At 46.8% G+C, this 52,079-nt stretch carries 52 protein-coding genes (1 of these 52 only partly in view); 17 read left to right on the top strand and 35 right to left on the bottom strand.

Annotated elements, in window-relative coordinates; all coding sequences use genetic code 11:
• Window positions 1-247: 247 nt before the first annotated feature.
• From ACQ4M5_RS27310 to mscL, 4 genes are all read left to right on the top strand, one after another.
• Window positions 248-1,447, top strand: a complete 1,200-nt coding sequence (locus ACQ4M5_RS27310) for an RNA-guided endonuclease InsQ/TnpB family protein (protein ID WP_430678907.1) — start codon at window positions 248-250, stop codon at window positions 1,445-1,447.
• A gap of 25 nt (window positions 1,448-1,472) precedes the next feature.
• Complete coding sequence (rimI, locus tag ACQ4M5_RS27305) at window positions 1,473-2,051, top strand: ribosomal protein S18-alanine N-acetyltransferase (RefSeq protein ID WP_430678906.1); 579 nt, start codon at window positions 1,473-1,475, stop codon at window positions 2,049-2,051.
• 164 nt (window positions 2,052-2,215) lie between these two features.
• On the top strand, window positions 2,216-4,687 hold the full coding sequence (locus ACQ4M5_RS27300) for an ATP-dependent Clp protease ATP-binding subunit (protein ID WP_430678905.1): 2,472 nt from the start codon (window positions 2,216-2,218) through the stop codon (window positions 4,685-4,687).
• 182 nt (window positions 4,688-4,869) lie between these two features.
• On the top strand, window positions 4,870-5,289 hold the full coding sequence (gene mscL / locus ACQ4M5_RS27295) for a large conductance mechanosensitive channel protein MscL (RefSeq protein WP_430678903.1): 420 nt from the start codon (window positions 4,870-4,872) through the stop codon (window positions 5,287-5,289).
• Window positions 5,290-5,336: 47 nt separating this feature from the next.
• On the opposite strand, the gene ACQ4M5_RS27290 is transcribed toward mscL, so the two are convergent.
• Window positions 5,337-5,939 (bottom strand): peptidoglycan-binding domain-containing protein, encoded by a 603-nt coding sequence (locus ACQ4M5_RS27290; RefSeq protein WP_430678902.1) that lies wholly within the window; start codon window positions 5,937-5,939, stop codon window positions 5,337-5,339.
• A gap of 143 nt (window positions 5,940-6,082) precedes the next feature.
• Between ACQ4M5_RS27290 and lepB the strand changes: the two genes are divergently transcribed.
• Window positions 6,083-6,664, top strand: a complete 582-nt coding sequence (gene lepB, locus ACQ4M5_RS27285; RefSeq protein ID WP_430678901.1) for a signal peptidase I — start codon at window positions 6,083-6,085, stop codon at window positions 6,662-6,664.
• Window positions 6,665-6,838: 174 nt separating this feature from the next.
• Here the strand turns inward: lepB and ACQ4M5_RS27280 are convergent, their stop codons facing one another.
• The 5 genes from ACQ4M5_RS27280 to ACQ4M5_RS27260 all read right to left on the bottom strand — a co-directional run bounded on the left by ACQ4M5_RS27280 (window position 6,839) and on the right by ACQ4M5_RS27260 (window position 10,077).
• The gene (locus ACQ4M5_RS27280) at window positions 6,839-7,171 is read right to left on the bottom strand and encodes a P-II family nitrogen regulator (protein WP_430678900.1); all 333 of its coding nucleotides are present in this window, start codon (window positions 7,169-7,171) and stop codon (window positions 6,839-6,841) included.
• A gap of 95 nt (window positions 7,172-7,266) precedes the next feature.
• Window positions 7,267-8,313, bottom strand: a complete 1,047-nt coding sequence (locus tag ACQ4M5_RS27275; RefSeq protein WP_430678899.1) for a sodium-dependent bicarbonate transport family permease — start codon at window positions 8,311-8,313, stop codon at window positions 7,267-7,269.
• A 544-nt stretch (window positions 8,314-8,857) separates the two neighbouring features.
• On the bottom strand, window positions 8,858-9,241 hold the full coding sequence (locus ACQ4M5_RS27270; protein WP_430678898.1) for an ABC transporter ATP-binding protein: 384 nt from the start codon (window positions 9,239-9,241) through the stop codon (window positions 8,858-8,860).
• 100 nt (window positions 9,242-9,341) lie between these two features.
• On the bottom strand, window positions 9,342-9,818 hold the full coding sequence (locus tag ACQ4M5_RS27265; RefSeq protein WP_430678896.1) for a type II toxin-antitoxin system YhaV family toxin: 477 nt from the start codon (window positions 9,816-9,818) through the stop codon (window positions 9,342-9,344).
• Window positions 9,811-10,077, bottom strand: a complete 267-nt coding sequence (locus ACQ4M5_RS27260) for a hypothetical protein (protein ID WP_430678895.1) — start codon at window positions 10,075-10,077, stop codon at window positions 9,811-9,813. The genes ACQ4M5_RS27265 and ACQ4M5_RS27260 overlap by 8 nt, the downstream gene beginning before the upstream one ends.
• Window positions 10,078-10,310: 233 nt before the next feature.
• Here ACQ4M5_RS27260 and ACQ4M5_RS27255 point away from each other — a divergent pair, with 233 nt between their 5' ends.
• Window positions 10,311-10,844, top strand: a complete 534-nt coding sequence (locus ACQ4M5_RS27255) for a hypothetical protein (protein ID WP_430678894.1) — start codon at window positions 10,311-10,313, stop codon at window positions 10,842-10,844.
• A 114-nt stretch (window positions 10,845-10,958) separates the two neighbouring features.
• On the opposite strand, the gene ACQ4M5_RS27250 is transcribed toward ACQ4M5_RS27255, so the two are convergent.
• The 5 genes from ACQ4M5_RS27250 to ACQ4M5_RS27230 form a co-directional block, all read right to left on the bottom strand.
• The gene (locus tag ACQ4M5_RS27250) at window positions 10,959-11,354 is read right to left on the bottom strand and encodes a type II toxin-antitoxin system VapC family toxin (RefSeq protein WP_430678893.1); all 396 of its coding nucleotides are present in this window, start codon (window positions 11,352-11,354) and stop codon (window positions 10,959-10,961) included.
• Window positions 11,347-11,583: an antitoxin family protein gene (locus tag ACQ4M5_RS27245; RefSeq protein WP_430678892.1), complete on the bottom strand. Its 237-nt coding sequence runs from the start codon at window positions 11,581-11,583 to the stop codon at window positions 11,347-11,349. The genes ACQ4M5_RS27250 and ACQ4M5_RS27245 overlap by 8 nt, the downstream gene beginning before the upstream one ends.
• 115 nt (window positions 11,584-11,698) lie before the next feature.
• Complete coding sequence (locus ACQ4M5_RS27240; protein ID WP_430678891.1) at window positions 11,699-12,418, bottom strand: ABC transporter ATP-binding protein; 720 nt, start codon at window positions 12,416-12,418, stop codon at window positions 11,699-11,701.
• Window positions 12,419-12,420: 2 nt separating this feature from the next.
• Window positions 12,421-13,638 (bottom strand): ABC transporter permease, encoded by a 1,218-nt coding sequence (locus ACQ4M5_RS27235; RefSeq protein WP_430678890.1) that lies wholly within the window; start codon window positions 13,636-13,638, stop codon window positions 12,421-12,423.
• A gap of 6 nt (window positions 13,639-13,644) precedes the next feature.
• Complete coding sequence (locus ACQ4M5_RS27230) at window positions 13,645-15,021, bottom strand: efflux RND transporter periplasmic adaptor subunit (protein ID WP_430678889.1); 1,377 nt, start codon at window positions 15,019-15,021, stop codon at window positions 13,645-13,647.
• Between the two features lie 591 nt (window positions 15,022-15,612).
• Between ACQ4M5_RS27230 and ACQ4M5_RS27225 the strand changes: the two genes are divergently transcribed.
• Window positions 15,613-16,686: a hypothetical protein gene (locus ACQ4M5_RS27225; protein WP_430678887.1), complete on the top strand. Its 1,074-nt coding sequence runs from the start codon at window positions 15,613-15,615 to the stop codon at window positions 16,684-16,686.
• Window positions 16,687-16,726: 40 nt separating this feature from the next.
• Here ACQ4M5_RS27225 and ACQ4M5_RS27220 read toward each other — a convergent pair whose 3' ends face one another.
• The 3 genes from ACQ4M5_RS27220 to ACQ4M5_RS27210 are packed head-to-tail and all read right to left on the bottom strand — an operon-like array spanning window position 16,727 to window position 19,436.
• Window positions 16,727-17,569: an alpha/beta fold hydrolase gene (locus ACQ4M5_RS27220; protein WP_430678886.1), complete on the bottom strand. Its 843-nt coding sequence runs from the start codon at window positions 17,567-17,569 to the stop codon at window positions 16,727-16,729.
• 3 nt (window positions 17,570-17,572) lie between these two features.
• The gene (locus ACQ4M5_RS27215) at window positions 17,573-18,202 is read right to left on the bottom strand and encodes a Uma2 family endonuclease (protein ID WP_430678885.1); all 630 of its coding nucleotides are present in this window, start codon (window positions 18,200-18,202) and stop codon (window positions 17,573-17,575) included.
• Between the two features lie 28 nt (window positions 18,203-18,230).
• Window positions 18,231-19,436: a homocysteine biosynthesis protein gene (locus ACQ4M5_RS27210; RefSeq protein WP_430678884.1), complete on the bottom strand. Its 1,206-nt coding sequence runs from the start codon at window positions 19,434-19,436 to the stop codon at window positions 18,231-18,233.
• A gap of 29 nt (window positions 19,437-19,465) precedes the next feature.
• Here ACQ4M5_RS27210 and ACQ4M5_RS27205 point away from each other — a divergent pair, with 29 nt between their 5' ends.
• Together ACQ4M5_RS27205 and ACQ4M5_RS27200 are read left to right on the top strand one after the other, a co-directional pair.
• Window positions 19,466-19,798 (top strand): DUF565 domain-containing protein, encoded by a 333-nt coding sequence (locus ACQ4M5_RS27205; RefSeq protein WP_430678883.1) that lies wholly within the window; start codon window positions 19,466-19,468, stop codon window positions 19,796-19,798.
• Window positions 19,799-19,901: 103 nt separating this feature from the next.
• Window positions 19,902-20,108: a hypothetical protein gene (locus ACQ4M5_RS27200; RefSeq protein ID WP_430678881.1), complete on the top strand. Its 207-nt coding sequence runs from the start codon at window positions 19,902-19,904 to the stop codon at window positions 20,106-20,108.
• Between the two features lie 25 nt (window positions 20,109-20,133).
• Here ACQ4M5_RS27200 and ACQ4M5_RS27195 read toward each other — a convergent pair whose 3' ends face one another.
• The 4 genes from ACQ4M5_RS27195 to dnaK form a co-directional block, all read right to left on the bottom strand.
• Window positions 20,134-20,379 (bottom strand): hypothetical protein, encoded by a 246-nt coding sequence (locus ACQ4M5_RS27195; protein WP_430678880.1) that lies wholly within the window; start codon window positions 20,377-20,379, stop codon window positions 20,134-20,136.
• Window positions 20,376-20,804, bottom strand: coding sequence for a putative toxin-antitoxin system toxin component, PIN family (locus ACQ4M5_RS27190; RefSeq protein ID WP_430678879.1), 429 nt, complete (start codon window positions 20,802-20,804; stop codon window positions 20,376-20,378). Before ACQ4M5_RS27190 ends, ACQ4M5_RS27195 begins: the two co-directional genes overlap by 4 nt.
• A 9-nt stretch (window positions 20,805-20,813) precedes the next feature.
• A complete protein-coding gene (locus ACQ4M5_RS27185) occupies window positions 20,814-21,800 on the bottom strand; it encodes a DnaJ C-terminal domain-containing protein (protein ID WP_430678878.1) in 987 nt (328 codons plus the stop codon).
• 96 nt (window positions 21,801-21,896) lie between these two features.
• Entirely contained in the window at window positions 21,897-24,419 is a 2,523-nt protein-coding gene (gene dnaK, locus ACQ4M5_RS27180; protein WP_430678876.1) for a molecular chaperone DnaK, read from the bottom strand.
• A 158-nt stretch (window positions 24,420-24,577) separates the two neighbouring features.
• Here dnaK and ACQ4M5_RS27175 point away from each other — a divergent pair, with 158 nt between their 5' ends.
• The 3 genes from ACQ4M5_RS27175 to ACQ4M5_RS27165 all read left to right on the top strand — a co-directional run bounded on the left by ACQ4M5_RS27175 (window position 24,578) and on the right by ACQ4M5_RS27165 (window position 26,247).
• Entirely contained in the window at window positions 24,578-25,078 is a 501-nt protein-coding gene (locus ACQ4M5_RS27175; RefSeq protein WP_430678875.1) for a L,D-transpeptidase, read from the top strand.
• Between the two features lie 33 nt (window positions 25,079-25,111).
• Window positions 25,112-25,672, top strand: coding sequence for a Uma2 family endonuclease (locus ACQ4M5_RS27170; RefSeq protein WP_430678874.1), 561 nt, complete (start codon window positions 25,112-25,114; stop codon window positions 25,670-25,672).
• Between the two features lie 302 nt (window positions 25,673-25,974).
• Window positions 25,975-26,247: a hypothetical protein gene (locus ACQ4M5_RS27165; protein ID WP_430678873.1), complete on the top strand. Its 273-nt coding sequence runs from the start codon at window positions 25,975-25,977 to the stop codon at window positions 26,245-26,247.
• A 22-nt stretch (window positions 26,248-26,269) separates the two neighbouring features.
• Here the strand turns inward: ACQ4M5_RS27165 and ACQ4M5_RS27160 are convergent, their stop codons facing one another.
• Entirely contained in the window at window positions 26,270-26,881 is a 612-nt protein-coding gene (locus ACQ4M5_RS27160) for a DUF4126 domain-containing protein (protein WP_430678871.1), read from the bottom strand.
• Between the two features lie 147 nt (window positions 26,882-27,028).
• Here ACQ4M5_RS27160 and ACQ4M5_RS27155 point away from each other — a divergent pair, with 147 nt between their 5' ends.
• Complete coding sequence (locus tag ACQ4M5_RS27155; RefSeq protein WP_430678870.1) at window positions 27,029-27,415, top strand: tetratricopeptide repeat protein; 387 nt, start codon at window positions 27,029-27,031, stop codon at window positions 27,413-27,415.
• Here ACQ4M5_RS27155 and ACQ4M5_RS27150 read toward each other — a convergent pair.
• Window positions 27,380-28,552 (bottom strand): DNA double-strand break repair nuclease NurA, encoded by a 1,173-nt coding sequence (locus tag ACQ4M5_RS27150; protein ID WP_430678869.1) that lies wholly within the window; start codon window positions 28,550-28,552, stop codon window positions 27,380-27,382. The two genes, ACQ4M5_RS27155 and ACQ4M5_RS27150, sit on opposite strands and share 36 nt — an antisense overlap.
• Window positions 28,542-28,670, bottom strand: a complete 129-nt coding sequence (locus ACQ4M5_RS27145; RefSeq protein ID WP_430678868.1) for a hypothetical protein — start codon at window positions 28,668-28,670, stop codon at window positions 28,542-28,544. Before ACQ4M5_RS27145 ends, ACQ4M5_RS27150 begins: the two co-directional genes overlap by 11 nt.
• On the opposite strand from ACQ4M5_RS27145, the gene bchD reads away from it, so the two are divergent.
• From bchD to ACQ4M5_RS27130, 3 genes are all read left to right on the top strand, one after another.
• Window positions 28,660-30,702 (top strand): magnesium chelatase ATPase subunit D, encoded by a 2,043-nt coding sequence (gene bchD, locus ACQ4M5_RS27140; protein ID WP_430678867.1) that lies wholly within the window; start codon window positions 28,660-28,662, stop codon window positions 30,700-30,702. The genes ACQ4M5_RS27145 and bchD overlap by 11 nt on opposite strands.
• A 52-nt stretch (window positions 30,703-30,754) precedes the next feature.
• Entirely contained in the window at window positions 30,755-31,660 is a 906-nt protein-coding gene (locus tag ACQ4M5_RS27135; RefSeq protein ID WP_430678866.1) for an alpha/beta fold hydrolase, read from the top strand.
• Window positions 31,661-31,928: 268 nt separating this feature from the next.
• Entirely contained in the window at window positions 31,929-34,280 is a 2,352-nt protein-coding gene (locus ACQ4M5_RS27130) for a PA14 domain-containing protein (protein WP_430678865.1), read from the top strand.
• A 174-nt stretch (window positions 34,281-34,454) separates the two neighbouring features.
• Here the strand turns inward: ACQ4M5_RS27130 and malQ are convergent, their stop codons facing one another.
• Window positions 34,455-35,942, bottom strand: a complete 1,488-nt coding sequence (malQ, locus tag ACQ4M5_RS27125; RefSeq protein WP_430678864.1) for a 4-alpha-glucanotransferase — start codon at window positions 35,940-35,942, stop codon at window positions 34,455-34,457.
• A 174-nt stretch (window positions 35,943-36,116) separates the two neighbouring features.
• On the opposite strand from malQ, the gene treS reads away from it, so the two are divergent.
• Window positions 36,117-39,386 carry a maltose alpha-D-glucosyltransferase gene (treS, locus tag ACQ4M5_RS27120; protein ID WP_430678863.1) on the top strand — a complete coding sequence of 1,090 codons (3,270 nt, stop codon included), beginning with the start codon at window positions 36,117-36,119 and terminating at the stop codon, window positions 39,384-39,386.
• Between the two features lie 287 nt (window positions 39,387-39,673).
• On the opposite strand, the gene ACQ4M5_RS27115 is transcribed toward treS, so the two are convergent.
• From ACQ4M5_RS27115 to ACQ4M5_RS27055, 13 genes are all read right to left on the bottom strand, one after another.
• Window positions 39,674-39,994 (bottom strand): J domain-containing protein, encoded by a 321-nt coding sequence (locus ACQ4M5_RS27115; protein ID WP_430678862.1) that lies wholly within the window; start codon window positions 39,992-39,994, stop codon window positions 39,674-39,676.
• Between the two features lie 88 nt (window positions 39,995-40,082).
• Window positions 40,083-42,374 carry a VgrG-related protein gene (locus ACQ4M5_RS27110; protein WP_430678861.1) on the bottom strand — a complete coding sequence of 764 codons (2,292 nt, stop codon included), beginning with the start codon at window positions 42,372-42,374 and terminating at the stop codon, window positions 40,083-40,085.
• Between the two features lie 22 nt (window positions 42,375-42,396).
• Window positions 42,397-43,002, bottom strand: a complete 606-nt coding sequence (locus ACQ4M5_RS27105; protein ID WP_430678860.1) for a hypothetical protein — start codon at window positions 43,000-43,002, stop codon at window positions 42,397-42,399.
• A 27-nt stretch (window positions 43,003-43,029) separates the two neighbouring features.
• Window positions 43,030-47,736, bottom strand: a complete 4,707-nt coding sequence (locus ACQ4M5_RS27100; protein WP_430678859.1) for a hypothetical protein — start codon at window positions 47,734-47,736, stop codon at window positions 43,030-43,032.
• A 21-nt stretch (window positions 47,737-47,757) separates the two neighbouring features.
• Window positions 47,758-48,282, bottom strand: a complete 525-nt coding sequence (locus tag ACQ4M5_RS27095) for a phage tail protein (RefSeq protein ID WP_430678858.1) — start codon at window positions 48,280-48,282, stop codon at window positions 47,758-47,760.
• A gap of 8 nt (window positions 48,283-48,290) precedes the next feature.
• Window positions 48,291-48,554 (bottom strand): hypothetical protein, encoded by a 264-nt coding sequence (locus ACQ4M5_RS27090; RefSeq protein ID WP_430678857.1) that lies wholly within the window; start codon window positions 48,552-48,554, stop codon window positions 48,291-48,293.
• 72 nt (window positions 48,555-48,626) lie between these two features.
• Window positions 48,627-48,776, bottom strand: a complete 150-nt coding sequence (locus ACQ4M5_RS27085; RefSeq protein ID WP_430678856.1) for a DUF6760 family protein — start codon at window positions 48,774-48,776, stop codon at window positions 48,627-48,629.
• Window positions 48,773-49,147 carry a phage tail assembly protein gene (locus tag ACQ4M5_RS27080; RefSeq protein ID WP_430678854.1) on the bottom strand — a complete coding sequence of 125 codons (375 nt, stop codon included), beginning with the start codon at window positions 49,145-49,147 and terminating at the stop codon, window positions 48,773-48,775. The genes ACQ4M5_RS27085 and ACQ4M5_RS27080 overlap by 4 nt, the downstream gene beginning before the upstream one ends.
• 61 nt (window positions 49,148-49,208) lie before the next feature.
• Window positions 49,209-49,523: a hypothetical protein gene (locus tag ACQ4M5_RS27075; RefSeq protein WP_430678853.1), complete on the bottom strand. Its 315-nt coding sequence runs from the start codon at window positions 49,521-49,523 to the stop codon at window positions 49,209-49,211.
• Window positions 49,524-49,525: 2 nt separating this feature from the next.
• On the bottom strand, window positions 49,526-50,023 hold the full coding sequence (locus ACQ4M5_RS27070; protein ID WP_430678852.1) for a phage tail protein: 498 nt from the start codon (window positions 50,021-50,023) through the stop codon (window positions 49,526-49,528).
• A gap of 74 nt (window positions 50,024-50,097) precedes the next feature.
• On the bottom strand, window positions 50,098-50,640 hold the full coding sequence (locus tag ACQ4M5_RS27065) for a phage tail protein (protein ID WP_430678851.1): 543 nt from the start codon (window positions 50,638-50,640) through the stop codon (window positions 50,098-50,100).
• A 28-nt stretch (window positions 50,641-50,668) separates the two neighbouring features.
• Window positions 50,669-51,238 (bottom strand): phage tail protein, encoded by a 570-nt coding sequence (locus ACQ4M5_RS27060; RefSeq protein WP_430678850.1) that lies wholly within the window; start codon window positions 51,236-51,238, stop codon window positions 50,669-50,671.
• Window positions 51,239-51,397: 159 nt separating this feature from the next.
• Window positions 51,398-52,079, bottom strand: the 3' end of a protein-coding gene (locus ACQ4M5_RS27055; RefSeq protein ID WP_430678849.1) for a phage tail sheath family protein. The gene runs 1,040 nt beyond the window's last position; only the last 682 of its 1,722 coding nucleotides appear in the window; its start codon lies off the right edge, out of view; the stop codon is at window positions 51,398-51,400.

Genomic DNA, 52,079 nt, shown 5'->3' with positions numbered 1-52,079 from the left:
TTTAGGTGGATGGACGGGCTACAGCAGTCAGCGTCCTCCAGGAATTGCAACGATACTGCGTGGACTACAGCAGTTTGACTCCTTTTTTACTGGATGGAGTTTCAATCGAGATGTGTATACACGGTAGCTCCTTAAGGACGGGGAGGGATAGCGACAGGGCGTAAGCCCTAATCTCCCAAATCTCAAAACCGGAAACATGCAAACACCTCTTGTAGTCTATAATATCAATACGTGAGAAATTAAAGCCGTGAAACAAGTCCTGACACTATCCTGCAAGCTCCAAGTCGTACCGCAACAAGCATTTAAAATCGATGCCACGTTGCAAGCGTTTTGTGATGCTTGTGGATACGTGAATCAGGAAGTGCCCGAAAAGCTGACGAATGAGCTTGCAATGCAATCTCTCGTTTATCAGGAAGTACGGGCACGTTTCGGTCTTTCTGCCCAGCTTGCCATCCATGCGATTCGTCGGGTTTCTGGCAACCGCAAGACAGCAAAACAAACTGGTCATGCGGTGAAAGAGTTCCGTCCCACGTCTGCCACCTATGACGTGAGAACATTCAGCTTTCGCGAGAAAGACTGGACAGTTTCTCTCACTTTGAACGGCGGACGGGAGCGCTTTGGGTTGCATATCGGCAATTTCCAGCGCGGCAAATTGAAAGGACAAAATCCTAAATCTGCCACATTGGTTAAGACTCGCAAGGGTGAGTATTATCTGAACATTCAACTTGAATCGATGCCACCAGAGCCACCGAAGACCGATAAGGTTTTGGGCGTTGATTTGGGGCGTATAGACATTGCTGTTACCAGTGAAGGAGAAAAGTTTAGCGGCAAAGATATCACCCGTATTCGTGACCATCACGGCGACTTGAGAGCAAGCCTCCAACAGAAAGCCTCGAAAGGCACACGCAGCACGCGCCGTCGTGTACGGAATCTGCTGAAACGGTTGTCGGGGAAGGAGAAACGCTTTCAAAAACATACCAATCACGTCATCAGTTACCGACTGATCCAACACGCTAAAACAAATGGTTTGATGATTGCTTTGGAGGATTTGACTGGGATCAGAGAACGTACCAATCAGATGCCTCGAACTAAAACGGAGCGTCGTCGCTCGAATAGTTGGGCGTTCTATCAGCTTCGGGATTTTCTCGAATACAAAGCGATTCAGGCAGGCGTAAAACTGGGACTGATTGATCCTCGATACACTTCGCAAACTTGCCACCAATGCAATCACATTCACCCGGTTCGAGGTGAGTCCTATCGCAGTGGTAAGAAGTTTGCTTGCGGTCATTGTGGCTGGCAGGGTGATGCTGATTTGAATGGCGCGTTGAATATTGCAAAAATCGGGCTGTCTTTATCCCAGCCTGGAGGTTCAGCTATTGCTTGCTCGTTGAGTGGGCAACGGCTAGGGCTACTGAAATCCCCGTGCGTTCACGCCGGGGAAGGTTAAAGCCGTTCTGTTACTTTGAATTGCTGTGAATTCCATTACGCTCCAAGCGATCGACAAAACTCTCCTCCCCCAAGTCCTTGAACTCGATCTCATTTGTTTCGACGGACTTTGGACAGAAGAAGGATATCAGCGAGAAATCGACAGCCCGAATAGTGAACTGATCGCCATTACGATCGACAATCACCTGATCGGATACGGCTGTTTTTGGGCGATCGTTGATGAAGCGCACATTACGATTATTGGAATTCACCCGGATTATCAGCGGCAAGGATTGGGGAATTTGATTCTACTGGCGTTGCTCGATCGCGCCTGTCAACGCCAGATGAAACACGCTACATTAGAAGTCAGAATTTCTAATCAATCTGCGATTTCTTTATACGAGAAATTCCAGTTTAAAGTTGCAGGACAGCGTAAGAAATATTACGCTGACACAGGCGAAGATGCGCTGATTCTTTGGCGCGGTGAACTTCAAACGGCTGAATTTCAGAATACGTTGAAAGAAAAGTGGTTAGAAATCCGCGATCGGCTGGTTCAGCAACAACGAACACTTTGCGATCCCCACTCCCTGTTGAGTCTTGAAAGAATCCGCTTGACTAATCAATAAGGAATCGATAACAATCTGCCTTTGGTAGTAAATCACACAAATTGCAGCCGAAATTTCTATATGAGCGTTCGGTAATCCTCCCCTCTACCTGTTGCGATAGCTCGTAACCGGAAAGATCCACTATGCTAGAATCAGACCTACGCAGCAGGTGATGGAAATACGCCATGTTTGAACGCTTCACAGAAAAAGCCATTAAGGTGATTATGTTAGCCCAAGAGGAAGCACGCCGCTTGGGTCATAACTTTGTGGGTACAGAACAGATCCTCCTGGGTCTAATCGGAGAAGGAACGGGTGTCGCTGCCAAAGTTCTCAAATCGATGGGAGTCAACCTCAAGGACGCTCGCATCGAAGTTGAGAAAATCATCGGTCGCGGATCGGGCTTTGTCGCAGTGGAAATTCCCTTTACCCCACGGGCAAAGCGCGTCTTGGAACTATCACTTGAAGAAGCTCGCCAACTCGGTCACAACTATATTGGAACCGAACACCTGCTTTTAGGTCTCATCCGAGAAGGGGAAGGCGTTGCTGCAAGAGTTTTAGAAAACCTCGGCGTAGACCTCTCGAAAGTACGTACTCAAGTGATTCGGATGCTGGGTGAAACCGCTGAAGTCACTTCCGGCGGCAGCCAAGGTCGCACCAAAACCCCGACCTTGGACGAATTCGGCTCGAATCTCACCCAAATGGCAGCCGAAGGCAAACTCGACCCCGTGGTCGGTCGCCAAAAAGAAATCGAACGAGTCATTCAAATCCTCGGTCGGCGGACGAAAAACAATCCCGTGTTAATTGGTGAACCGGGTGTGGGTAAAACCGCGATCGCTGAAGGACTCGCCCAACGCATCGCCAATGATGATGTTCCTGACATCTTAGAAGACAAGCGCGTGGTTACGCTCGATATCGGTCTGCTTGTGGCAGGCACGAAGTACCGAGGTGAGTTCGAGGAACGCTTGAAAAAAATCATGGATGAGATCCGCTCTGCCGGAAATGTCATTCTGGTAATCGACGAAGTTCATACCCTAATCGGTGCGGGTGCAGCAGAAGGCGCGATCGATGCCGCCAACATTTTGAAGCCTGCCCTTGCCCGTGGTGAACTGCAATGTATCGGTGCAACCACGCTCGATGAGTATCGCAAACACATCGAACGAGATGCAGCACTCGAACGCCGCTTCCAGCCTGTGATGGTCGGTGAACCTTCGGTCGATGAAACGATCGAGATTCTCCGAGGCTTGCGTGAACGCTATGAGCAACACCACAAGCTAAAGATCTCAGACGAAGCACTCGAAGCCGCAGCGAAACTCTCGGATCGCTATATTTCAGATCGATTCTTGCCGGATAAAGCGATCGACTTAGTTGACGAAGCTGGATCGCGGGTGCGGTTGATTAATTCTCAACTGCCACCAGCCGCGAAAGAACTCGATCGCGAATTGCGTCAAGTCTTGAAAGATAAGGATGACGCTGTTAGATCCCAGAACTTTGATCGGGCGGGTGAACTGCGCGATCGAGAAATGGAAATCAAAGCAGAGATCAGAGCGATCGCTCAAACTCGGAAGTCGGAATCGACCGATGAGAATGCTTCTCCAGTCGTGGGCGAAGACGATATTGCTCAAATCGTTGCATCTTGGACAGGTGTTCCGGTGAACAAACTCACCGAATCCGAATCCGAGAAGTTGCTGCACATGGAAGACACGCTGCATACTCGCTTGATCGGTCAAGACGAAGCAGTGAAAGCCGTGTCCAGAGCAATTCGTCGGGCACGAGTTGGATTGAAGAATCCGAATCGCCCGATCGCGTCGTTTATCTTCTCCGGTCCGACTGGGGTTGGTAAAACCGAATTGACGAAAGCACTCGCAGCCTACTTCTTTGGTTCTGAAGAAGCGATGATCCGGTTGGATATGTCGGAATTCATGGAGCGCCACACCGTTTCTAAACTGATCGGTTCGCCTCCTGGATATGTTGGCTACAACGAAGGCGGTCAATTGACTGAAGCCGTTCGTCGTCGTCCTTATACGGTTGTGCTATTCGATGAAATCGAGAAAGCGCACCCCGATGTCTTCAACATGCTGTTGCAAATCTTGGAAGATGGTCGCTTGACCGATGCCAAGGGACGCACCGTAGACTTCAAGAACACGCTGCTAATCATGACCTCGAACATTGGTTCTAAGGTGATCGAGAAAGGTGGCGGCGGACTTGGATTCGAGTTCTCCACCGAGAACGAATCGGAATCGCAGTACAACCGGATTCGCTCTTTGGTCAACGAAGAACTGAAGCAGTACTTCCGCCCTGAGTTCTTGAACCGACTCGACGAAATCATCGTATTCCGTCAGTTGAACAAGGCAGAGGTCAAGGAAATTGCCGACATCATGCTCAACGATGTGTTCAAGCGTTTGAAAGAGCAAGGGATTACGCTGCAAGTCACTGAGCGATTTAAGGATCGGTTGGTTGATGAAGGCTACAACCCAAGTTACGGCGCACGTCCGTTACGTCGGGCGATCATGCGACTCCTCGAAGACTCGTTAGCAGAAGAGATTCTGTCGGCACGAGTGAAAGACGGTGATGTTGCAACCGTTGACGTGGATGAAAATGGACAAGTCAAGGTTCTACACGGTCAAGAACGTGAATTGTTGCCGCAAGCAGCAGAGTAGAATCTGACGATCGAATAACTTAAAGCAGTAGGAGACTTGAGTTTCCTACTGCTTTTTTGTTGCTTGAAAGATTTTTATTTTTTTAGAAAACATAGTTAACTCTCACCGTATAATACGTGCAAGTAAGAAATGGCTCTATTGTTTGATTCGTTCTGTGTGAAAGTTGAGAAGTAAACTGACCTATGGCAAGAAGTAGTTTTTTGGCTGATTTTCAAAAGTTCCTAATGCAAGGAAACGTGATTGACCTTGCAGTTGCTGTCATTATTGGTGGCGCATTTGGCAAAATTGTTGAATCGCTAGTTACAGATGTGATTACCCCTGCCATTTTGAGTCCTGCGATGAGTGCTCTAAATGTGAAAGGATTAGAAAATCTCGTCATCGGAGACGGTATCAAGATTGGACTTTTCTTAGCATCGATAATCAACTTTATCGTGATTGCTTTTTGTATCTTCTTGATCATCCGTGCGTTTGAGAAAGCAAAACGGAAATTTGTACGACAAGAAGCAGTTGAAGAAGCGGTGGCTCCTCCTGATCCAGTTGTGATGTCTCAAGAGCGGTTGACTGATGCGATCGAACGTCTCACCGCATCAATGAATCGATAATTTCAGAAATACGATCGCTCATTTTATAAGTGAGCGATCGTACTTTTTTAAGGCACTCGAATAAACACTTCTCGAATGAATTCTTCGTCTGTAATTTGTCGAGCTTGAAGACTCGCTTTTAAGGTAATGAGATCACTTCTTAACTTCCGTAGCTGTTCTAATTCGGAAGTAGGAGAAGGCGTGGGTGAAGGAGTTGAAGATCCGCCACGCGCATCATCATTGAGTCGTCTACGAACCGTGATTGTAGCGATTCCAGTAATCGGTAAACCGCGACTTCTTTGATAAGATTTGACCGCACTATAGGTCGCACGACGATAATTTCCAGACAGTTCTATCTCGGTATTTAATACTTTTTTCAAGTTGTCTTGCAAAATACGAACGGTTTTCTCGATCGCACTTCTCAATTGCGGTCCATCGTTTCCGGTTGCTGCCATATTGTTATCGATTTGATATTGCAAAATGGCGGCGCGAGTATAACCGTCAACATTGGCAAGTTGGCGCAGAGAAGTCACATTGCAATCGATCGCTCCTAAAATTTCGCGATCGCAAGCATTGACACTATTTCCTAATCCATCCAGTCCTCTCGGTCCAAGATAGTAGCCGAGTCCGTCTAGATTTTCCCTAAGATCTGCGAGTGAAGTAACTGGCATCTTCTAAACACTCCTTTTTCCTAATCGGCAGATGCGCGTGATTACAGTTACGATCATTGTGCAGCAAGAACGCTAGGCGAAATCCGTAAATAATTTGAAGCTAGAGGACTACGGTAAAATACGGGAAGTACGTTAAACGCGCCATGACACAAGAATCTAAAGTCGAAACTCCCGCTGTTGCTCCCTCAGATTCCACTCCGAAATGGAAAGTTTGGCTGGAGAACTTTCAGATTTTGGTGATTGCACTAATTTTGGCATTGCTTGTGCGATCGTACATTGCAGAACCACGCTTCATCCCTTCCGATTCGATGGTTCCGACTTTGGAAATTGGCGATCGCTTAGTCGTTGAAAAAATCTCTTACCGCCTGCATCCGCCCGAATTCGGAGACATTATTGTTTTTGATCCGCCGACTCAGCTTCAAGAGCTTGGATACGCGAAAGATCAGGCGTTCATTAAACGGATTATTGGCAGACCAGGACAAACGATCGAGATTAAATCCGGTAAAGTTTTCGTAGACAATCAACCGTTGCAAGAACCGTATATTGCTGAAAAGCCAAGCTATCAGATGCCCGCTGTGCAAGTTCCTGAAGGGAGCTACTTCGTTATGGGGGACAATCGGAACAACAGTAATGACTCTCACGTTTGGGGATTTCTGCCGCAAGAGTTTATCCTAGGTCGGGCTTGGTTTCGGTTTTATCCTATCGATCGACTTGGAAAAGTTTAAATCAATGAAGGTTAAGGGTTTGAGGGAGTCATAAAAGTGAGGGGGTATGATCTTGAATCACAGTCAGCTTCTCCGCTTGGGCATCCTCTGAATCGACGAATGCTTTGAGTAACGATCGTCAAAAAGCCGGGGTCATGACCCCGGCTTTCTAGATTAGATTTGCGTCATCTTGATTCAACAGCCATCTGGTCCACAGAAACTTCTCCCGTACAGAACCTCTGCTTCACAGAGATAGGCAATGCCCGCATAGTTGGTGAAAAACTCCAATGCGACTCGATCGGCAATCTTCTCAGCCATATCCCGATTTTCGGTCAGTATCTCGAACTTTATATTTGAATCGGTGTCAGCAGTGTTGGGTTTACCCGTAGAGCGCACATTGCGACTGCCTTTACCACCAGTCTCCACTACCGTGTAACCGGTTGCTCCGCATTCATCAATGATCTTGGCGACCTTTTTCAGCAAAACTTTTTCTGTAACGATGACGAGCTTGTTGGCAAGCTTGGACATATCGGTTATCTCCTTTATCTCCTAAGAGAGATGTACATTAATTTGATGAGTCTGCCGGGGTAAGAGAACATCGGCAGACTGAGACCTGCCTGGGATTAGAGACCGCCAAGCGCTTGGGCGAGACCAATAAAGAACGGGATACACAAGCCGATCGCAATTGGCGTACCGACGGCTGTGGACGCGCCGATATAGGCAGAAGGATTGGCTGAGGGGATACCGGCTCGCAACGTGGGCGGACCTGAGATATCTGAACTAGAGGAGGCAATGACAGCCAGGATCACGACACCACCCATGCTGAATCCCATCGTTCTGTGGGCAATCATGCCGAGACTGAAGGCGATTAGCCCATGCACAAATGGTGCTACCACACTATACACGACGTACCATTGGGCTACCTTGCGTAGTTCGCCAAGCCTTGACCAAGCCTCCATCCCCATGACCAGCATCAAAATCGAAAGCAAGCCACGAAAGGCGGGATCGTAGAAGCTTTTATAGACACTTTCTGGCTGAGCGAACAATCCAAGAGCGAGACCTAACAACATAGCCGATAATGCAGGACCCCGGAGGCTTTCCTGGATAATGGGCCAGATCTTGACCCGATTAGGTCGCTGCTGCTTGTCCTGCAAGGTCGGGTCGGCTGCTGCAAGACGCTGCTGCTTCTTGTTGAGGTAAATGTTGGCGACAACGATCGCAGTGACGAGCGCTGGGATATCCATGAAGGGATAGAGTGCGCCAGCCCATGCCTCGTATGAAATTTTTTGTTCTTCCAGTACCGTCAGACCGGCAGCCATGGTAGAGCCACTCACGGCACCAAACAAACCCCCAGTCGCGATCGCATCCACGGTTTGGACCTTCGGCAGCTTGGCTAATGTATAGCGTGCGATGAATACAATCAGAATCCCTGCTACTACAGCAAACAAGGCGGGTAATACCATGTCCGCCAGATTGGAATTGCGGATCGCAATCCCACCCGTCAAACCAATTTTGGTGAGCAGCATGAAGACGATGATCGTACAAATCGACTCTGGGATTACCAGTTCGCTACCAAGCGCGGCAATGACCATCCCACCAATCAAAAAGCTGAGGGTTGGGGACTGCAACTGCTTCACGAAGTCCATTAGAAAAAGAGACCAAAAATCCACGAATACCTCCTTGTGCCTCCTCTAATGAGGAGTATTGCAATGAATGAACTAAACGAACTCTGAAGAGCTGAAGAATGGAATCTGGCATCTGCGATCGCACACTCAGAGAAGTCTCAACAATAGACTGCCGAGAATGATTGCCGAGCGACTTCAAGCTCTGAAAAACTAAATCGTGCTGGTTAAATTGCTTGGATGCTTATAACTGTACGCTACTCTGGGTAGTAATACTTATGCGAGTGGTTAAGAAAAGATTTCTGTGTGTATAGAAATTTTTCTATGATCTTTAGTTCACCTGTCGAAGCAAAGTGACGAGCAAATGGAGCGGCTGAAATTTTCTCCTCAATCCCGATCGTGATTGCTGCAAACCGTTTTTCAGCCTAACAGACGATCGACAAGTTGCGAATCGTGAATACCAAAAAATTGCGGGTGAAAGAACATCTTCCACCCGTTGCAGATCAAATTATTCGTCGTTTAGCGTCACATCTGCAATGAAACAATGCACAGTTTCAGACATCTCAGCAGACTAGAGTTATAGTCGCTGAATTTAACTAACTGTAGCGACTCCAATTTCTTCAGGTGCGAGATACGGAGTCAAAACCTGACCGTCTTTGAACCAAATCACCCGACGAGTACAGCGAGCTACTTCCGGTTCGTGTGTCACCATAACGACCGTCATTCCACTCGCGTTTAACTCGGTGAAGATGCTGAGAATTTCTTGAGTTGTTGTAGAGTCGAGCGCACCTGTCGGCTCATCGGCTAGAAGCAGAACGGGACGATTGACGATCGCTCTTGCAATGGCAACCCGCTGCTGCTGTCCTCCCGATAGCTGAGTTGGCTTATTCTGCATTCGCTGTTCTAATCCAACTCGAATCAAAGCTTCTGTGGCTCGATCGCGTCTTTCTGCTTGTGGCACATTTGCATACACCATCGAACGACTCTCGCATTTGAGAATTTTTGCCGCAGAAATTCATTTTGGGGCGGGATTGGTTTCGGTTTTATCCTATCGATCGAAGGGGAGAAGTATAACGTTAAACTTCTTCATCGCTTGGTTGCTCTATCACAGAACACTCTACCAAAAGTGCTTCCAGGCTTTCAGGAAAATCTCCACGGGACACCATCTTTTCAAACACCTGATAGCAATCGTTTTTTGCTCCTTCTTTACGAGGGAAGCCGAGCCACAAAATGACGATCGCCTTTCTTTCCGATTGGTCAAACGCACGAAAAAATAAGCGATAACGTTCTGGTAAACCCATTTTCTTCATGCGTCCATACCGCTTGAGTCCGCCTGTTAAAGCAAAGTGACGCGCGAAGGGATCGGCTGAAATCTTCTCCTCTATTCCGATCGTAATCGCCGCAAATAGTTTGACGGTTGTATGAGTCTTAAACTCAGCCTCTGGAAGACGGTCTTTGAGTTTTGTAACACGATCGACAAGTTGCTGATACTGAACTCCAAAAAGCTGCGGGTGGAAGAAGATCTCCCACCCATTACAGATCAAATTACTCATCGTCTAGAGTCACACCCGCAATTAAATGATGCGCGGTTTCAGACATCTCAGCGGTGTAAGGCTGCAAATTCTTACTCTTAAGAGCTTCGGTCGTAATGAAATCAAGGAAAAGTTTCAGTACGATCGCATCGTTTTCTTCGTCAGGTTGTATCGCTGCGTGTATTGCTTCCCACGCCGCTAAGTTAATTTGTACAACGGCTTGACCATCAGCATTTGTGACGACTGTTGCCTGCTGTAAAGCTTCTGAGGCTTCAAGCATGATTCTGCTTCAGTAGGGATTGAACAGATTATAGCGTTGCAGTTGTAGCTTTATGGTCGCTTTGATTGATTCTCATCGGGTGAAGAGTCACGATCTCTCAATTCGATGAAGTCGATATCACCAATACTGCCTTCACTCTAATAACTTGTTAGTCCGCACAATTTTGTGACTGATCTGCTTAGTGCCTGGGAACACTGCAAGCGCAGACTAACAACTTCGCAACATGTTGACTTATGGACGACAAGCTACTTAAGAAATACCTTGAATATGCTAGTACCGAAGAGTCCTTTGCAGTTCTCTTTGTGAAAAAGCATCTCGCTCAAGCAAAAGGGTGTTGGGTAGATATTGTCGATTGCCGACGCTACGAGATGTCCTCGAATAATTTACATTTCAGATTCGTTGTAGGTGGTCTGTATAAGAGAAAAATACAACCTCAGTATCCATCAAAGTCTGTATGTACCATTAATGGCAAATTTGATGAACGCAGATATTACTTGATGGTACGAGCCATAACGTGGGAAACCGCACATAAGGACATTGAACAGCAAAAATCAAAGAACATAGCATCACGGAAATTCAAGATAACAGGTACAAGCTACGATAAAAATCGAAGCAAAAAAGGCTTTTTCCGGGAGGATGCACCACCGGAAATAAAGGATCTTGCAAATAATCTTAACGATCGTACAAGCCCACTGTGGGATAGAGCCTTGCAATACGCCAACAAGCCAGAGTTTGTTTATGAGATTAAGAAAGTTCACATTAACTAGCAGGACGACTAGCAATTCAAACGCAGCGGACAGTTGGAAGCTGTTGGTGCTGAGTTTGAGATTACCTGCCATCGCTGATTTGAACCGTTATCTCATTCGATCGCTTAACAATGCTCAAAAGCCTGCTTGATTGAAGTGGTTGTCCGTCGTCAGTGCATCTAGAATTCCTCGCTCTTGCATCACAACAAATGACACACAGTCAATCAGTCCCCATTCTTTGTCGATGCGATGCTTAAACAGGTTGAAAGCAGCGTTGTAGAGTTCACTTGAGAATGGAACAATTTCGACGTTGGGATCAGAGTTTAACGATTCGAGAAGCCGAGTTGCTGCAACTCTATACCGTTGTTTCGATAGCGCATTCCCAATTTCCAAAAGGATTGCTTGAGTTGTCACAAGGCGATCGCCAGCGTTTTCGATTTGACTTGCAAGTTTAACTGCTTTTGCGTGGTTTCGGTCAGTCGTTGCAGACAGAGCAATGGCGAATGAGGTATCTAGAAAAATTTCAGTCATTTTCCTGAATCTCATCGCCATACAAATAGTGGTCTAGATTGGTTGACCAGTCTGGAGCACCTTGTAGCTGAAGAGATTTAGCAGTCTCAAGAAACGATCGAGGTTTTTTTGACGGTTCCGGCACAACGCTCTCAACAATGATTCGCACTCGTGTCCCAGCTTCTAAGTTTAAAGGCACTGCTGGACGTAGAGTATTGCCATCAAAGACAGCTTCCACGGTTTGAATCATTGTCGTACTCACAATTACGAATGCCTTCAGTATATCGGCTTAACTGCTAGTGCTGAGATTCTACAAAACGATCGCCGTTCGCCAAAACCTGAAACAGCGATCGTTCTTATTTGAACTAGCCCACAGTCGCAACTCCAACTTCTTCGGGTGCAAGATACGGTGTTAGAACTTGCCCATCTTTAAACCAGATCACCCGACGAGTACAGCGAGCTACTTCCGGTTCGTGTGTCACCATGACGACCGTCATGCCGCTTGCGTTTAATTCGGTGAAAATGTTGAGAATCTCTTGAGTTGTTGTAGAGTCAAGTGCTCCAGTCGGCTCATCAGCGAGAAGTAGAACGGGACGATTGACGATCGCTCTCGCAATCGCGACCCGCTGCTGCTGTCCTCCAGATAACTGAGTTGGCTTATTCTGCATTCGCTGTTCTAGTCCGACTCGAACCAAAGCTTCGGTTGCTCGATCGCGTCTTTCTGCTTGCGGCACGTTGGCATACACCATCGGCAGCATCACATTTTCGAGCGCAGTTAATTGTGGCAATAGATGGAATTGCTGGAACACGAAGCCGATCTTTCGGTTGCGAATGTGAGCTAAAGCGCGATCGTCGAGTTGCGCTACATCTTCGCCATCTAAGTAATAGCGTCCGGCAGTGGGTCGATCGAGACATCCGATAATGTTCATCATCGTGGACTTGCCCGATCCAGAGGCTCCCATAATCGCGCAGTATTCGCCCTGTTCCACGGTGAGATCGACTCCTGCGAGCGCATGAACGATCGTTTCTCCAATCCCGTAGACTTTGGTAATTTCTTCCAATCGGATAATCGTAGATTGCGGCATGATTAAGCACTCCGGAGGGCAACAATCGGATCGAGTTTGGCAGCTTGACGGGCAGGAATCACACCGAATCCAAGTCCGATCGAACCGGATACGCCCACTGCAAGAATAATCGCGGCAGGAGAAACGATCGCTTCAAGTGGAGAAACCGCTGCAACAATCACAACGCCTCCAACCCCGATGATCGTTCCAATCAAGCCACCCGCAGCGGAAAGAATCACAGCTTCGATCATGAACTGAGTCAGAATGTCATTTCCAGAAGCCCCGATCGCTTTTCTCAGTCCAATCTCTGAGGTTCTTTCAGTCACGGAAACCAGCATGATATTCATAATTCCGATGCCACCAACTAAGAGAGAGACTCCAGCGATCGCGGCTAACATTGCGGTTAATCCACCTGTAATCGTGCCGACAATTTGCAGAATATCTTTCTGAGTTTGCACCGTGAAATCATCTTCATTCACGATTTTGTGTCGTCGTCTCAGCAAGTTCGTAATCTGAAATTCTGCCGCTGGAATACTCGCTTCATCTCTAGCAGACACCGAAATAAAAGTGAGATCCAAGCCATACGGAGAAGTTCGTCCGGTTAACGTACTCGCCATCGTGGTTAAAGGAACGTAAGCCGCATCGTCTTGGTTGCTACCGAGAAACGATCCTTTTGCCTGCAAGACACCGATGATTTTGAAGCTGACATTTCGGATACGGATCTCTTCCCCGATCGGGTTTTTATCTCCGAAGAATCGGGTTGCTAAATCCGCGCCCAACGCCACAACGCGCTGATTTCGCTTCAAATCCATATCGGAAATAAACCGCCCTCTCGCGACATCAAAACTCCGAACCGGAAGAAATTCTGGGGTCGCTCCGACGATCAGCGAGGATGAATTCCGGCTGCCATAAACGACCGGAAACTGAGCGCTTTTCTGAGCCGCAACGCCGCCAACTGAGGGAAGCTGTTCTGCGATCGCTTTTGCATCTTCCCAAACCAGCGTTCTCGGTAAGTTCGTCGTCCGCTGTCGTGCCTGTCCGCTTCCTGGAGTCACAAACAGCACATTCGGACCTAATGATTCAAACTGCTCAGAAGCTAACTTTTGCGCCCCTTGTCCAATTCCGATCATCGCAATCACTGACGCATTCCCAATCACCATGCCCAACATGGTTAAACTACTGCGGAGTTTGTTGGCGGTGAGCGTCTTTGCCGCCATTTTTAAGCTTTCACCAAAATCCATCTCTGATTAGCCCTGGTTATTTGTATTGTCGATTTTTTGACCTTCTGGCGGCTGAACGAAAATGCGATCGCCCGGTTTAATCCCATCCAGAATTTGAGTTTCATCATCAAAACTCAATCCGGTCGTCACTCTTTGGAACCTCGGTCTATTATTTTCGCCCGGAACCCAAACGCCCGTTTGTCCTCGTTGTGTCGAAAGTGCGGCAGTTGGAACGACCAGCGTACTCGGAATCGAATCGCCTAAGAAACTGACATTGGCATTCATTTTCGATTTCAGTTTGTCGCGCCCGGTCAGAATATCAATCCGCACCGAGAAAGAAGTCACATCTCGTTCCGTCACCGCTTCCGGTGCAATGAGTCGAACTCGTCCTTTAAATGTCTCTTCCGGATACGCATCGACTCGGATATCGACTTCCTGACCGCGTTTAATCTGTCCGATATCGACTTCTGGCACTTTCGCCCGGACTTCTAAACCGCTCGCTAAAGCAAATACTGAGGTCGAAGCAGAACCATCTGCGCCTGCGGTAGCTTGCGTCGTCGGAGTCACGAATGCGCCCACGGTCGCGTAACGCTGCGTGATCACACCAGAGAAAGGAGCGCGAATAAACGTATCTTCTAAGCGGTTTTGCACTTGTTCAAGTTGCGCTCTTGCAGAAGCTAACTGCGCCTCAGATTGCCGAATTTCTTCCGGTCGTGCCCCGTTTTGCCGCTGCTCTAGCTGCTGAGTTACCTGGTTCAATTGTGCCTGTGCTTGACTCAATTGCGCTCTGGCTTGACTCAAAGTTTGATTGGCGTTCTGTTCGCGGCGGATAAATTCATCTAAGGAGTTAGTTGCGATCGCACCTTGATCCGCCAATTCCCGCTGTCGTCGCGTTTGAGTCCGAGCAAAATCAACCGCTGAATTCGCATCAGCAACCAATCCTTCAACCCGGCGAATTTCACCTCTTGCCCGTTCCACTTCTGCCTCTGCCTGCCGAATCTCTTCAACACGAGTTCCGGCTCTGAGTTGGTCTAATCTCGCCTCGGCTTCCGCGACTCGTGCCCGCGCCTGATTGAGTTCCGCCTCAACATCCTGACCTTCCATTCGAGCAACAACTTGCCCCTGAGTCACCTGATCACCTTGATCAACCAAAAGTTGAGCAATTTTCCCAGCGGTTTTTGGGCTGAGATTCACCGTCCGAATCGGAATGACCTCCCCGCTGGCTGCGATTCGAGTCGTCACAGTCTTTGATTCCACCGATATTGTGGCGGTTTCCTGACGAGGGGCAAGCTGACGTGAAACGAGAAAAGCACCCCCCGGAATTGCGATCGCACCCGACACCAAAAGCGCCAATAGCCAGCGACTCGAAGACTTACCAACTTTGCCAAAAAAAGGAACTTGCATGGAACAAACTCACCCAACTAATAAGGGAGCGAAGCAATGAAAATAATGAAGCGATGACATATAAACTCTTCATGAAGACGACGATCGATGTCCGAAAGATTCCTGAGATCGTCATTTACGGAGCTATATGAATCTCTTATTTACAAATTTTAACGCGCTTTTCGCTGGGGGCAGCAGTGCGGTTGACCCTACCGCAAGATTGGTTCTATCCGCTCTACACTGCGATAGATTTCAATATCGGAATATCGAAACCCCCAAAAGGCGCAATTCTAACTGTTGATCTGCCCTCGATCGCGGGAAATCTTAAGATTGTCAGTTGCACAAACTGACGGAGACCGGATTAGAAATCAGTATCATAGGCATAGTGTTATTGCTGACGCAATGCCAGAGATGCTAAGAAGAAGTTCTATGGATTGCCGTATTTTTCAGTATGGCATTTTCATAGGAATTCAAGAGACTCCGAAAATCGCGCAACCTGGATAAGTTTTTTGTAAACCAGCAAAAAAGCGTTCGGATTCTTGAAAGTCAGCCTGCATTCAGTACAATAAGCGACTGATTGCTTTTGCCCTCAGCCTGTGACGATGACAGCCTATGAGTCCTTTGCCAAACCGCCCACTCCAGCCTCCTAAATCTTATGCCGCTGAAAATGCGGCTGAAGGCTCTGCTATGCCCCAATCCTCAGACGCATCTGAACCGAAACCTCCCACTGCCCAGCGTCCCCTGGTTCGCCCGGTGGCACGCCCTCAACCTGCGGCTCCAACTCCTGCTCCGCCTCCCGTTGCTGAAAAGCCACCGGGACCGGAACCGGAACCAGAGGAGGTGTTTGATCCCGCCAGTTTGAGACAGCAACCGATTCCCGCACCAAGCGAGCCGATGCAGTATCGTGCGATCGGTCTATTACGCGGTCGCTATACCGCCTCGGAAGAACAATTCACCCGTGGCGAAATGAAGACAGCCGATGGAACCACGATCGAAGCAGTGTTGCTGGGTCGAGTGATGAGTTTAGTGAAAAACCATCTGGATCTCGAACAAGAGCATCTCTGGGTGGTGTATCCCCGCACTCGCGAGAAACAAGAAGATTTGCACGTGCAGATTGTCGGGGTTTGGGAGCCTGAAAACCTCAGCAAGCCCGAAGAAGAGACCGAAGAGACTGAAGCACCTGGTTATCTGCCTTCTTCGGAGGTCGAAGATAACTACTTCTCGATTCGTGGCGAAGTGATTTTCCACACGCCTGAAGAGAAATCTGTGGTGGTGAAGATTAATCAAGCCCCACGCAAGAAAGACGACAAAGCGAAGTCTTTCAAGCTGAAACTCAACGGGGAGCTAACCGGAAAAGTGGTTGGCTATTTCTGGGAGTTGAACGTGCACCGTGAAGGACCCGATCTCGTGATCAAGAGCGCGAAATCGATCGGTATGATTCCACCCCGGAAGAAGACGAAAGAAGAGCTTGCAAGGGGTCGATCGTTTGGTCGTCCGGGGGGTCGTCCGGGTGGCGGTGCTGGTGGACGCAGACCGTTTAGCCCACGTCCGGGAGGTGGCGATCGCGATCGCAGACCTCCGAGCCAGTCGGCTCAACCAGAAGCACCCCGGAGGACGGAACCTCTACCTAAGCCTGTGAAGCGTCGGGCTGAAAGTAGTACAGATAACGCAGTCAGTGAATCATAGGTTGAGTGGGGCGGTCTTCGGGTCGCCCCTATTTATTTTTTTAGATGAATCCTGCGATCGCGTCGAGTAATGCGTTCGGTTCATCAACGCGAATTAAGTGACCGCTATTCTCAAAAATTCTCAAATCCGAATTTGGAATCGCTCCAGCAATCTCTTCAGAAAATTCGGGCGGGCAAATCCAATCGTGCCGACCTGCGATCACCAAAGTCGGAACGGTAATTTTATGGAGTTGATCGAGAACGTTGTAAGAGCGCAAAAATCCGCCAAAGGCTTCGTTGATCGCATCGATCGATAAAATGGTTCGTGATTTTACAGTCTTATTTGGATCAGCCGTATACGAATAGAGCGAGTGCAGGATGCGGAAATATTCGCCTAGTTGTTCCTCGGATTCAAAGTTACCGTTCCAGAGATATTCGGAGATCGCGATCTGTTCCGGTGTGCCGCGTTCTTTGAGAATTTCCTGAGCGCGTTTGAGAAAGCGAAAATCGGGAACAGTGGCAATGACGATCAAGTGTGAAAGATTCTGCGGATAGCGAGTTGCATAAGTGAGCGCAATCATTCCGCCGTAAGAACCACCGATCGCAATAATTTTTCCCAGTCCCAGATGTTGCCTGAGTGCTTCCATATCCTCGACATTTTCATCGAGCGTGTATTTGGATTTGTCGCCTCTTGCCGATCGTCCTTGTCCCCGATGGTCAAAGTAGACGAGTTGCATTTTGTCGCTTAATGCTGAGAACGTTGGCTTGTATGAACTGTGATCGGCTCCGGGTCCACCGTGAATCAGAAACGCGATCGGCTTTTCGCGCATTCGATCGCCGTCTGGAACCAGTCCAGCGCCTTCGATATCGAAATAGATTTGCGTCCCTCGAATGTTTGCGAACATAACCTATAAAGATTGGAACCAAGAGCGCAGCGATCGTACCGCTTCAATTTCGTCTTCTTTCGCTTGTTCTAAGAAAGCATACAGTCGCTCTTTCGGAACTTGAGGAAAAGTTGGACTAGCTTCTACTTCAACATACTGACCGGATTGAAGTTGATAAATTCGCCAGATTTCACCATTAAAGCGCCAGAATTCGGGCACTCCAATGCTGGAATAAAACTGATTTTTGGCAATGTCGGTGTGAGTGATATCGACTTCAACGACGAGATCGGGTGGTGGATCTTCAGCGAAGTTAATCGATCGACCTTTCACCAATGGTTGGTTTTGAATGTAGTAGGCGTTGTCTGGCTCTGCCCCTTTTCGTAAATCTGGATAGTTCATCGTGGTTGAACCCATCGTTTTCACTCGCATTCCGAGCAGTTCAACCAGCGTTAAGATAAATCGCTCAATCAAACGACCGAAGAACTCATGAGCTTCTAAAGGCATGGTAATCTCCAGCGTCCCATCGTCGTAAGTCAAGCGAGATCCACGCGATTCGGGCAGCGCGGACAAAATTTGTAAGTATCCTTCCCAAGTTAAATCTCGAAAAACGACCCGCTGCTCTCCGATTTGCGGCTTTGATGCTGTAATCGCCATACAACTCTCCTAGCACTCTGCGTTCAGTTTAACTGCCTCGCATATCTTGAGGGATAAAGGTTCGATCGACAGGAATCGGTGCAACGGCTTCGGTTAAGGTAAACGTTCCAGCTTCGATCCAGCTTTTCAACTCTAAGGCAACTTGGCGAGAAAGATAAATGCTGGCAAGGGGAGCGACTCGGACGGACTTTCCATCGATCGTTAAACGTCCGGATTTTAACTGAGCGTAACTGACCAATCCAAAGGTGGGACGGACGCGACGGGGAATCGAGAAATCTACGATCGGTGCAACGAGATCTTTATCACGAACAGCACAACGCACGATTACTTCTTCACTCAGCACAGGTAACGGAATTCCAACACCGAGCATTAAAGAAGATCCATATCCGCGAAAATAGCAACCTCGAACCCATCTGGCATCCATTTGTTTCGCATCTCCAATCAGTGCCAATGTCGAAGCGGGACCGATCGGGGTTCGATTGGGCAAACGTTTTTGAAGTGGGAAATGCTGTGTTCCTTCCCAAGCCACGTAACCGATTCCGCCACCGAGAAAGATTCGCGATCCGATTCCGATGAGTTGCAGATCTGGATCGTTTAATAAAGGAGAGATTGCGCCTGGATTGGAAAAGACGGCATTTCCGAGTTGGGGTTGGAGTGCGCCTAGATACGTGAATAAAGGTCGATCGCCGCCATTTACTCCAACGATAAAATTTTGATAGAGATTGCGCGGATTGAAAAGATAAAACTGATTAATCGTGTCGCGGGTAATTGTAGTTTCAAACGACGATCGAGGATAACAGTCGGTCACTTGTCCGATCGCTCTTAAATTCACTGATTTTCCCGCGATCAAATCTTCGATCACATGACCGCCACCGCGTTGTCTTTGTCGAACTTCTGGCGATTCTCGATCGTCATTATCGAGCGGTTCGCTCCCAGTCGGATATTCCACCAACTGAGACGCACCCAAATACAAATCCACTGCTCCAAATCCCGCATACGCAGGCACTCCATCGATCCAGCATTGTCGAATTTTGATCGGCGGATCAGTCTGTCCCAAATTCAGAATTGCGCCCGAAGCTTCCATCGGCTCAAACGTCCCGGTCGTGACAATATCGACCCATTTCGCCGTTTCTGCGACTCCCATTTCTGCGACTTGGGCTTTCACTTCTTCAACGGTGCGAACGATCGCTTGACCGCGCTCAATTTTTTGATTAATTTCGGCAAGAGTTCGCATACTGGTGAAAGAGTTGGGGCAATAGAATTATGCAAAATACGCGGCTGAGTACGATCGTGGATACGACCGCAGGACAATTGAATCAGTTTTTTCGCAATCCTTGGCGGCGCACGTCTTTGCTCATTATCGGATTACTCTTGGGCTTTTTCTTAGGAAGTGCGATTTCTACCAGTGCTGGACAAAAAGCAGAACTCGACATTGTTGAGGCGTTCTTTATTTTGCTAGGAACCGAAGCGGTGAGCCGATTCACCTACGGAGGTAATTTACGATTCCGCCGAATGCTGATTGCTGAGGTGTTGAACGCGCTTAAGCTTGGATTGATTTACAGCTTATTTCTCGAAGCGTTCAAACTTGGAAGTTGACGATCCTCTAGAGGGAAGAAACGCGATCGCGCTCACCCGTTAAAATAACAATCGGGCGAATTGCTCAAGTGAGAACACACAATGAAAGACTCTGGAGAATCCCATGACAGAAATTAACTGCGCTGAGATGTGTCAAAACGGCTGTGTTCTGGGCGATGAATGCCCAAATCGCGAATATACACAGCAAGCCAGTCAGTTTATCAGCGATACGCCACTCGATCAAATGCTTGCGATCGCAGAAGAATCGGCACGGAAAAGAGCGCTGGAGCGAATGTCAGCACCAACTCAGTGGATTCTTCCTGAAGATTAGCGCTTCCTGCCGCCAGGTTAGATTATTAGGCTGGCGGCAATCGGTCGAACGCTTCTGGCTCAACATCAGGCACTTTTGCCAAAACTGCTTCATATTTTGCTCGACTGCCTCGTTTTGCTAAAGATTCCAAATAGCTTTCTGTGGTTAAGGCAGCAATTTTTTCTGCAACGGCAGTCGAAATAAATTGATCAACCGAGATCCCATCCTGTTTCGCAAGTTCTTGTAAGCTTTTGTAGAGAGAATCAGGAATTTGAACATTTAGATTGCTCATTGCAAGGCTCCAATCGATCGTAAAAACTGCGCGGGTGTCTCTGTCCTTAGTCCAAACTGTTCAATTCCCACAAAGTCGCGGGTATTGTATGTCACTACGCTATCACATCCAGCTTTAACAGCAAGTTCCAGCACCATATCGTCTTTGGGGTCAGGCAAAAAGGGTCGCCATAGGAAAAAGATTTCATGACGAGTTGCGACGGAGCAATGAAACTCAATCACATCCTCAACATCCATCGCCGTAAGATTCAGGTTAGGAAGTTCTCGCAACAACACCTCTTGATACTCTAGAACTAGGGGGACAGAGAGGTGAATTCCAAACTGTCCTGTACCTACGAGTGATAAAAGACTAAAAGCGCTTCCACGATTTGATCGTAATCCAGAAACAATCACGTTCGTATCTAGAACAATTTGCGGAACTGCCATGAGCGATCGCTAAACTGGAAGGTCTTTACGAGGATTGAAGGTTTCTGCCTGACGCAATTTCTCGTACAGTTCGCGTTCTTGTTCGCTCAACTCTTTCGGAATGACGATCGCAATTTCGACAATTTGATCGCCTCGATCGCCATTTGCATCGGGATAGCCTTTATTCGCCAGTCGTAATCGCTGTCCCGATCGGACTCCTGCGGGAATCACCATTTTCACCAAACCGTCTAGAGTGGGCACTTCGACAGGCGCACCCAAAACTGCTTCACTCGGTGTAATTGGCAATTTGCAGCTAATATCTAAGCCTTCAAGTTTGAAGAATGGATGCGGTGACACTTCGATTTTGAGATACAGATCGCCACCGTTCACGCCTTGTTCTCTCAGGCGAACTTTTTGCCCTGTGATCATGGCGGGCGGCATATCGACTTCTAGCGATCGACCATCTTCGAGCCGAATTCGCTCCCGTCCACCAGAATAAGCCTTTTCTAATGGAACGGTTAATCGGGCTTCTGCATCCCGTTTCGGTTTCGGAGGTCTGACCGTGTAACTCTCTTTCGTGGTTCTTGGACGAAATGGATCGGGTTCTTCTCTAGGTGGAGGGGGCGACGCAGTGCGAACGGTTTGAGTCGTTCGGGTTTGCGTTGGAATGGGATCGAATTCTGGCTCCGGTGCAGATGTCCTTTTATTGAGAACTTCCTCAAAAAAATCGTTGAACGTCCTAAATTTGCCATACGTCGCTTTATCGTCTCGTCCACTTCTGAACCCTTGTTGTTTCCAGAAGCCGCCATATCGGTCGTATTCCGATCGCTTTGCCGGATCAGAGAGAACCCCGTAGGCTTCACCGATCGCTTTAAATTTATCTTCTGCTGCTTTATTTCCGGGGTTGAGATCCGGGTGATATTGCCGCGCCAAACGTCGATACGATCGCTTAATTTCATCAGCCGACGCATCATTCGCAACGCCCAAAATCTCGTAATAATTGCGGAAACTTTGCATAGGAAAACAGCAGTAGAAAAGGTAGGGAGAAAGCTCAGGGACTAGAGTGTAACACTGTTTCCAAGATTCAGCGCACTTCTCTTCGTCCCGGATAGTCTACAGCCAATCGTCTTCGTCATCCCAGTTATCTTGCTGATAGTTGGGACGGTTTGGACGTTTGCGGGGAGTGTCATCGCGACGGGTACGATCGTTGTAATAATCCGAGTCGTAATCCGATTGACCACGAGCAGGATCGCGACGGGGCGGATCAGAATCGTCGCTGCGTCGGGGAGTGCGATCTTGGCGAGGGCTGCCGTAATCGTAGTATTCGGAATCGCGGCTTGAACGGTCACGGGTAGAGGAATCGTCGTAAGGGCTTCCGTACGGATCAGAAGTCCGACGAGGTGGCGGGCTGTTGAAATCGGAATCGCGGGGAGTTGAGCGACCTCCAGAGCCATAATCATCACGAGGAGTCGATCGACCCCTTGAACCATAATCAGAACGACCGGAACCGTAATCGTCGCGAGGTGTTGATCTTCCACTAGACCCAAAATCGTCACGAGGAGTCGATCGTCCTCCAGAACCGTAATCGTCACGGGGAGTCGATCGACCTCCAGAACTATAAGGATCGTTATAGGTATCTCGGCTTGGATAATTTGGGCGATAGGGCGGTTCAGGAGCCGGATTTAGCGCGTATCCGCTGCGTCCACCGCTCCAGTAATCATCTCGGTAATCGCGGCGATTGTCGTAATAGTAATCGTCGTCATCTTCGAGGAAGAAGTCTTTGATCGATTTGAGAATGCCGCCTTCGCCTTCTTCGAGTCGGTTTTGCTCGTAGACTTCACGTTGCAGATCGTAGAGCGCGTCTTTTAGATCTGCTTCCGCGATATCAATTCCTCGATCGTCATTATTTGCCAGTGCTTCCCGAAGTCGTTGAACCTGCGGCTCGATCCGGTTGCGATACGATGAAACGAATTGGAAACCGAAATCTAAAGTCGCTTCTCGCAATTGGCGTTCAGCCTGATAAGTCATGGCTTCGGCACGATTGCGCTTCTCGACTTTTTCTTTCTTCAGATCATCCAGTTCAGCGTATCGCTTCGCATCTTCGATCATTTGTTCGATTTCAGCACCGCTCAAGTTTGACGCGCCTTGGATTGTGATGCTTTGTTCGCGTCCGGTGGTGCGATCCATCGCGGTCACTTGCAAAATGCCATTGGCATCAATATCAAACGCCACTTGAACTTGAGGAATTCCACGCGGTGCGGGAGGAATGCCCATGAGCTTGAAGCGTCCCAAAGATTTGTTGCCCGAAGCCATCGATCGTTCACCTTGAAGAACGTGAACTTCGACAACAGTTTGATTGTCTTCGGAAGTTGAAAAAGTATCTGATCGACGAGTGGGAATCGTTGTGCCACGAGGAATCAGCGTCTTCATAATTCCGCCAATCGTTTCGAGTCCGACTGAGATCGGAGTGACATCGAGTAAGAGAATGTCTTTCACCTCGCCCGCGAGAATTCCAGCTTGAATCGCGGCTCCAACGGCAACGACTTCATCCGGATTCACGTTTTGATTCGGTTCGAGATTGATCAACGCTCGAACCACTTCTTGTACCATTGGCATCCGGGTTCCGCCACCGACCAAGACCACTTCATCAATGTCGCGTGGAGACAGTCCCGCATCTCGAAAGGCTTCTCTCAAGGGATTTCTCAAGCGAGAAAGAAGATCTTCACACAAGCCCTCAAACTGCGATCGAGTTAATCGTGCATTCAAGTGTTTCGGACCATCTTGATCCGCTGCAATAAACGGCAAATTAATTTCTGTCACGCCCACGCCAGAAAGTTCGATTTTCGCTTTTTCTGCCGCTTCGGTGAGTCGCTGTAAGGATTGACGTTCTTTACGTAGATCGATTCCTTCCTGTTCTAGAAACTGTTCTGCAAGCCAGTTGACGATTTTTTTATCGAATTCGGCTCCCCCTAACTGAGTATCGCCGCTCGTCGCCTTCACTTCAAATACGCCATCACCGACATCCAGAATCGAGACATCGAACGTACCGCCGCCGAGGTCAAACACCAGAATCGTTTCGCTTTGAACTCGATCGAGTCCATACGCTAACGATGCCGCAGTCGGTTCATTCAGAATCCGCTTCACTTCTAATCCGGCAATTCGTCCCGCGTCCCGTGTCGCCTGCCGTTGAGCATCATTAAAATAAGCAGGAACGGTAATCACTGCGCCGGTAACAGGTTCGCCCAAATAACGTGCGGCTTCATCGGCTAATTTTTTCAAAATAATCGCCGAGATTTCTTCAGGCGCAAAATCCCGCTTTAATCTGGGGCATTTCAGCTTAATATTGCCCGACTCATCTTTGCGAATGGTGTAAGGAACGCGCTTGGATTCGGGACTGAGTTCGCTATACTTGCGCCCCATGAAGCGTTTTACTTCAAAAAATGTATTTTGTGGGTCCATCACTGCCTGACGACGAGCCATTTGTCCGACCAAACGTTCATCGTCTTTATTTACGCCAACTACCGACGGCGTAGTTCTCATCCCTTCGGCATTGGCGATGACTACTGGCTTACCGCCCTCCATGACTGCCACGACCGAGTTGGTTGTTCCCAGGTCAATCCCAACGACTCTACCCATTCGCTTTTCTAGCCTGCGATCATAAGGTTTTCTGGACTTATTCTATCTTGTCACTTCCACATCCGCTGTTCAGCCTGATCAGATGTGTCGATCGAAGCTTGATAATTTTAGCGGAATCAGTCGGAATGATATTAATAGCGTGTGAAAGTAAAAGTGCTATGAAATGGATTCCTGCTTTATTTGGCGTTCTGGTGTTGTTTGGAGAAACCCAAGCGGTAGCGGTTCCTGATTGGCGATCGACGGCTGAAATTACGTTGTCTCAACCGCAAACGAATCAAATTCGACTGGTGGTACGTCCAAAGGCGCGGCGAGTTTTTGTATATGAGGGCAACGTGATTATTGCAAATTATGCGATCGCGGTTGGGAAAAAAGGCTGGGAAACGCCGCCAGGAGAATATCAGGTGTTTTCAAAAGAAGTGAATCCAGTTTTCAAGAATTTTAGAACAGGCAAAATTATTCAGCCAGGTCCAAATAATCCTTTGGGAGTTCGCTGGATCGGGTTTTGGACGGATGGCAAAACTCAACTTGGATTTCACGGCACGAACGAACCGGAACTGATCGGGCAAGCGGTATCACATGGCTGTATTCGGATGCGGAATAAAGATGTCGTCGCGCTGTTTGAAAAAGTGTCGATCGGAACGCCTGTGATTGTTGAATGATAATCTAGATGTACTATTGCCGGGAGTTTTGCCATGACAACCGAAGTTCTGAAGCGATTGTTCACGGTCGCGCAGTATCACCGCATGATGGAAGCTGGAGTTTTCCAAGAAGGCGATCGAGTGGAATTAATTCGAGGAGAAATTGTTGAGATGACACCAATCGGAACGAGACACGCAGCAGGTGTCAGACGGCTAACTCACTTGTTTTTCAGAAAATTTGGAGATCAAATCATAATTTCTGGTCAGAACCCAGTTGAAGTGGACGAATATTCTGAGCCTCAGCCTGACATTGCACTGCTCAGACGACGAGATGATTTCTATGTTTCTGCACATCCCACTCCGAACGATGTATTTTTGCTCATCGAGGTTTCAGATTCAACGATTCGGTACGATCGCACAATTAAAATTCCACTCTACGCGGAAGACAACATCACTGAAGCTTGGATCGTTGATGTGAATGCAGAATTAGTTGAAGTCTATCGGCAGCCGAGTGCAAGTGGATATCGATCACTTCAGACCTATATGCGCGGTCAATCGATCGAGCTTTTAGCCTTTCCTGGAGTTGCGATCGCAGTCGATGAAATTTTAGGATAAAGTCTGCTGGCTGAAAGATGAGAGTGTTTGAGAAGTAATCGTTCATCGCATTCACCCGCCCGGAAATAAATCTCCGGGCTGATCGGGGGAAGCCCACTAAACTGGGCTAAGAACTTCGGATTGCGCTCCCAGTCCGCTTCAGCGGGGTTCCCTCTATTAGCCCGGAGATTCATTTCCGGGCGAACTCGCAACGCAGCAAAGCCGCTTTTTATCCTTCTCAAACACCATCTGAATCGAAGGATTGACAATTGCCTGGTGCGATATGTAATCTAAGCTGTCCGTAATTAGATGGGTGTAAATTAATGCTCAAGTTTGTAAGCAATTTTTCAGGATTGATGATCGGATCAACGGTTGCATTTCTTGGAATTTCGAGTTTGATTCCTGCGATCGCAACTGCGCCAACTCCTCCACAACTCGATCGAGCAGTTTTAGGCGGCAAACCGATTCATGTTTTAAGTATGACCCGGAGCGGCGATCGCGTCTTAATTCGCTGCTATCCAGGTCAGCAACCAAAACTTACGGTCCAAACCAGAACCGATGGCGTGAAAGAAGGATTGTTAGTCTGCGGAAATTAGACAATTTCTAAAGAAGGGCAGATCACTCTGGAGAATTTTGTAGGGAACTGTTTCTGCCCTGAGAACGCCAGCGTTTTACTAAGTTTGTAACCTGATAGATTCCAAAGCTGAAAAGTCCAATCACCAAAAGTCCTGCAATTACGGGAAAAGTGATCGCTAAGACAGAAAGTAATGTTGCGATCGCTAATTCCACCGCTGCAAAAATCGGATTGGTCAATCCACCAGATGCCGCTGTCGAAGTGCCCCGCAATAGATTGGTGAGCAATTTTGTAATTCCAGCCGTTCCGCCACCCGCAACGATCGCTAATGTCCATTGAATTAATGGATTCATATCTGGAGCAACTGAGGCGGCAACAACAGTTCCAGCCACGATCGCGGCAGGTGTAGCGAGAAAGTCTAGAGCGTGATCAAACCAGGGGATTGAATAGCCAATGATTTCGAGAACACTCGCGATCGCAAACAGATCAAACGCCTGAATGCTCTCAATCCAATCGAAATCAGTCGGCAAATCATAATGTCCAAAGACTGAAACACCACTTAAAACTAATAGTGGAATAAATACACGAAATCCAGCCGCAGCACTTAAGCTAATTCCTAAAAGCAGTTCAATGATTGTATTGAATGTGAAATCCACGGGTTTGCCCTCAATGCCACTTTTAGTGTAGAAGTCGATCGAGATTGATCAACTCTGCTAACCGAATCAGATCGAGTCGAGATATCCCATCCAGACGGTAGAGAACAAAGGTCAGATACTTAAAGTGCTGAGTCTTTGGTGCTGGATATGGAAAGCTTGGAGAAAGGTTGTGAATGTTGTCAGCGAGGAGAATATTTAGAAGCGATCGCACATTTTGATCAAGCGATTCGAGAAGACGTGAATTGCTCGAAAGCTTGGAATTATCGGGGCAATGCGCTTTCTGCACTGAAACGATTTGCAGAAGCACTGAACAACTACGATCGAGCAACATTTCTACAGCCTGACTATCATCAAGCTTGGTTTAATCGCGGATTGTTATTGATGGAAATGGGTGCGTATGGGAATGCGATCGAATCCTACGATCGAGCAATTGATCACTATTCCGATCCTGCTTACATTCATGCGAGAGCTTCGATCGGATTGAGAAAAAAGCTAGTACTATCTCCGTCGAGCTTTGCTGATCATCTTGCGTGAGAGTCTGAGGGTGAGATCTTCTTTTTCTGCCCAGTCTTGTAGTAAGCGGTAGAAAGTTTGTCGATCGTCGTTTTTCAATACTGCAACCTGATCCGCTGTTTCAATCACATAAGGATATCCGCCACCGATTACAATCTCAGCACGAACCCAATCTAAAATACGATCGTGCCAACCTTCTTCGTAAATCCAGAGCGGCAGTTCAATTCGAGCAGGATAACTATCTTTATTCGTTTTTAAATACGTGAAAGCAACGCGATCGCGGTGATAGCCATATAAATCTCGAATTCCAGGACGTTGAGACAGGAAGATTGGAGTGCGATCGCCCCATTGCATTTTGTTCTTCGCTCGATTTAACAATTGAGCATCGTGGATTGTTTTACTTTCAGGTAAATTACACAATCGCTGCAACATTTCTGTGAGATCTCGCGCACTCGAAGTATCGACATAGCCAACGACTGGAACGCGATAGTCTTCACTCGCTTCTAAGACGCTGCGAATACATCTCACATAGAAGGTTCGGGTTTCTTCGTCAAATGCTTCTGCAAAGGTCGCAATCAAGGAACCATCGAAGAACGCGAGACAAGATTGGCTCCCGGCGTGTTCTTCCATGTATTGAATAATGCGATCGCATTCCATTTCAAATCGTCGCAGATTCACTCGTCGATCGGCTAAATCACCCCGTCCAACTTTCAAATCATTCGGAGTCATGATATCGACTTTGATATCTTTCTCGTACTGATTGGACGGTAAATGATCATTCTCAAACCAACCGATTTGAACTAATGCAACGGGAATAGAAAAGTCCTTGCTCGGATAGATTTGAGAACCATCGACTGAGAAAGTAGAAATTCCGGTAATGCGATCGCGTACCCATTCCAAGCTTTCTTCGCGATTTTGCCAGCTTAGATTCGAGTGCATAACCCATTCGGGAAACAGTCCCAACGGCTCGATCGGTCTTGCTCCGCAGTCTTGCATTTCTTCTAAAGCTTTGAGCAATGCTTGATCTGATTTTTGCGACATTTGAATCAGTGCCGTTCCGTACTGTTGGAGCGCTTGAAGGGCAGCTTGATCAAACGACATGAATTCTTCGCGTTTACGATCGAGCAAGCTCAAAATCTCAGATGGCTTAATCGGCATGACTCGCACCAGTTGGTATTCGAGTACTATACCAAAGGTTTTCGATCGCGGCGAAAACCAGCCACAGATCTTGGTATTGTGGATCTGATAGCAATTCAAATTTATCAATGCCTGCCACGATCGATTCTCAAATTACAGCTTTTCCTCTCGCTGCCGTTGTTGGTCAAGAAGCGATCAAACTCGCGCTGCTGCTTGCTGCGGTTGATCCCGGTTTGGGTGGAGTCGTTATTGCTGGACGACGCGGAACTGCCAAATCTGTGATGGCTCGTGCGATTCATGCACTCTTGCCGCCGATCGAGGTTGTGAAAGATTCCGTGAGCAACTGTGAACCAAGTGCGATCGCAGAATGGGATGATTTCACGCTGGAACAGTTCGGCAATGTTGAAGATGTTCCGACGGAAGTGATTCGCGCTCCATTTGTGCAGATTCCTTTAGGCGTAACCGAAGATCGATTGCTTGGATCAGTCGATGTCAGTCAATCGATTAGACAGGGTGAAACGGTCTTTCAGCCTGGATTGTTGGCGGAAGCGAATCGAGGTGTGCTGTATGTGGATGAGATTAATCTTTTAGATGATCAGATCTCGAATTTATTGCTGTCAGCTTTAACTGATGGTCGGAATCAGATCGAGCGGGAAGGCATTAGTTTTCAGCATCCTTGTAAGCCGTTGTTGATTGCAACTTACAATCCCGAAGAAGGAACATTGCGGGAACATTTGCTCGATCGAATTGCGATCTCTTTGTCGGCAGATATGGTTTTGGGACTCGACGATCGAGTTCAAGCCGTGGAACAAGCAACGAGCTATTCTAATTCGCCTCAAGCTTTCCTCGAACAGTACAACGAAGACATTGACGCGCTGAAAACTCAGATCCTCTTGGCGCGAGAATGGCTTAAAGATGTTCAGATTAGTTTGGATCAGATTGAATATTTAGTCACAGAAGCAGTTCGCGGTGGAGTGCAAGGACATCGAGCCGAGTTATTCGCGCTTCGAGTTGCAAAAGCTCATGCTGCTTTAGAAGGTCGGACTCTGGTGAATGCAGAGGACTTGAGAAAAGCAGTCGAATTGGTGATCATTCCTCGATCGACGATCGTTCAAACGCCTCCCGAAGAAGCGCCCCCTCCACCACCGCCACCACCACCACCTCAAGATCAATCCGAACAGGAGCAAGATCAGCAGGAGGAACAAGAAGACCAAGACGAACAGGAAGATCAACCAGAGCAAGATACACCCAACATTCCAGAAGAATTCGTCTTTGATCCAGAAGGCGTGATTCTTGATCCTGAAGTGTTGTACTTTGCTCAGATGGCAACGCGGCAAGGAAAATCGGGAAGTCGCACGATCGTACTTTCTGAAGATCGCGGGCGCTATATTAAACCGATGTTGCCGAAAGGGAAAGTTCGCCGGATCGCGGTGGATGCAACTCTCAGAACGGCTGCACCCTATCAAAAATCGAGACGAGCAAGATCATCAGAACCGCTTCCTACAGGTCGCAAACGGGTGTTTGTGGAAGAAACGGACATTCGGGCGAAACGACTGGCTCGAAAAGCAGGAGCGCTGATTGTATTCGTCGTGGATGCGTCTGGATCAATGGCACTCAATCGGATGAATGCGGCGAAAGGTGCAGTTCTTAGCTTGCTCACTGAGGCGTATCAGAATCGAGATCAAGTCTCACTGATTCCTTTTAGAGGCGAACAGGCTGAAGTCTTACTGCCACCGACTCGATCGATTGAAGCGGCAAAACGGAGACTCGATCGATTACCATGCGGCGGCGGTTCTCCGTTAGCACATGGACTCACTCAAGCGGTTCGAGTTGGGTTGAACGCGAAACAATCCGGTGACATTGGACAGGTCGTGATTGTCGCGATCACAGATGGGCGCGGAAATATTCCACTCGCACGATCGCTCGGTGAAACGCTTCCCGAAGGTGAGAAGCCCGATATCAAAGGTGAATTGCTAGAGCTTGCGGCAAAAATTCGCGCTCTTGGTATTCAGCTATTAGTGATTGATACCGAGAACAAATTCATCTCGACTGGATTTGCTAAAGAACTCGCGAAACAAGCGGGTGGAAAGTATCATCACTTGCCAAAAGCCACCGATGCCGCGATCGCGGGAGTTGCTCGGAATGCGATCGCGGATATCAAATCAAAGTGACACAAAACTTAATAAGTTCTGTACGCTTAGAGAGTAAGTTCATATCGCGATTATGCTGACGGCTTCCTCTGTTTCAACGGAATACAAAATCTGGATGTGGAAAGGGTTCCAAGTCGCCTATCAAGCGCAAGGAACCGAAGGAATTCCAGTCGTTCTGGTGCATGGTTTTGGAGCTTCTTTTTTCCACTGGCGCAAAAACATTCCAGAACTGGCAAAAAATTGTCGAGTTTATGCGATCGACCTCATCGGATTCGGCAAATCTGCGAAACCCAAACCCGTTGAGCAAATCGAATATACGTTTGAAACTTGGAGCGATCAGATTGCGGATTTCTGCCGCGAAGTCATTGGAGAGCCAGCGGTTTTGATTGGAAACTCGATCGGCTGTATTGCGGTAATGCAAGCAGCGGTCGATCATCCTGAAATTGCTCGATCGCTGGCTTTGTTAAATTGCTCATTGAGATTACTGCACGATCGACATCGCGCCACACAGCCTTGGATCAAACGCATCGGTGCGCCGATCTTACAAAAAGTTCTGAAAAATCAAGCCTTTGGACAATGGTTTTTTATTCAGATTGCTAAACCAAAAGCAGTGAGAAACATTCTGCTGAAAGCCTATTCAAACCCTGAAGCCGTTACCGATGAATTAGTTGAACTGTTGCTTGGAGCCGCATCTGATCAGGGAGCCGCAGCCGTATTCATTGCGTTTACAGGCTATTCTTCTGGACCGTTGCCTGAAGATCTATTTCCAAAATTGCCTTGTTCAGCGATCGTACTTTGGGGCGAAAAAGATCCCTGGGAACCGATCGCGCTAGGTCGAAAATTTGCTGAATACCCACAAGTCAAAGAATTTATTCCACTTCCTGGCGTGGGGCACTGTCCTCAAGATGAAGCTCCAGACATGGTTAATCCGATTCTTCAGCGGTGGATCGAGCAATCTGGGAAATTAGATTCTTTGTGAAGCACGATCGCAATTCGATCAAGTTCAAGAAAAATACATCTTAACTCCGTAGTCTCACAGGTCTTCTTCACGGAATCCTTAGAATCATTCTGGTATTCCTCACTACCATAGAGAGTATTCCTGTTTGATTGCCTTCAATCACTCTCTAGAACCGAGATTACGCGGGTCGAGTCTCCGCCTGCATCCGAATCATCGCGTCCACGAGCGGGAAAATAAACACTCATTAGGGTGCATCAAGTACCAAGTTGCCCACTTTTAGCAGTACTTGATGATGAACGCTGACGCACTGACGACTTCTACCCAATCTCCGCTGGCGCTTGCCACTCCCCTCACTCCAACCCCTGAAGAACTCACAAAAACTCGATCGTCCTTACTCAATGCGACCACGCTCACACCGAGTGGCACTGGACTCAAGGCGGAGTACTTCGACAATCTCGATTTCACAAATCAGATCGCGACTCGAACTGATTCAACCGTCAACTTTAACTGGGGAGCGGGATCACCCCATACGATCGCACCGGATACCTTTTCTGTGCGGTGGAGCGGGCAAGTTCAAGCCCGATTTACAGAAACCTATACGTTTTACACGATCGCGGATGATGGAGTTCGGCTCTGGGTTAATGATCAGCTTGTGATCATTAACTGGGTAAATCAGGCTCCCACTGAACGACGGGGTGCAATTACGCTCAATGCTGGACAACGCTATAACATTCGGCTCGAATACTTTGAAAATACAGGGGGAGCCGTCGCTCGATTGGGATGGTTTAGTGCTAGACAAGCCCGCGAAATCATTCCTCAGTCTCAGCTTGCAAGTTCAGCTACCAGTAATTTAGGGACTGGACTCACTGGAGACTATTTTGATAATTCAAACTTCACCAACCTGATTACCACACGGGTCGATCCGACGATCGATTTCAACTGGGGAACAGGTACACCTTACGTTGGCGTTGCACCGGATACTTTTTCGGTCCGCTGGTCGGGACAAATTCAAGCTCCAACCACGGGAACCTACACGTTTGCGACCACTTCCAATGATGGGATTCGGCTCTGGATTAATGGGCAATCGATCGTCGATCGATGGGTGGATCTGAACAATGTGGAAAATCGTGGCACGATCGCGCTCGAAGCGGGGAAATGGTACGACATTCGCATGGATTACTACGATCGAACAGGCGCGGCGATGATGCGTCTGGAGTGGTGGTATCCCGGTCAAGCTCGACAAGTCGTTCCGCAAGCTCGTCTGTTTAACGTCTCATTTCGGGGAACACAGTTAGATGACACGATCGAGGGCGATGCGAACAATAATCTAATTCGGGGAATGGGCGGCAATAATGTGCTGCGAGGTAATGCGGGCAATGATGTTTTGATCGGTGGCAGTCGTAACGATACGATCGATGGCGGTGTGGGCGATGACACAGTGAGCTATGCGGAAGCAGGAAGCGGAGTCGCTGTTGATTTGGCACAAGGAATTGCGAGTCGAATGGCGCGAATTTTGCCGCTGGGAGATTCGATTACTTATGGAGTCTCTGCTTACAATCCGAGAACACAGACAGGAACACCAATCACGCGAGGGGGATATCGAGGAGTTCTGAGTGATTTAGCAACGAGCAATGGTATTACGTTCGATTTTGTTGGCTCTCAAACTCAAGCCTCTGATGCTCTGAGCGATAAAGAGCATGAAGGACATCCAGGAGATACGATCGATCAAATTGCGACGAAAATCAGCCGCTCTCAGATCAATCTTCGTACTCTGCAAGCGGATGTAGTGTTGTTGATGATTGGCACGAATGATACGAATAGTTCAGATACGCCCACGGTGATGCGCGATCAGTTAAGCCAATTGATTGATCAAATTACGAATGCTTCACCGGATGCGACTGTTCTTGTTTCTACGATCGCGCCGATTCTTCCTGAAGCTGCAACAGCTTGGAGAGATCTGGGTTTCTCTTGGTCGCCTCAAAAAGCGATCGACTATAACAATCTGCTTCCTGCTTTGATTGCGGCAAAAGTCGCTCAAGGGCGCAAAGTGCAATTGGTCGATATGCGATCGAAGCTCACAGCGGCTCACATTACTCCACTTCCAACCGATGCGGGTGTTCATCCAACTCTGGAAGGCTTCAACATCATGGGACAGTCTTGGTACGATGCTTTGAATAGCAGTTTTGGAACGGTCCAAGGCAACTTCGCAGTCGATCGCGATCAATTGATTAGTATCGAAAATGCGATCGGATCAGAGTTCAACGATATGTTAGTTGGAAATGATGGCGTGAATGGAATCGATGGCGGTGCGGGAGACGATCGGATTATGGGTGGTAAAGGAAACGATGTTTTAGCAGGGGGCGCGGGTGTAGATACATTTGTCTACCGAGATGCAACTGAAGGTGGAGATTTGATCACAGACTTTACAGCGCTCGATCGATTTGAAATTTCGGCTGCTGGATTTGGTCTAAGTTTGGAGTCGATGCCACAGTTAATCATTGATGGATTAGCAACGCTTAATACACCAACCTTTTTGTACAACAATGGCGTACTATCTCTGAATAACAATGGTAGCGAAACGGTGATTGCACGATTACAAGGTTCGCCCGCTTTGGATATTAGTCAAATTCGACTGGTTTAAGTCTCGCCCTCGATTGAAATCGGGGCTAACAGAGGAAAGTCCACTGAAGGGACTAAACTTCTCTCTGAGTATGCTTCAGCATACTTTCGCCTATTAGCCCGGAAATTAATTTCCGGGTGAATTGAACCGAAGCGAGTCGGGAGCATTGACACAAGATTGTGAACAGACTCAGGCTTACGATTTGAGCCGATCGTAACAAGCCGTCATCGATCGTAGTTTCTCCGCCAGTTCATCGGTCAGCACTTCAGAACTGGTGTATCGCCATCTCCAATTTCCTGCATACTGACTCGGATCATTCATTCTCGATCGACCATCCAATCCAAAAATGTCCTGCAATGCCGGAATCGCCCAGATTGCAACTGAAGCAAGCGCCATTCTAACTAAGAGCCAATGAATGTTAGTTTTATCTGGGCTGTAGCCGATGTATTGAACAAGGAACTCTTTTTCGTGTGATGTTGCTGTGTTCCACCAGCCGATCGCAGTATCGTTATCGTGTGTTCCAGGATAAACCACGCAGTTCTGCACATAGCAATGCGGTAAATGGGTGTTGCTGGCATTGTCACTAAAGGCGAACTGTAGAATCTTCATGCCGGGGAAATTAAAGCGATCGCGTAATTCCTCGACTTCAGGCGTAATAATTCCAAGGTCTTCGGCAAGAATTGGCAATCGACCTAACCGTTGCCCCAAGGTTTCAAAAAATTCGGCTCCAGGTGCTTCGATCCATTCCCCCTTGATCGCAGTTTCTTCACCTGCGGGAACTTGCCAATACGCTTGGAAACCGCGAAAGTGATCGACTCGAACAATGTCTACATATTGCAAAGTCGTTTGAAAGCGTTGTATCCACCATTCATAGTTCGTTTTCTGAAGCTGATCCCAGTCGTAAACTGGATTGCCCCAAAGCTGTCCCGTCGCACTAAAGTAATCAGGTGGAACGCCTGCAATGTAAGTCGGTTCAAACGTTTCTCGATCGAGCTTAAAAATCCCTGGATGTGCCCAAACATCGGCACTATTATGACAAACATAGATCGAGATATCGCCAATAATTTGAATGTTCTTCGAGTTTGCATACTGGCGCAATTTCATCCATTGTTCAAAGAACTTGAACTGTAAGAATTTGTGAAATTGCACTGCTTCTTTCAAGGTTTCACTCATCGATCGGAGCGCCGAAAGTTCGCGATTTGCGATCGCTGAATCCCATTGATTCCAGTTCTTTCCTGGATTCGCTTCGAGCAGTGCCATAAACAATGCAAAATCATCAAGCCAATCGGATTGTTGTTGGCAGAACTGATCAAACTCAGATTTAGGAGTGAATCGATCGGAAGCTAATTTGAGCAGTTTTGTTTTGTAGGGGATTACTCGATCGAAGTCTACTCGTTCTAAGCCACCTTCCATCGGGATCAGTTCATCTGTTTTAAGCAATCCTTCTTCGGCAAGCTGTTCTAAGCTAATCATCAAAGGATTTCCAGCAAACACACTAAAATTCATCGTGTAGGGTGAATGCTCATATCCGGTCGGTGCTAAGGGCAGAATTTGCCAAAGTGATTGACCACTTTTTGCCAAAAAATCCACAAATTCATACGCCGATTTTCCCAAGTCACCGATGCCAAATTGACTCGGTAAACTCGTTGGATGTAGAAGAATTCCGCTCGATCGCTGAAACATCACCCAAATCCCTCCACGCTGATCAACGCTAGAGTTTACTGCAATTGATGAGCCAAGTCATGATTCTAAAGATGGAACTTCTATCACAAACGTACATTGTAAATAATCAGTCTTAGGATCATGATGAAAATAACCGGGATCAACTAGCGTAATACCGTAATTTCAGGCAAATCAATGCTGACGATGATGCAGTCCTCAACGCTGAACTCTGATCCTCAATGGTACAAAGATGCCATTATCTATGAAGTTCCAGTTCGCGCTTTCTCGGATAGTAACGGGGATGGGATTGGGGACTTTCGCGGCTTAACTGAAAAACTAGACTACTTACAAAATTTAGGAGTCACTGCGCTGTGGGTGCTGCCCTTTTTCCCGTCACCGTTGCGGGATGATGGGTACGATATTGCGGACTATAACAGTGTGAATCCGATCTATGGCTCGATCGAGGATTTTCAAGCATTTCTCGAAGCTGCTCATGCTCGTGGAATTCGCGTCATTATTGAACTGATTATCAATCACACTTCTGATCAGCATCCTTGGTTTCAACGCGCTCGACGTGCTCCAGAAGGCTCGATCGAGCGGGATTTCTATGTATGGAGCAACACGCCAGATAAGTATCAGGAAGCAAGAATTATCTTTCAAGATTTTGAGCTTTCTAACTGGACTTGGGACGCTGTTGCTAAGTCTTATTTTTGGCATCGTTTCTACTCGCATCAACCGGATTTGAACTATGACAATTTGGCTGTACAAGAAGCTGTGTTTGAAGTGCTAGATTTCTGGTTAAAGATGGGTGTGGATGGCTTGCGAATGGATGCTGTCCCCTATCTGTATGAGCGCGAAGGTACAAACTGTGAGAACTTGCCGGAGACTCATGCTTTTCTAAAAAAGCTGCGTCAGCGAGTTGAAGAGAACTATCCCGAATGTATGTTGCTGGCAGAAGCAAATCAATGGCCCGAAGATGCTGCGGCATACTATGGAGACGGCGATGAATGTCACATGAACTTTCACTTTCCATTGATGCCACGATTGTTTATGTCGGTGCGAATGGAAGATAGTTTTCCAATCAGTGATATTCTGCAACAAACGCCTACGATTCCTGAGAACTGTCAGTGGGGCATTTTCCTACGAAATCACGATGAGTTGACCTTGGAAATGGTCACAGATGAAGATCGAGATTATATGTATCGCGTTTATGCTCAGGACAAAGAAATGCGCGTCAATCTGGGCATTCGACGACGATTAGCACCTTTGTTAGGCAACGATCGACGACAAATCGAACTGTTAAATAGTCTATTGCTCTCATTGCCAGGAACTCCAGTTCTCTACTATGGCGATGAGATTGGTATGGGCGATAATGTGTATGTGGGCGATCGTAATGGTGTTCGTACCCCGATGCAGTGGAGTGACGATCGTAATGCGGGTTTTAGTCGCGCTAATCCACACAAACTATACTTACCACTAATTGTAGATTCTGAGTACAACTACACTACGGTGAATGTAGAATCTCAGCGATCGAATCCGAATTCCCTACTCAATGCAATGCGGCGTTTGATCGCGACTCGTAAACGATTTCAAGCCTTTGGACGGGGGGAGTTTCAGCTACTACACCCCGAAAATCGTAAAGTTCTAGCTTTCACTCGTCTGTATAAGGATGAATGTATTCTAGTGGTAGCAAATCTTTCACGGTTTGTTCAAACTGTTGAATTAGATCTATCTGAGTTCGCAGGTTCGATTCCGATCGAGATCTTTGGTAGAACAGAGTTTCCAACTGTTCAAGCTGCTCCTTATTTTCTTAGCTTAGGAGCGTATGCGTTCTACTGGTTCAGCCTCAAGCCTCAAGAGGTTGAACCGATGACAGGATCAGCCTTACCAACAATTCGATTAACAGGCAATTGGCAGACCGCATTGACTAAACCGAATACTCCTTTAGAAACGGTTCTGTCGAATCATCTGATGCAACATCGCTGGTTCAGAGCCAGAACTCGATCGATTCAATCGACGCAAATTGTAGAATCGATCACCATTCCCTACCAGTCTAGTGAAGCTCAAATCGTTTGGCTGCAAGTCAATTATTTGCAAGGACAGCCCGAAACATACATCGCGACTGTTGCTCATGCAGATAGCAATCATACAGTCGCAAACGAATCGATCATTGCTCAAATTGAAAACAATGGAGTGTTATTTGCTGCGATCGCAGATCAGAATTTCTTACTAGGACTGTTGGAACTGTTTGCGAATGGCGATCGCTATTCTGGACGATTCGGACAACTCAGCGCAACTCCTATCGAACCTTTTTCACCGCTCGAAGCTAGTATCTTCAGAGGCGAACAAAACAATACATCAATCCTCTATGGTGAATCTGTCAAAACGAATGCAGAAGCAACTTTAATCCTCAAACTGTTCCGCATTGTTGAAGAAGGAGTGAATCCAGAGCTTGAAATGCGCCAGTTTCTACAATCACGGTTCACTCAAGTTCCGAAAATCATTGGAACGTTGAACTATCAAGTATCGGGAAAAGCACCTTCAACGATCGCGATTCTGCAAGAGTTCATTTCAGATGCGATTAGCACTTGGGACTACACACTCGATAGTCTCCGAACTTACTTTGATTCGGTGATGACTTCTGAAGCTGAAGTTCCAACGATTCAAGATGAGATTCCTGATGTCGCTCAAGTAGCAATTAGGACTTATCTACTAAACATTGAGCGATTAGGACAACGCACAGCCGAATTGCATTTAGCATTAGCTTCAGATCACGATAATCCTGATTTCAAACCAGAACCATTTACAACACTGTATCAGCGATCGATTTACCAATATGCTCGAAATCTTACCGGGCAGGTCTTTCTCGCCTTACGCAATGCGCTCCACCAAATTGATGATCCGCTTCTAGCACGAGAAGTTTTAGAACTGTATCAGCCTTGTCTCGATCGATTCCGCAAAACCCTAGATTTGAAAATTACTGCGATGCGGACTCGCTACCACGGAGATTTTCATCTTGGACAAGCGCTCTATACTGGCAAAGATTTTCTGTTTATTGATTTTGAAGGCAATACTGCCCGCAGTTTAAGCGATCGACGAATGAAGCGCTCTCCGTTGCGGGATGTCGCGGGAATGCTGCAATCAATTCATGATGCTTCTGCGATCGCGCTTAACAATGAAGTTAACAATGCAGAATTTGCACCCGAACAATTAGAGAACATGAAGCAATGGGCGCAACTTTGGAAACATTGGGTCAGTAAAACGTTTTTGAATGCTTATCTTGAAGTAGCACGACAAGACAGCTTTCTACCACAGAACGATGAGGAGTTGCAGCGATTGTTCGATCATTACTTACTAGAGAAAGCAATCTTTGATTTAGGAAAGGCGTTAAGCGATCGTTCTTCTCATCTTGAGATTGCTATGCTGCGAATTCTTGAGCTTTGCTCAAAGGAGAATTTTGATTAGGCGGTGTTTGAGAGGTGTAAAAATTTTCTCGCTGCGTTCGATTTCGCCTCGGAATGAATTCGGGGCTATCGGTGCGAAGTCCGTTGAAACGGACTGAAGAAATTGAAATTATCTTTTAGTCCCCTTTAGTGGACTTTGTTCTGTTAGCCCCGAATTCATTCCGGGGCGGGTGAGCGCAACGAACGATACGTTTCAAACATCCTATTAGCTCAAGATGAGAATGAACGATACGTTTCAAACATCCTATTAGTTCAAGACGATTGTACGATCGCTAAAATCAATCAGTACTAGCGTCGAGCATTGCCCATAAAAGCATCGACGAAACTGCTATAAACCTCATTCGATTCAACAGAAACCCGATCGCATTCTACATATTTTTTTGGCGGCTCTTGAATCCGATCATTCAAATATTGGCTAATCGCTTCGTAAGCAACATTAATCGCTTTAAATCGCTCGGTCGCGCCTGCATAATTTGGATTCAGATCTGGGTGAAATCGTCGTGCTAATTGACGATAAGCGACTTTGACTTCCGAAAGTGAAGCGTTAGAAGCAAGATGAAGCGTCGCGAAATGAGCTTCTAAAGTTGCTCGATCGTCCGAAAATTTCACAGCAAATCCTCTTTGTCAATGGAGTTTTCCCTGAGTATAGAGAGTTTGCGATCGAATTTCTTCCGTATCCTTCCACTTCACAGAAAATTTAAGCAAATCTTGGCGGTCTACCGTTCACCAAGAGCGATCCGACGATATTGACGGCTCCATTCAACGTAATCGATGGGGCAGAGATCACAACCGAAGTCGTGGCATTAATCCGAATCGTTGTCGTTGCTTCTAAATTAAGCATTCCAGGAGTCGGAACATCTAACGATGGAGCAGTCGGAGAGGCACTAATCGTAATGCCCGGACTATTCAAATAAGTTTGCTCTGGTAAAATTCTCGCGATCGAGAGTTGTCCAGCCGCGATCGTCACTCCTCCGATCGAGAACTGATTCACATATCCGGCAGAAAGCTCGATCGTGCTGCTTGAATTCGCAATTTTCCCAGGCAGCAAACTCATAAAGGTATTCAATGCACCGGGTGTTTTCGCTTGTGCTCCTAATGAAAGGAACTGTTTTGCAGTTGATAAACCCGTTGGTGAAATTGAATTTGCGCCTGCATTAATCACAACATGACCGCCTGTATTCAGATTGATTTGCGGTAAGGTCGAAACTGTTAAAGCACGATCGATTAAACTAATACTTTGACCGATCGAACTATGCAGTGCAATTCCTGGATTTTGCGGCGAATCGGACAAGCTTAATTTCTGATTTTGTGCTGTTTTTAATCGCATCCCGTTTAAGTTAGATCGATCCTGATCACACAAATCAATTTCATGATTGCTTGCAGTTTTAAGATGAATTCCTTTAAGCGATCGCATTAAACCATTGCCAAAAAGTTCTGTTCCCGCGATCGCAGTTTGAGCATTAGAACTTTGCAGCGGATCTTCTTCTGAAAATTGCAGTTGATGTCCAACTCGTGTTTTGAATGTGCGAAGTCGAACGGCTCCAGTTGCATTGCCTTGAGCATTGATCGAATCCTCGATCGCTTCTGGTGTTTTATCTTTCCCGTTCCAAACTCCACCCAAAATGTAAGGTCGATGAATGTCCCCATGTTCAAATGCAACTAACACTTCATCGCCAATCTCTGGTAAACAATCAAAACCTCGATCGGCTCCTGCTCCGACCTGTACCATCCGCGCCCAATAGCTATTATGCTGCTCAGAAAGCGTCGGAAACATGACTCTGACCCGTCCCCAACCTTTCGGATCACGATTGTCCGTCACAATGCCAATTAAGTGAGTTTGTCCCGGTTGTAGTCGCTGCTGTGAGTTCAGAGTACTTAGTAAATCACCACCCCGTAATCCACGAACATTAAACTCTGTCGTGTAAGTTCCATTGCTATAAAGATGGCGCGTCTCAGTCACATAGTACCGACCGCTATACTTGCCCATCTCATTAAGTTCGATCAATCGTCCAGGGCGAATTTTAGGATTCCCGATCGCTCTTGCATCCGCATAGATAAATTCTCCCCCCAGTTCATCCACCAACGCCTGAGCCATCATTTCCGCTTCTTGGGGTGTGAACACAGGTTGATCAATCACAATCATGCTAGGAGCATTCGGCTTACCATTAAACGCTTGACTGGTCTGTGTGCCATTCCCTTGCTTTGTCGTTGTTACAATCTGCTCTTTATGGCAAACTGCAACGATCGATTGTTTCTGACTATAATCCCAGCCTCGAACTTCAACGGAACTCACCTGTTCTGCACTGCTCAACCGCGCTCGAAAACTGGTAATGTCTTGCAACCAGCGCAAATTCAATGTATTGTTCGCAGCAGGCTTGCGGAAGTGTAACTGACCATCAGTAACAAAGAACTCAAATCCAATTCGTGAAGCCCGCTCGCGCAGAAACTCCATGTTGGTTTGATTTTCCTGAAACACATAGCCATTCACTCCATTGATATCGTTGTAGCCATGTGGACCCGATGTCGTCTCGATCGTGCCGCAAGGAATTCCCACTTCATGAGCAATTTTGCGAACAATGTCACTATCCGTCATGTTTTGGAACGATCGATTATGTCGTCCCCGATGCAAGCGATGAGAACAATCATAGCCGCGAACCACGATCGGAGCGCGACTATCCGCCGTGAAGTGAGCTTCGATCGCAGTAATTTCCCCTTCGATCACATAGTTTGAATTTTCTCGATCGACTAGCTCTACAGCACTTTCACCAAATCCAATCCGAACCGTTTGCCCGAACTGGAACAAAGACTCATGTTGCCACGGTTGATCGCCTGCATCTCCGGGTGCGTAAGGATTGCTAATCACCAACGTGAACATCGCTGGAAGATGCAAACTTTCTTCGACAGAAACTTGCAGAATGTCTTCAATTAAATTGTTCGGCGCAGGCACTCCACCCAGTTCGAGTCGAAGGCTTGCAACAAGATTCGCCATAGTCGTAAGCTTACCAATAAAGTTACTTTTTCGCTCTCACAAATTGCGTCGCTTCTTCCAGAGACAGATTCGCTACTGCTCTCACCGGAGTTCCATCAGGAAGAAACAAAGTGTATTTATAGTCAATTTGTTTCACAAAGCAGCGTAAATAACGATTTTGTCCCCAGCAAAACGTATAGATAGGAGGTCGTCTAACCGTACTTCTGACCATGTATCCGGTAGGTATACCAGAACTAAGCTTCATCGATTTGAGCAAAGGATCAATGTACCGGGTCTTCACGCTAATGCCTTGCTCAAACGTGTCAAATGTGATGTTACTAATCGCGAGCTTTGTCGGATTGGGTCCAGCAAAACTGGTTTTACGCAAACCTGTCTGGGTGCGACCTTCAGGTTTCGTTTCAAGGCTGTGATCGAATTTAAGTTCAGTTGGATTGTATTGAAACACGATCGAGCCAGCGTTACCCGATGCTGCACCTCGAATCCCAAGTCTTGCCGCTTCATTGGGGGAGAGCAACAATCTTGCTTTCTGCAATCTCCCAGAGGGTTGCTGTTTAGGCTGAGACGATTGATTCCAAGTTCGATTCCAAACAGGGCTTGGGGGAGAGAAAACAGGTCGAAAAAGTGGCATAGATTAGCTTCCAGATTTCAAAGTTTGTTACCAGGGCAAACGACCCGAATAATGATTTCCATGTCGTTCTCGTTCAATTTCTAGCCGTTGTCTCAATAGTCCATAAATCTCGCGAGCGAGAACTTCCAGATTGTTCGCATCATTAATACTTTCTTCTTTCGGTAATGTTCTATCTAAGGCTTCATCGACTGCCGCAGAGAGTACATTATCCGCATAGTTCACCTCTCCAGGAACTTTGCCAAGTGTTTCTGGATTGACTGAGTTTTTAGAAATAAATTCATAGTTTTTAGCTTGAATGGGAGCATCACTGGAGCTTGTATCACTATAGTCGCGATCGCTAAATTCGGCGTAGTCGATCGCAAATTGCATCGGCTGTACTTCTGGAACTCTGACACTAATCGGATCATTGTTCTGAAATTGCGGATCGATTGTTCTCTGAATCGTTGGTGGACTCGATGAAGGGATAGTTTGATCGAGATTCCAATCCGTCTGCGGTGGCTCTGATTCTCCTAAAAGTTCTTCGATACTGTCCCAGGAGTCAGGCGTGTTGTCATTTTGGTCGAGGTCTGAATCGAGCCAGGTGAAATCGTCGATCGAGTCTATTAGTTTCGGTTGTACAACAGTAGATTCACTCTCTGGCTGATTCGGTGCAGCGATTAAGGATTGAACAATGCCTAATGGCTTTTGAGTGCGAGGCTGAAGACCTAAAGGAAGTTGAGGTAAATTGCCTTGTGCGAGAAGCTGTGCAACAGTTGGTTCTGGATCTGATTGCTGTTGAATGGGTTGGACATTGATCGAAGTTATTTCTTTGCTTGTTGGTTCTGGTATGGTCTCAGCAAATTGTAAAGTATTAGTCGATCGCTGAATTGCTTCTTGAGAATTGAAAGTATCGATCGACTCTAAATTCGCTGCTGGATCGCTTTCAATTGTCTTAGCTTGTAAAGGGTTGCTAAACGTATCAGAGAATGAATCTTGAGCAGAAATTTCAGATGGAAGTGAACCGGAATCATTCAACAATTCGGTTACTTCCGTTTCAGGTGAAATACCCTGATCTATTTGAACGAACTCGAAACTATCAATTTGCTTTGTTTGAAGTGGTAATAAATTTGATGTTTCGATCTTTGGAAGCGATTCGCTAATAGAATTAGTTTCTTCTGAGGTGGATTCGGGAGCTTGTTCTGGAATTGCTAATGGTTGAGATGAATTAGAGATAACTTGATCTAATCTCTGCTCGATCGATGGAGAATCTTGAGCCTGCTGAATTGGCAAAATCGTCTGGTTAAGTACATTGGAAACAGCATCAGCGGCACTTTGTAAATCCTCTACCTGCTGAATGTCCCTCTCAAACTCAGGTGAGATGTCTGATTCTTCTTTGGATGATGCTTGGATCGGAGTTTGAAAGCTGGATAGTTCAGGCGAAGGCTTGATCGCTTCGTTAATATCCAATTGCACAGAAGAATTCGGAACCGATCGCTGAATGGTTACTTCTGGTAGTATTTGAGAATTTCCATCAAGCAATTTAAGCTCGTCTGTGATTTCTGAAATATGACTATCAGCGATCGTATTATCACTTCTTTCAGCGTTAGCTTCAATCTTGAATTGCGCGATCGCATTCTCAATCGTTAAATTAGGAACACTGTCTTGCGCGGCTGTTTCAGGATTGCTATCTATGCTTGAGAATGCTTGAACTGGCTCAAAATTAACATTTTGCTCCGATTGAAACGGTATCGAATTCGGTGTTGCGATTGAATCATTGTCAATGCTTTCTGAAGTAGATTCGAGAATTTGCTCTGAGAGTGTTGATCGCTGAATTGTCGTGATATCTGAACTAACGCTGAACGAATTATCTGATTGTGCAGAAGGCTTGGTCGCATCAGAATTTGGCGAAATTGTCGATCGCTGAATTGGAGGCTCGATCGTATTGATCGAATCAGCTTGGATATTTGAAACTTCCGAACTTAAATCTGTACTGTCAGACTGCTCGGTTTGTGTGTCTATCTGACGCGCCGATGATTGCTGAACTGGAGTTTCAGCGAAGAATGATTGAGATGTAATTGTTGTGGTTTGAGATGCGATCGTAGAACTCAATTGTTCAATTTCATTGTCCTGTTTAAGATTAGCTACAGCATCATGATCCGTATTTTCAAACTGCTGAATCACCGCACTATTCGGAAGGATCTCGTGATCTGCCACAGAGCTTTCACTCAAACTACCGTTTGTACTTCCATTCTCCTGAGGTTGCACCCCAATTACTTCAGAAACCAAGCTCTCCGAAATAGCAGGCTCAACATAACGTTGGACAGGACTTTCTTCTGTAGCAGTTTCAAAATAAGTTGCTTCTTGAAATTCCTCGTTCGTTTCTAGAACAGGATTCTCGCTGATTATCGTTTCAATATTTGGTAGTGTACTGGCTGCTTGAATCGGTGTTTCAGGAATGGGAATGCTTTCTAAAGTCTGACCACCAGTGAAGTCTGAACCTATCTGCGAATTAATCGGTGCCTGTTCTAATAGTTGTTCTGTACTGAATGCTTGAACAGGTAGCTCAGGAATAGAACTATTCTCTGAAGATTGAACATCAACAGATTCTAGACTTATTTGCGAATCGACAAGTGTTTGTTCTATGGGTTGTTCTACTGTGCTGAATGCTTGAATAGGTGGCTCAGGAATAGAACTATTCTCTGAAGGTTGAACATCAACAGATTCTAGACTTATTTGCGAATCGACAAGTGTTTGTTCTATGGGTTGTTCTACTGTGCTGAATGCCTGGACAGGTGGCTCAAAACTAGGAATGCTTTCTGGAGCCTGACTATCAGTACATTCTAAATCTATCTGCAAATCAATCGGTGGCTGTTCTAGCGGTTGCTCTACGCTGAATGCTTGAACGGGTGTTGCGGGGATGTTGACACTTTCTGAAGATTGAATATCAACAAAATCTGAGCTTACCTGCGAATCAATTGATGATTGTTCTAGCGGTTGCTCGATGATTTGATCAACCTGTGATTCAATTTCATCTAAATTCTCAATAGTATCTGCTTGAGCGAATTGCTGAATCGGCTGATTGTCTAGATTTGTTGCATCTGGAGTAGAAGCGATCGCTTCACGATTCTGGTCTACTTTATTGCTGAAAAGACTCTGCTGGAATCGTTGAGTCAGACTTTGAAAGGATTGTTTGAGCGATTGACCCAATGTAGGCTTAGGAGGTGTCGATCGCTGAACGGGCAATGTCTCAGTCCCGCTTGGAGCCGGAGCTTCAGTCTTCTTAATGCCCTGATCAAATGCAACGTTAATGGAATTAGTTTCAGTTCCACTTGTTGATAGTTCAGGCTCGATTGGTAATGTTACTGCTGGCAGGATATCTGGCTGAGAGAATTCCTCGATCGAAGGTTGTGAAAGATCTATTTGCTCTGTTGATAGTATCTCAGCATCACTAATCCAAGCTTGAGAACTATCAGAATTCGCTTTCTGTTGAATACTATTTTCTGGTAATGGCGCTATAGCTCCAAGTTTTTCAAAACCTGTAGCTTCTAAAGATTGCTCAATTGGGTCGGCTTTCTGTTGAATCGTATTTGATTCTAGTGATAATGCTGCGGGTTCAGATTGTGAAAGTTCTGTATCTGCAACTTCTGAAAATTGTTGGATGGGTTGATTTAAAGTTTGTGCATTGTCCTGGAATGTGAGATCACCTGCACTAAACGATTCTGAAACTGTCTCCGCTACGGGTAGCTGTACAGTTTCATCTGTCAAAGCTTGTAGTTGAATACTATCAACCTTTTGCTGAATACTATCTACTTTTGTTGGCTCAATGAAGTTTTCAGATTCTAAGTCATTTACGCTTTCCACCGCTTGCTGAATCGGCTGTGATGGAACTTGTAGCTCTCTAGTCGATTCTGAATTTTGTGCATCTGCGGCTGTAAATTGATCGGTCTGTAGTAGCTCAGGAAGCTCGATCGTATCACTATCAGGTTTTACGAATTGCTGAATCGGGTCGATTACTTGTGACTGTTCCGCCTGTAATAGCTCAGAAAGCTCGATCGTATCGCTATCAGGCTCTACAAGTTGCTGAATCGGGTCAATTACTTGTGACTGTTCCGCCTGTAGTAGCTCAGAAAGCTCGATTGTATCACTATCAGGTTCTACGAATTGCTGAATCGGCTTAGTCTGCGATTCTACAAAATTTCCTGATACTTGTAACTCGTCTTGGATCGTATAGATATCAGACTGTAGCGCAGTATCCTCTAATTGATTATTTGATTCAGAAACATCCGCTTTTTGTTGAATGCTGAATACTTCATTTAATCCTGATGATGCTTGAGGTTCTAGCTGTTCTGATTGTACGATCGACGATTCAATCTGAGAGACTTCCAGTGTTTGCCCGTTAGACTGTGATTCTATCGCTTCATTCGCTAAAACTTTCGCTTGAGCAACTTCGGGTTCAACGATCGAGAAATTGCCATCAACTGAATTAATGCTCGTACTTTGCTGAACAGGAACTATCTCAGGCTCAGAACCATTAGAAATCGGAAAATCTTGAAACTGCTGACTAATCGATTGATAGTTCGCAATGCCATCAAACGGATCACTTTTCAGCATTCCTAACGGCTTCGCGCCTAGTGGCGTAATAAACTTAGGTTGAAGCAATGGAATCCCCAAAGGACGTTTAATCCCCAGAGGTTCCTGGTCTAATTGTTCTTCAGACAAATCACGAGCATCAGAACTATCAGAAAATTCCGCCATCGTTCAAGCCTACCGATAGTATTACTTTCTTTTGACCACTTTGAGTTCTTCAAATGCAAGACTCAATTCTTCGATCGCCAAATTCGTTGAACTCGCCTGAAACGAAGGCGCTTTCCAACCCACAGGAACGGCTGAAACTAATGTCCAAGCTTGCATCGTTTCTCCAGCTTGATTAAACAATAAAATCGTCACATCTCGCCGCTGAAACTTCTTTCCTCCACTAAAAGATGTCTCCAACCACTGATAGAACATCAAACTATCTGTGATACCGCGACTCAAAGTAACTTCTGTATAGCTCACAGGTCCTAATAAAACCTGCTGGCGTGTATTAAGACCGCCCTCTTTCAGCAACGTTGTATTATTCTTCGCACTCAAGCCCTGGCAGCTAGAAAAACACGCAGTGAGTGTACTTTCCATTTCGACATAGAAACGGTTTGCTGTCACATAGTTAAACGCATGAGAAAGTCGATCGCTAGTTGTAGGACGAGATTTAGCAGACTGCCTGCGTTGAGAAAGACGAATTTGAGGTCTGGGTCGAGAAAACATTGGTTTAGTTAATAACGACTGTATCGATCGCGATCGCGCATCAGTTCTTCTTGCATTAATTCATAAACCCGATCGCTTAATTGCCTCATTAACAATGGATCTTTTAGCACCGTTCCAACCATTGCTGCCATTAGATTATGTTCTTTCTGAGAGCGATGACTTAATGTTTTCGCAGGCGCACAAAAGCCCGCAGGTGCAACCGGATAAGCGATCGAAGTAATCGATCGACGAAGCTCAACTTTCTGAGGTGGAATTGGGGGAACCGCAGACATAGAACCAAGAATAGAGATTTGCCCGTTAGTCTAGACTAACGAATCATGCTCGTATAGTAGCCAAAAGTCGAATCAACCAAGCTTCTGTCGTAAGTTGCTAATTTCCGTTACCCAACGTTGTCGATCGTGATGTTCCAAGCTCAAAATCTGTTCTAGTGACCAATGGAAATGCAGCGCGATCAATGCTACCTCTTCGTGCAACTGTTCCGAAGGGTAGCTCAAAACTCCCCCGATAGTGCTAACTCCACTTGAAACTGCTCTTGACAATGCGGACAATCAACCGGAATGTGAGCATCGCCTTGCTGATTGATGCGGTTATAAAACTCGCGCAAGTAAGCTAAATCTAGACTAAATAGATTTTCTAACTGTTCAGGTGTAACAAGGGTGAGCATACCTAAACGAGTAATGACTTGGGACAGCAGCACTAAAACAGCATAGGCAGGATCGTCTTGAGTTCTGAGGTCTCGTGCAACGCTCAGTTCGTCTCTGGCAGTTGCAAGCCGCATCACGCCTTCTCGATGAACTTGTCCTTGCTCATCTACAAAGCCTTTAGGCAGCGTAAACTTAAACTCAGTAATTGGTAGGCTCATCATCTGGAGAAAATCAGAAATTGGAACTATGATAGTCGCTCTTGTTCTGATCTCAACATTGAATCTAAACTGCTTGCAGTTCAGGCACTTCTTCTAATTCATTAATTTGCCGATAGAAGTTTTGCAGATAGTTCAAATCACAAGCAAAAAAACCTTCAACGATCGCTGGCGTAATTTCTTCCAAAGCTCCCAAAACAGTAATCACTCGCGACAGAATGATCACAGTTGCATAGGCAGGATTCGCTTTCACTCTCGGATCGCGCATCGGAACAATCTCATCCATTGCCGTAGACAAGCGCATGATCCCTTTACGATGAACATTCCCATCGCTGTCTAGATAGCCTTTCGGAAGCACAAACTCGAATTCTGTTTGCATCATGATTAACTCACTCGCTTAAATTCTTCGATCGCTAATTCTAATTCTTCGATCGCTAACTCATTCGCAGTTACGTTACTGCCTGCGAAATTATAGCTGACCGGAAACGCTCGGAGAAACTGAAACCTTGCGCCCTGTGTTCCATCTTGCCGATAGATCACTAAAGATCCATCCTTGCATTGATCTCGCCAATTCCCATTCTGCACTGATTCAATCCACGTCCAGAACGATAGAGAGTTCGTCATTCCTCGTTTCAAAGTCAAATTTCCAACTTTGTGCCCGCCCGGAATCTTTGTCCGAACAATCCGACCTGGAGCCGTCGATCGACCCCATCGCTGTGGAGTCACTTCACAAGCTTCGATCACCTCCTGTGTGTACTTCAGCCCTTTGCACTCCATAAAGTAGGCATCAACCGAGGCACTCCCATCTAACACTAATTCAACATAAAATCGTGAAGTCGTCAGAACTTCGGGGAACAGATTCGACTGATTCTTGGATCTCATAAGCTTTCAATGTAAAAGAAGCTTGGCGAACTAACCTCGCCAAGCACCAGCAAATTCAACAGAGTAACAGTGATTTAACGTCCACCACCACGCGCCACATTGACGCGAACGAGTCCAGCATGAGCAATATCGATCGTTTCTCGGAACAATTCATTGCTATCTGCACTCACCTTAGTGGTTTTGTACTTCGCAGGAACCGCATCAACTACGTTCCAACGAGCACCTTCTGTTCCATCTTGGTTATAGAACACTAAAGAGCAAGCCAAACGCTGTTCCATCTGCCGTCTCGGACCGCCATCACGCGGCTTCGGATGACATCTGAGATACCAATCTAGCAGCGTATTGTTATCCGCAGTCGAAACAAATTCCAACGTCAAATTAGAAGTTGAAACACCTGTAGGAGTCGCTTGCGTTTGTGTTCTTGCACCACCACCCGCGCCTTTCGTGGAACCGATCGGCTTAGATTGATCCGTTGTCTCGATCGAGATTGCGATCCCGCTCGCTTTTGCAATCAATAACTGAGTTTTACCATCAATTTCAAAGTAAAACCGACTGAGCGTAAGATACTCAATCACATTACGGCGACTCTGAAAGTTCAGATCAAAGGATGCGACCATGCTTGTTTTCCTTGCAATAGAAGATTAATTAGAAAGCGCTTTGGCTCGTGACAGGCTGTGAGCTTGCAATCCGTCCATCATTCGACGCTTGAACTTGAGTCACTTTATCAATGTGTTCTGCTACAAATTCATAAGTTTCGACAGCTAGATCACCCGCAGTCACATCCGCACCACCGATCGAGTATTTTTTGATCCAAGCGCGATCGAGGTTCCATCGCAGTACTTCAGTTTTACCATCCGCATCGTAAACCACTACTGAAGCTGCTTTCCGATTGCTTGCCCATTCGCCATCTCCGCCGTCGCTGGTCGGCATACAAGCTTGGAACCATTGATAAAGCCGATAGCTTGCACTCTTCGGATGTCCACTGAGGAACACTTCGATCTTCATTGTTGGATTGCTTTCATAGCCGCCCGATGTGGTTTGGCGTTGAGTCACAATTCCGCCTGCACCGTTGTAAGTTGCAGCGATCGCTTTTTGGTTTCCGGTTACTTTGGCTTCGTAAGAGAGTTCAGTCATACTCTTGATCTCTAAGCCCGTCATCCCATCAAATTCGATGTAGTAACGACTGGTATTCGTCGTAAATCCTGGCATTGGCATTGGTCGATTCTCCGAGAAGATAGAAAAGTACAGAAGTGGGGAGTGGGGAGTAGGGAGTGGGGAGTGGGGAGTGGAGTAGGAAGAGAAAGACCAAGCAATTTGTTCATCTATTCTCTACCCTCTACCCCCTACTCCCCACTCCCCACTCCCTACCTCCCCTTAGCCTTCATCATCCTGCGACGACCACTGGCTGACGCGGAAGATCACAAATTCAGCCGGACGCACTGGGCAAACTCCAATCTCAACATAGAGACGACCGAGCATCATCGTATCCGGCGTGTTCAGTTCTTCATCGCACTTGACAAAGAATGCTTCCGAAGGCGATGCCCCGTACAATGCACCTTCACGCCACAAGCGAGTCAGGAAATTGTTCACCGTCCGCTTCACCCGTTCCCACAGATCGCGATCGTTGGGTTCAAACACGGTCCATTGTGTGCCAAGCTCGATCGATTTCTCGATGTAGCTGACCAAACGACGAACATTGATATAACGCCATTGTGTATCGCTCGGTTCTGCCAAGGTTCTTGCACCCCAGACACGAATTCCACGATTCGGGAACGGACGCAGACAGTTAATTCCCAGAGGATTGAGCAATTCTTGTTCGCGGAAATTACAGTCGTAAGCAAGACCAATCACACCGCGTGGAGTCTCGTTTGCAGGAGCTTTGTACACTCCGCGAGTTTCATCTGTACGGCTCCAAATGCCTGCCATGTGTCCTGATGGTGGAACTGCGATCGGCTTTCCTCCATTCCGAGGATTGGGCACCGTAATCCACGGATAGTACAATGCAGCAAACGGCGATCGACGATTAAAATCTTCTGTCAGCCAGCGGCTCACTTCT

It is taken from the genome of Leptolyngbya sp. AN10 (assembly GCF_050565645.1).
Lineage (GTDB): Bacteria > Cyanobacteriota > Cyanobacteriia > Leptolyngbyales > Leptolyngbyaceae > Leptolyngbya.
Note: the sequence above shows the minus strand (reverse complement) of the source record. Positions and strands in the feature narration are given on the sequence as shown.

Coding starts and splice junctions, on each gene's coding strand:
- ACQ4M5_RS27080 (WP_430678854.1), bottom strand. CDS start 49,147: ATGATGAGCCTACCAATTACTGAGTTTAAGTTTACGCTGCCTAAAGGC.
- ACQ4M5_RS27110 (WP_430678861.1), bottom strand. CDS start 42,374: ATGGCGAATCTTGTTGCAAGCCTTCGACTCGAACTGGGTGGAGTGCCT.
- ACQ4M5_RS27065 (WP_430678851.1), bottom strand. CDS start 50,640: ATGGTCGCATCCTTTGATCTGAACTTTCAGAGTCGCCGTAATGTGATT.
- ACQ4M5_RS27215 (WP_430678885.1), bottom strand. CDS start 18,202: ATGGCGATTACAGCATCAAAGCCGCAAATCGGAGAGCAGCGGGTCGTT.
- ACQ4M5_RS27195 (WP_430678880.1), bottom strand. CDS start 20,379: ATGAGCAATCTAAATGTTCAAATTCCTGATTCTCTCTACAAAAGCTTA.
- ACQ4M5_RS27205 (WP_430678883.1), top strand. CDS start 19,466: ATGCAAAATACGCGGCTGAGTACGATCGTGGATACGACCGCAGGACAA.
- treS (WP_430678863.1), top strand. CDS start 36,117: ATGCTGACGATGATGCAGTCCTCAACGCTGAACTCTGATCCTCAATGG.
- lepB (WP_430678901.1), top strand. CDS start 6,083: ATGACACAAGAATCTAAAGTCGAAACTCCCGCTGTTGCTCCCTCAGAT.
- ACQ4M5_RS27225 (WP_430678887.1), top strand. CDS start 15,613: ATGAGTCCTTTGCCAAACCGCCCACTCCAGCCTCCTAAATCTTATGCC.
- ACQ4M5_RS27280 (WP_430678900.1), bottom strand. CDS start 7,171: ATGTCCAAGCTTGCCAACAAGCTCGTCATCGTTACAGAAAAAGTTTTG.
- ACQ4M5_RS27070 (WP_430678852.1), bottom strand. CDS start 50,023: ATGAGATCCAAGAATCAGTCGAATCTGTTCCCCGAAGTTCTGACGACT.
- ACQ4M5_RS27075 (WP_430678853.1), bottom strand. CDS start 49,523: ATGATGCAAACAGAATTCGAGTTTGTGCTTCCGAAAGGCTATCTAGAC.
- ACQ4M5_RS27235 (WP_430678890.1), bottom strand. CDS start 13,638: ATGGATTTTGGTGAAAGCTTAAAAATGGCGGCAAAGACGCTCACCGCC.
- ACQ4M5_RS27150 (WP_430678869.1), bottom strand. CDS start 28,552: ATGCCGATTAAGCCATCTGAGATTTTGAGCTTGCTCGATCGTAAACGC.
- ACQ4M5_RS27135 (WP_430678866.1), top strand. CDS start 30,755: ATGCTGACGGCTTCCTCTGTTTCAACGGAATACAAAATCTGGATGTGG.
- ACQ4M5_RS27300 (WP_430678905.1), top strand. CDS start 2,216: ATGTTTGAACGCTTCACAGAAAAAGCCATTAAGGTGATTATGTTAGCC.
- ACQ4M5_RS27170 (WP_430678874.1), top strand. CDS start 25,112: ATGACAACCGAAGTTCTGAAGCGATTGTTCACGGTCGCGCAGTATCAC.
- ACQ4M5_RS27190 (WP_430678879.1), bottom strand. CDS start 20,804: ATGGCAGTTCCGCAAATTGTTCTAGATACGAACGTGATTGTTTCTGGA.
- ACQ4M5_RS27060 (WP_430678850.1), bottom strand. CDS start 51,238: ATGCCAATGCCAGGATTTACGACGAATACCAGTCGTTACTACATCGAA.
- ACQ4M5_RS27245 (WP_430678892.1), bottom strand. CDS start 11,583: ATGATTCAAACCGTGGAAGCTGTCTTTGATGGCAATACTCTACGTCCA.
- ACQ4M5_RS27200 (WP_430678881.1), top strand. CDS start 19,902: ATGACAGAAATTAACTGCGCTGAGATGTGTCAAAACGGCTGTGTTCTG.
- malQ (WP_430678864.1), bottom strand. CDS start 35,942: ATGTTTCAGCGATCGAGCGGAATTCTTCTACATCCAACGAGTTTACCG.
- ACQ4M5_RS27220 (WP_430678886.1), bottom strand. CDS start 17,569: ATGTTCGCAAACATTCGAGGGACGCAAATCTATTTCGATATCGAAGGC.
- ACQ4M5_RS27230 (WP_430678889.1), bottom strand. CDS start 15,021: ATGCAAGTTCCTTTTTTTGGCAAAGTTGGTAAGTCTTCGAGTCGCTGG.
- ACQ4M5_RS27270 (WP_430678898.1), bottom strand. CDS start 9,241: ATGGTGTATGCAAATGTGCCACAAGCAGAAAGACGCGATCGAGCCACA.
- ACQ4M5_RS27105 (WP_430678860.1), bottom strand. CDS start 43,002: ATGCCACTTTTTCGACCTGTTTTCTCTCCCCCAAGCCCTGTTTGGAAT.
- ACQ4M5_RS27095 (WP_430678858.1), bottom strand. CDS start 48,282: ATGTTTTCTCGACCCAGACCTCAAATTCGTCTTTCTCAACGCAGGCAG.
- ACQ4M5_RS27240 (WP_430678891.1), bottom strand. CDS start 12,418: ATGCCGCAATCTACGATTATCCGATTGGAAGAAATTACCAAAGTCTAC.
- ACQ4M5_RS27155 (WP_430678870.1), top strand. CDS start 27,029: ATGGAAAGCTTGGAGAAAGGTTGTGAATGTTGTCAGCGAGGAGAATAT.
- bchD (WP_430678867.1), top strand. CDS start 28,660: ATGCCTGCCACGATCGATTCTCAAATTACAGCTTTTCCTCTCGCTGCC.
- ACQ4M5_RS27260 (WP_430678895.1), bottom strand. CDS start 10,077: ATGCTTGAAGCCTCAGAAGCTTTACAGCAGGCAACAGTCGTCACAAAT.
- ACQ4M5_RS27100 (WP_430678859.1), bottom strand. CDS start 47,736: ATGGCGGAATTTTCTGATAGTTCTGATGCTCGTGATTTGTCTGAAGAA.
- ACQ4M5_RS27090 (WP_430678857.1), bottom strand. CDS start 48,554: ATGTCTGCGGTTCCCCCAATTCCACCTCAGAAAGTTGAGCTTCGTCGA.
- ACQ4M5_RS27290 (WP_430678902.1), bottom strand. CDS start 5,939: ATGCCAGTTACTTCACTCGCAGATCTTAGGGAAAATCTAGACGGACTC.
- ACQ4M5_RS27210 (WP_430678884.1), bottom strand. CDS start 19,436: ATGCGAACTCTTGCCGAAATTAATCAAAAAATTGAGCGCGGTCAAGCG.
- dnaK (WP_430678876.1), bottom strand. CDS start 24,419: ATGGGTAGAGTCGTTGGGATTGACCTGGGAACAACCAACTCGGTCGTG.
- ACQ4M5_RS27265 (WP_430678896.1), bottom strand. CDS start 9,818: ATGAGTAATTTGATCTGTAATGGGTGGGAGATCTTCTTCCACCCGCAG.
- ACQ4M5_RS27250 (WP_430678893.1), bottom strand. CDS start 11,354: ATGACTGAAATTTTTCTAGATACCTCATTCGCCATTGCTCTGTCTGCA.
- ACQ4M5_RS27130 (WP_430678865.1), top strand. CDS start 31,929: ATGATGAACGCTGACGCACTGACGACTTCTACCCAATCTCCGCTGGCG.
- ACQ4M5_RS27165 (WP_430678873.1), top strand. CDS start 25,975: ATGCTCAAGTTTGTAAGCAATTTTTCAGGATTGATGATCGGATCAACG.
- mscL (WP_430678903.1), top strand. CDS start 4,870: ATGGCAAGAAGTAGTTTTTTGGCTGATTTTCAAAAGTTCCTAATGCAA.
- ACQ4M5_RS27175 (WP_430678875.1), top strand. CDS start 24,578: ATGAAATGGATTCCTGCTTTATTTGGCGTTCTGGTGTTGTTTGGAGAA.
- ACQ4M5_RS27255 (WP_430678894.1), top strand. CDS start 10,311: ATGGACGACAAGCTACTTAAGAAATACCTTGAATATGCTAGTACCGAA.
- ACQ4M5_RS27185 (WP_430678878.1), bottom strand. CDS start 21,800: ATGCAAAGTTTCCGCAATTATTACGAGATTTTGGGCGTTGCGAATGAT.